Raw genomic sequence first — 57,671 nt, forward strand, 5'->3', positions numbered from 1 at the left:
AAATTTGGGTAATATCTTCGTTGAAATACGCCCTCAAATCTACACTCTCTTCCTCAGTCATAGCTTTGTTGTTTATTTCCCAATTGATTACTGTTCCTTGGGTTTCGTAGTTATTCTCTCCTTGGAAATGGATTGCGTTTGTCCCCGCAAAAATTCCTTCCGAAACATTAATTTCTTTCGATGATTCTCCAGCTTTTAGTTCAATAGGTATTTCTGTATTATTATCATAATTGATAGTCAATTTTCCTTTTAAAGTTTCTTGGGAGTGGTTTTTCAATTGGAATAACAATTGGTTTTTTGGTTGCTGTTCAGCGGCAACTATTTCTAGTTTGTTCACTATAATAATATCAATTGGCTGCCACCAAGTTATAGAGCCTTGCTTCAATTTTATGAATGCAGTGTGGTGGCCTTGCGTTCCAGTTACCTGTGCTTTGAGCTGGTTTTGATGTGTATCAATGTCTTTTAAAATTCCTTGTGGATCAAAAACTTCGATCAACTCAGCATGGGTGCTTTTCAATGCCAAATAATCTCCTTGAGCTATTTTTGAAGCATATTTAAGATGTTCTATTTGTTCAGTTCCCCATTCAATTTCAATCCTGTATGTTGTTTGTTTGCTGATGGGAATGGCAATTTCTGGCTTGCCAATAGCAGTTTCTACCACCTGCCAATTCGCTGTTTTTCCGTTTACTTTTACCGACTTTATTTCTGCCTGCCTTGCGCACAGTTGCAGCTTCAGTTGCATGTTTTTGGGGAATGTAGGAGTGATTTGATAATGATCTATCAAACCTTTTCGCTGGAAGTTGAATTGGATATCAGGGGTTTTCAGCGAAGCATTTTCCCAATCGCTGGGAAAGCCCGGTTTGATGGTGAGCGTATCTGACAGAGCGTTGGGCAATATCCCAAACAAACCTTCCACCACGGTTCGTGCCGCCATGCCAATGGGGTCGGAAAAATCCCTGTACAATTCTCCTCTGATGGCGTCGTAGTAGGGGAGTTGCCCGAAACCTCCCGCACAGGAACTGAGGTACATGCTTTCCATCAGGGCACTTTTCCAAAGGATAAATGCTTCTTGGCTTTGTCCCGCTTGCCAGTACGCCAAGGAGGTATGCAACACTTCTGCAAGTGCCACATTATTTACCGACCAAGTGTAGGGCAGCCAGTTGGTTGTAGAAACGGTGTGGTAAGTATTTGCTTCAATGCCATGTGCTTCCACAGGAATGTGCGGGATTTGGGTGTCTACATAACGCATGGTTTGATAGGCTTGGAAAGGATCGGGAACTTCCGAGTCGAGGGAGTGATACACCGTCCATAAGCCTGCTGCGGGATGAACTTTCTGCAAACCAAGCAAATCTTTGTATTCGGCAAAATGCCCCTTTTTGGGTAGCCAAAGGTGCTTTTGCATGGCTGCCAAAATCAGCTCAGCTTCTTGTTGGTAAGGGCTAGGGTCTTTCCCTATTTTCTTTGCAATGGTGGCTGCAAGTTTGTTGGCTTTATAATTATATGCTGAAGAATGCGTGACACCGCCACCGCTGTATTGCAAGGCATCGCTTGCCCAAATGCAGCAATAGGCATCGTACAAGCCATCTCCGTCTGCATCGTAGTTTCTTTTTTCCCAAGCCAAGTGTCGTTCTAGCGCTTCCCATATTTCTTTGGCAAAGTCCAAATCTCCTGTCCAGTTGATGTGCCACAAAAGCTGGTCGAAGAACACCAAGTTCATGTCGTAATGGTGCGGGCGGAAATCGCCATTGGGGTTGCGGCAAATGTATCCGCTGCTGAACATCGAAGTTCCCATTTTTTCGGTTTGCCTGGCCCAGTGCTTAGCCGTGTCGGGCACTACAGGACCTACAGCAGGGGAGGTGACTTGTGATTTTAGGTAACTTCTGAATTGCATTTTAGCCCTGTCGTGCCTGCCCATTCTGTCGGCTGCATAAGCTGCTCGCCAGCCAGGAATCCGCATCCGCCAGGCAATTGCCCCATGCAAATAGGTAGGGTCTTCCCACACACCATCTTCCGCTACGCTCAAGGCTGCACCTAGGGTATTGAGGTAAGGGTCGGGCGTGTGTATCTCAATTTGTTTGCTTAGCTTTTGCCGAGCCTGCTCCGCTTGCTCAACTTCCTTGGGCAACGTTTTGTAAGCGATGTACTCAATGGTCTGCGGATTGTACAGTGAGAAAAATGCTTCTCCATTTAGCTCTTTACTTTTTAATAAACCTGCTAATACTGGCTGCTCATCCCCTTCAGAATTCCAAAGTTCGGTTGGGGAATTTTGTTGCTTAGCATCAGCAATATTTGTGGAAGATTGAGGAGGGAAGATACCTGCGAATTTTCGGATGGAGGCTAGGCCTGCGTTAGTTTTGCTTTCCTTAATCGATTGAAAACCCTCTTCGCTTATTTTCTTGTTCGTGTTGAAATATACCTCAAAGGTATTTCCATTTACTTTGTAAAAATTTTGGTTACAATATTCAGGTTTGAGGTAAAAACTCGATTCTGGATCTGCTCCAATATCCCCATTTCGGCTGAACTTCTTACCGCTCACGCCTCCGTAGACCCAGCATATATCTATTAGATTTACTTTTTCTTCAAACTTCATTTTGAGAAGTAGCCCTTCTGCTTCAGCCATTGCCCAAACACTCAAATGCAATTTGCCTTCTCCCAGCAAGGAGTCTGAAATTTCATAGTGCATGCTTCCGGCTCTGTACCTTGCAATAATGTTGTCGGCTTCAATCAACCATTTGCTGTTTTCGCCAGAAACCAAACCAAATTTCAAGTTGCCTCCCATGCCTGGAAGGTACTGGGCAAACTCAGGCAAATCACCTGCTTCTACTCGGTAAGCAGTATTTGTGCCGTACAGGGCACGGTTAAATCTTTTGTTTCCATTTGTGATTACAAAGTCTTCCCCATCAGGTAAGTACCGTATGCTTCTTTCAGTATTGTGCCACCAGTCTCTTTCAGGTGTATCTGTATTTTCATACTGTACATTTTGTTGAATGCACGCATTGAAAAAAAGTAATAGAATGGTGAGGTAGTGCTTTTTCAATTTCATTAGTGTTACTGGGTTGTGAGTATCGCTTTGTTGCTTCTGTAGGAAGAAACCATATGTTTTATCGGCAAATTCTGGACACGCTTTATAGCATGTTTCCTTAAAAATTTAGTTTGCCAATAAAAGTAGTTTCCAACACTCAAGGGTATTGGATGAAGATGTCAGCTCTCGTTTATTTTTTTGTAGGGTATTGACGTGTACCGAAGAAAGTTTCCGAAATGATTTTCAAGAATCCGTCATTTTTTTCTTTTGTACCAAGGGAGAAAGAGGAGTGAAGAGCAGGAGCTGAGCTGGAAGAACTCTGGCTTTTGACAAGTAATAAGTGTGAATTATACATTTTCATAGTTTGTTATTTGTGATTTGTAATAAAAACGCTGTATTACAAATAGTTAACTGGGTATGTTAAAGCAGCAATTTAAAAAAGAAATTTTGTCTTTTAAAAGAAAAAGTGGGAATACGAAGGGCAACTTTATTTGTCTGACCTTGTCCTGAAATGCTGCTCGCGGCTTTCTATTGAGCGGCAAAATACTTAAGATTGTTGTATTGATAAGTGAATTGTCATAATATGGAAATGAAAGCAACTAGCGAAAATAACGATAGACCGGTTCGGTATATCGGGGATACTACAGGTTTGGTAGAAGATTGTATCCAAGAGGTGTTTATTTATTTGAGGAAGAAGAAGGCAAACTTGGGCAATACCAATTCCATAAGGTTCTATTTGTACAAAGCCCTTCATTCAAAGATACTTCGTACCTTGTCAGGCAAGAGCAAAATGTTTGTTTCTTCCAATCTCTTAGAAGGGTATAATTTCCAGCTCAACCTTTCCTACAAAACCCTGCTTATTAAAAACCAGATAGATGAGGATGCAAGATACACACCTACTATCGAATACCACAATGGAACATTTTACATAGCCTGTATCGAAGTTGAAAATGAGCTAGATGCATGCCACCTAAGTACCGAAACTGCTGAAGGTTTTACAGGCTGTCTTTATGGAATGTACGCTTTTTCGGCTGAAGATGTGAGAGGGCTTACCGCTACCTACAACTGGTTTGAATATGAGGGGAATGATTAGGCTTTTGATCAAAGTTTAAGCTTTCGGTAAAATATGTTTACTTTTTAATCAAATAAGAAAAGGCTACGCCATCTATTTTTTAACAACCAACAATACAAATGAAAAGAGCCTACACTTCACTTTTACTTATAGCAAGTACATTTTTTGTCCTAAATGCCTGTGGTGAGAAGCCCGAGCAAGAGGAAAAACAGATATCGCCTCGCCAACGCATTTCCATCAACGAAGGCTGGCGGTTTATGAAATATGAATCAGCAGATAGGGCGGATGCTCTCATTTATGATGTTCGCCCTGAAGACTTTGATAGAAACGATGTAAAGCCAGCCGATGCCAAACCTACCGAGGCGGTAGAGGTTGACGTTTCTCAAGAAGTGCTCAAACCATGGATCTTGCCCACAGGAAACCCTTTTTTAAGTGACCCTTCTATACATTACCAACGTCCCGAAGGAAATCCTGGTGAAGACTTTCCTTTAGTTCAAACCAATTTTGATGACAGCGTTTGGGAAAGCGTTGATCTTCCGCATGACTGGGCGATAAAAGGTCCTTTTTATGATGGAGAAAATGCAGAAGTCGGTGGGGGAATGGGGCGATTGCCTAGCCCCGGCGTGGCATGGTACCGCAAAAAACTAGAGATCCCCACTGCTGATGAGGGCAAATCGGTTTTCCTCGATGTGGATGGGGCGATGTCTTACGCAATGGTTTGGCTCAATGGGAAATTGGTTGGCGGATGGCCCTATGGCTATTCATCATGGCGACTCGATCTTACGCCTTTTCTTACTTTTGGAGGAGAAAACCAATTAGCAATCCGTTTAGATAACCCTCCGAATTCCTCTCGCTGGTATCCGGGCGGAGGGATTTATAGGAATGTTTGGTTGGTGAAAACTGAGCCTATCCATGTGGCGCATTGGGGCACGTATATCACCACACCTGAGGTTTCCGAAGCTTCGGCAAAGGTTGATTTGGAAGTAACCATCGACAACGATTCTAAAGAGCAAGTGCAGGTAAAAGTGCTTACCCAAATTTTTGTTGCGGATGAGGATGGAGTAAAAACAGTTGCTGAAATCACTTCTTTCAAACCTATTGAAACTACTCTTGAAGCTCAGGAAAGCAAGACCTTAAAGGGGGCAATTACCCTAGAAAATCCTCGCCTGTGGGGACCTCCTCCTACTCAGAAACCTAACCTGTATATTGCCGTCACCAAAGTGATGAAAGGCGATGAGTTGTTGGATGAATATGAAACAAGTTTTGGGATTCGATCGATAACCTTTGACGGTGAAAAAGGGCTGATAGTCAATGGAAAGGCTATTTATATGAAAGGAGTGAATCAGCATCACGACCTGGGTGCACTTGGAGCAGCTTATAACCATCGGGCTGCCGAACGACAGCTTGAAATGCTTAAAGAGCTCGGGGCGAATTCAATCCGCTTGGCGCACAACCCACCCGCGCCAGAGTTGCTGGATTTGACAGACAAAATGGGGTTCCTTGTAATAGATGAGATTTATGATTGCTGGGAGCGGAAAAAAACGCCACTTGACCTGCACCTGATTTTCCCCGAATGGCACGAGCAAGATTTGCGAGCACTGATCCGCAGGGATAGGAACAATCCTTCGGTGGTTTTGTGGAGCTCGGGCAATGAAGTAGGGGAACAATACACAGGAGAAGATGGCGCGGAAGTGGCAAAACGGCTCCGGTTGATTGCCAACGATGAAGACCCAACTCGCCCGACTTCGGCTTCTTTTAACTATGCCAAGCCCGATATGCCGATCACTGCAGAGATGGAAGTCCTCAATTTGAATTACCAAGGAGAAGGTATTAGAAATGCCCCGGCATATGCTCATTTAAAAGGAATAAATACACCGCCCTTGTATCCCGCTTTCCATGAGAAATTTCCCAATAAAGTCATTATCAGTAGTGAAAATGCAGCCGCTTTGAGTAGCCGAGGGACTTACCTTTTCCCCGTAGCCGAAGGGGTAAGTTCACCCATAAGTGATAGCTTTGGTGGCGATCTCAAAAATCATTATGTAAGTGCTTATGAGCTTTATACCGCAGATTTTGGATCTTCAGCTGACAAGGTTTTTGGCTCTATCGACAAGCATCCGTATGTGGCTGGTGGCTTTGTGTGGAGCGGTTGGGATTATCTCGGCGAGCCCACTCCTTATTATTCATCTCGTAGTTCCTATTTTGGACTTATAGACTTGGCTGGCTTCAAAAAAGACAGGTTTTATTTGTATCAGTCTCGCTGGCGACCAGATTTCCCTATGGCGCATATCTTGCCTCATTGGAATTGGTCAGGTCGTGTGGGCGAAGTAACCCCTGTTCATGTGTTCACTTCAGGCGAAGAAGCCGAATTGTTTCTAAACGGTAAGTCTCTCGGGCGTAAAAAGAAAGGAGAATACGAATATCGCTTGCGCTGGGATGATGTGGTGTACGAGCCTGGCAAGTTGAAAGTGGTTGCTTATAAAAATGGAGAAACTTGGGCAGAGGATTTGGTTCAAACAACCGATGTTGCAGTGGGGCTTACCCTCTCGGCTGATCGTGCATTGCTCAAATCGGGTGGGCAAGACTTGGCTTTTATCACCTTGGCAGTCACTGACCGTAATGGATTGACCGTTCCTATTGCCAATAATCAAATTGAATTTGCAGTAGAAGGAGCGGGAGAAATTGTGGCTACGGACAATGGCGACCCAACGGATCTTGTGGCATTTCCCTCTCACAAACGGAAAGCTTTTAATGGTTTGGCTCTGGTAATAGTCCGAGCTACAGGTGCTGGGGAAATTACCCTTACCGCTCAGTCCGCAGGATTAGAAACAGCAAAAGTTGTTTTGAAAAGTAAATAAGCTGTTTTTAACGACTCTATTACTTGAATCATCAAGTAATAGAGTCGTTCGATAATGATGGAATTATAAGCTGAATAGCTTCTAAAGGACACGTTTTTAACTTCTAGCCTCCAACTTCTCTTAAACCACTTCATAAATAACCCAAAATTTTATTCAAGACATGACCAAGCTTTTCAGATTTTACACCCTACTTTTTTTATGTTTTACAGCTATTAATGGCTTTGCCCAAGTGCGCCTTCCAAAGCTCATTGGCGATAGGATGGTGCTGCAGCGAGATGTTGACTTGAAGGTATGGGGTTGGGCTTCGGCAGGGGAGAAAGTTTCGGTAAAGTTCAATAAGAAAAGCTATAAGGCAACTGCTGACTCCGAGGGGAGCTGGCAGGTAGTTTTGAAAAAGCAGAAAGCTGGCGGTCCTTATCAAATGGAAATTAAGGGCAAAAATGAAATAGTCTTAAAAGATATTTTGGTAGGAGATGTCTGGCTTTGCTCAGGGCAATCGAATATGGTTCATTACTTTGGTCGGCATAAAGAACGGTTTGCCAAGGAAATTGAAAAGGCGGATTTTCCCGAAATCAGACAGTTTCTAGTCCCGAGAAACCCGGTGCTGGATGCTCCCCAAAAAGACTTGCCAGAAGGAAGCTGGAAACAAGCGACTCCTGAAAATGTATTGGCGTTTTCTGTAGTTGGCTATTTCTTTGCCAAAAAACTATACGAAACTTACGGTGTACCAATGGGCTTCATCAATTCGAGTGTAGGCGGCACGCCTATTGAAGCTTGGACAAGCGAGGACGGTATGAAAGATTTTACCGAAATACTGAAAACTGTCCTGCAAAATAAAGACTCTGCGTATGTGAATGGTGCAAATAGAGCCGCTGCGTTGGAGAGGAAAGAGATACAAAATGGGTTGCCCAAGGATAAGGGAATGGATGTTACTAAAAAATGGTATGATCCTGAATATGTTCCCAAAAACTGGAGTAGGATTAATATTCCCGGCTATTGGGAAGATCAAGGAGTCAATAACCTAGATGGTGTCGTTTGGTTCAGAAAAGAGATAGAGATTCCTGCTTCAATGGCGGGAAAAGCAGCAAAGCTTTTCATGGGAAGGATTGTCGATGCAGATGAAATGTATGTTAACGGCGAGCTGGTTGGGCGAACGACTTATAAATATCCGCAACGAGAGTACCAAGTTCCGGAAGGGGTGTTAAAAGGAGGGGAAAATACATTCGTAGTTCGGGTGACGAATCAGGGTGGCAAAGGAGGTTTTATTCCCGATAAGCCCTATTTCATTACGGCTGGAATAGATACCGTGGATCTGAAAGGGTATTGGAGTTACAAAGTTGGGGCGGTTTATAAACCCGTTCAGATCAAAGAAAGAGGTGTTTCTGCTCAGCATCAACCTACTGCTTTGTACAATGGAATGATTGCACCGTTTACCAATTATCAGGTTAAAGGAGCAGTTTGGTACCAAGGCGAAAGCAATGGAAGCAGACCTGTAGAATATGAGAAGCTGTTGCCAGCGCTTATCTACGATTGGCGGGCGCAATGGGGACAAGAAGATTTGCCTTTTTTATACGTTCAACTCCCAAATTACATGAATGTGGATTATTCGCCTGCGGAAAGCAAATGGGCGCGCCTTAGGGAATCGCAATTAAAAGCACTTGGTGTCGAGAATACAGCGATGGCGGTTGCCATTGATTTGGGTGAATGGAACGATGTTCATCCGGGAAACAAGAAACCTGTTGGGGAACGCTTGGCTTTGGCTGCTCGTCACCTTGTCTATCAGGAACAAGACTTGGTTTTTTCTGGCCCTATTTTTAGCTCCGCCACAGTAGAAAAGCAAAAAGTTGTGCTGAGTTTCAATCATGTAGGAAGTGGTTTAATGTCAAAGGATGGGGAGGAGCTAAGGTGGTTTGCCATTGCTGGGATGGATCAAAAATACGTGTGGGCTACAGCCGAGATTCAAGGTGATAAAGTAGTGCTTTGGAGCGATGAAATTTCCAGCCCGGTTTATGTTCGGTACGCTTGGCAGGACAATCCCGATAAGGTGAATTTTTATAATAAAGAAGGCTTGCCAGCTTCACCATTTCAGACCAAGGTTAAGGAATAGGCGGAAGTCAAAAAAACATAAAAAACCGCCACCGTTTTACCCTTAGGTACTTAGCAGTGGCGGTTTTTCTTTCAAAGAGTTTTTCAGTCGAATGCTATTTAGAAATATCGATACTTACCACTTGGTCTTCAAAGCCTTCTGCTTTAGCGGATACGGTAATTCTCCCAGCCGTTTTGGTGGATTGGATAATTGCCAAGCAACGTCCTTTTGCAGTTGTGATTTTGTTGGACTGAAAGTCTTGAGTATTGTCATAAGCTCCATTGTCCACACCTAGTAATTTTGCATCGCCTTCTATCTCAAAGGTGATGGTTGCATCTTCTGTTTTTACAGGGTTGCCATTTTGGTCGTGGAGCTGTACTACTAAGTGGGCTACATCATAAGCATCGGCTTTGAGTGAAGTTTTGTCAGTGCTTAGGGTAATTCCAGTTGGAGCTGATGCAGTTTGAATTTCGGCTATTATTTCTTGCCCATCAAATCCAGCCTTTGCAGTGATAGTTCCTGCTTCAAAAGGCACAACCCATCGCATCAAACGGTCTGGGCTTTCGGACATGCTGCGGTAGCCAAGTGATTTTCCATTAAGAAATAGCTCAACTGTAGAATGGTTTGAGGAAACTTCTACCAATACCGATTCTCCCTTTTGGTAGTTCCAGTGCATATTGGTATTTCTCCATTTGTAGGCATTTTTCCCTTTTGCAATAGCTTGCCCAGAAAGCGAGTCAACTTTAAAAAGAGAGCCTTTTACAGGCAGTGTACCAATTGAGATATGTGGTTCATTTTTCCAGACACTTTTGAAATAGTTCCAGCCCTGTACTTTAAAACCTGCTAGGTTGAGCATATCGCCCCATGCACTTTTTTGCGGCCAATCTTCGTGCCTTTCACCTATGTAATCTATGCCCGTCCACATAAAAATACTGAACACACCAGGGTTTTCCAGTACTTGTTTCCAGTCGTCCCAAGTGCCGGGGCATTCGTTTATGGTTACCTGTTTTTCGGGGAAATGCGTTTGCGCCCAAGGGATAATGTTGTTACGATAACTATAGCCCACCAAGTCGACAGCGTCGGCGTATCCGCTCACATGGCTAACTTGTGGTAGAATTAAGTTTGCGGTAGTAGGTCGGGTCGTATCCAATTCTTTTACCCAATCATTCAATCGTTTGGCGGTTTCTGCCAATATATATTCCCCCTTTTCCCATTCGTCGTACCTAGTTTTCATTTCTTCGGGAGAAAACATTGGGACGCTGCCCCAAAACTTGCCAGCTTTTTGAGGATCGTTAGGATCGGTCCAAAAACCGGTGATGTAGCGGTAATGCAAGTAGGTCCACTCAATCTCGTTACCTATGCTCCATTGGAAAACAGATGGGTGGTTTCTGTCTCGTAAAATGCTTCGGGTAAGGTCGCTTTTTCCCCACTTTTGGAAGTGTTCAGAATATCCACGAGTGATGTTGTCCTTTATACGGTCGTGGTAGTTCATGCGCTTGTCTTTTGGGTAGTCGAACTCATCAAAAATCTCATTTTGGACTAGGAAGCCCATTTCGTCGCAGAGATCGAGGAACTCTTGGGAATAAGGATTGTGAGATGTTCTGATTGCATTTACCCCACCTTCTTTGAGGGCGGCAAGCCTTCTTCTCCACACACCTTTTGGAACGGCTGCTCCTACCAAACCGCCATCGTGGTGCAGGCAAACTCCTTTTACCAAGGTTGGTTTTCCGTTTAAAAAGAAGCCTTTCTTAGCCTCAAACTTTAGGCTTCTGATGCCAAACGGAGTGGTGTATTCGTCAATTACAAGGCCATTTTGAAGGAGGGAAGTAACTGCTTGGTACATGTTTGGGTTTTCACAATCCCACAGCATTGGGTTAGGCACAGCAAGCGTCTGAACGAAGGCGTTTTCTGTGTTTCCTTTAATGCTAAGTTGTTCGTTTTTCTTGGCGACTTGCTTGCCATTTTTATCTACAATAATGGTCTCTAGCGAGAAAGAGCTTTTCTTTTTGTTCTCATTTTTTACCTTCACTTCCAGCCTTACGGAAGCTTGTTCCTCGCTGATTTCGGGTGTGGTAAGGTAAGTGCCCCAAATGGGAACATGGAGCTTGTCTACTGTAATGAGTTTTACATTTCGGTAGATACCGCTTCCGGAGTACCAACGGCTATCGGCATACCTAGAATGGTCAACATGGACGGTCAATATGTTTTCAGAACCGTCTGTTTTCAACAGCTTGGTCAAGTCAAAATACACAGGGGAATATCCATAAGGATTTTCGCCGAGTAACTGGCCGTTTAGCCAAAATGTGGCATTATTATATACCCCGTCAAAAAGAACCAAAGTGCTTTTTTGCTGAGGCAGGGCAGGGGTTTCAAAGTGCTTTTGGTACACACCAACTCCGCCGGGAAGGTAGCCTGTGCAACCTTCAAGCAAAGAATCGAACGAGGCTTCTACGCTCCAGTCGTGAGGGAGGCGTATTTCTCGCCATTGGCTGTCGTCTAGCGGGACTTGCTGGGGTAGGGTTGTGTTTGGAAGCAAGGTGAATTTCCAACCAAAGTTGAAATCTACTTCCCGATCAGGAGCTTGCTGTTGGCTAAACGAAGTGAGTAAGAAGGCTAAGGAGCCAAATAATAGTACCCTAAGTACGTGATAAAAATTCAAACTAGATGATTTGTCATGTTGCCTGTGGCTCACGGGCAACGGGGATTTTTTGTCATTTACTAAGAGCGAATACAATTTGTTGATAGTTTTCTTTTTCATGATATTCTATTTGTTATAGACTGAAGTGTATTTGTGGCTTTCAGGCTATTTTGTCGTGATTTTCAAGACTTCTTTGTTTTTCGATTTTGCTTCTATCTCGTAAAAGAGCTGCATGTTTTCTCCTTCGCCAATGGCTATTTTATACGTTCCTGGATTGAGCACTTTCGGCTTCCAACTGTTTCCTTTTACCCTTAGGGAGGAAACCACTTCGCTGGTGTACTGGTCCATTACGGTGATCACTTGATTTTCGCTAGAAGTTTCTATCGTTGGAAGTTCGTAGCCGTTTTCTATGTGGAAATTATCTAGCTGAGAGAAAGAAACAGACCAACCCGGATACGGATTTTCGGTAGCCATATCCGTATTACGCGGCCAGCATTCGTAGGTGATTTCTCTAGCCGATTTTTTGAACCGGATGACTCCGTAGCCTGAGGCTCTGCCATTCAGGAGGTCTTCCTTTGGCGTATTGTCATCGAAGGTAGGGTTGGAAATAGCATGGACGGTTATTTTATTTTGAAGTCCGTCTAAAAATTCCCCAGTGTAGGTTGGCGAACCTGGTTTTCTGTTCTTCCCAGGGGTTTCCGGTTCCCAGTAGCGCATCCAGAAATTAGCTACGGCAGGTACGGCAAACGAGTATCCTGCATTGTTCCAGTCTTCTACGCCATGGCGGACTACCGACCCCAAATGTTGGTCGCCGGCTATCATACAAGCATAGCTTTTTCGGATAATGCTCAAGGCTTTGTTCCTCCCCGTTTGAGGCCAGCCGTTGGAGTCAAAACTAAACCGTTGCCTGTTTTTTCGGGTAGGAGAATGGGTAGATACGCTGGCAAAAATGGTTTGAGACAAAACTACTTTCATCTCTGCATCTTTCCAGTCGGTAGTCCAGTTTTCCAAAAAGTCCAACTGGCGCTGACCTAATAAGGTGGCTTCAGGAACATCCAGTAATCGAGTGTCATCTACTTTCTTGTTTTTTATTATCCTATCAGGGCCAGTTTTGAACTTGCGGTCTTCTATGAGGGCAAAGCTCATTCCGCCCCATGTGTATCCGGTGTAGTACACGCCTATTCCCTGTTCAATTGGGGTAGGGTCATAAGGGTCGGGCAAGTGGCTGGTTTGAGCCCGTTCTACTTCTTTTATGTACGAAACGGGCATGTAGTAGCCTCCATCGCTGCCATGCCTGTTGTCAATTTTCTTTCCCCCGTTGCCCCACAAATTCCCTTGGCCAATGTCGTGGTCGTCGGGCATGCAGATGGTTGGGGTATTGCGAATAAGCTCGCCAAAGGCTTCTCCAAATTTGAGCCAGTTCAAGTAATGCTGGCTATGGTCATATACTTGGTCGCCAGAAAAGAACAATACATCAGGTTTGATTTTCTTCAAGTTATCGATGATATCAGTCACTGGGATTTGCCCGCCGTGCTTGTCGTACATAGAAAAGCATGAAAACGCCGCCATTACAATTTCATCTTTTTCCTTAGGATTTTTTCTGACTAAGCCTTCGTAAAAAGCATTGTTGTTGTGAACAACCCGATATTCTTTTTCTTGGCTGTCATCCCAGCTTTCTACCCTAAAATGAGCGGTATAGCCCGGGTATTCGATGGGCGAAATAGCCACCGTATCCCAAGTGTCATTGTTTTTTACCTGTAAAATGGCTGAAAAGGGTTCGAAGTCTTTGATAGGATAGAACTGTGCGGTCATTTTGAGGGTGTTTTCATGCACTGTGTACATAGCAAAGCAAATTCGATCCTTTGGCTTTATATCATCAGGTAGTTTGAGATAGTTTTGGGCTTGGCTTGTAGCTATTGCCATTATAGAGAACAAGAGGAGCATAAGAGCTACTTTAGGAGGGTTTTTCATATTTATTTGTGTTAGGCGATGTCTTAGCTTGTGTGGAAATTCTAATCCCAGCCAAATCGAGTGTTTTTTGAATTGATAGTTATTTGTTTAAAAAAATAGGCAATCGTAATTTTACTTCTATAAGTATAAGAATTCAAGGCAAAGCTTTGAGCAGATTTTTTTGCTCTAAAACAAAAAAAAGAGCTTGCCTTTAACTAGGCAAGCTCCTGATATATTCTCTAATTTGACTCTCTTACATCTTATAAAACTCTTCCCACCCTTTTCTTGGAGGAGTGCCTACCAAAAGGTCGTTTGCCAACTTGTTGTTGGTGATTTTTTTCTTCTTTCGGTCAAACTCTATCTTGGTGTTGAGCTGCTGGGCTATCACCCCAAGGTTGAACACTTGGCTGAGTGGCCCGGCCACTTTAAAGTCCGAACGGGTCTTTTCTTCACCTTTGCAAGAAAGCAAGAAGTTGGCAAAATGATTAGAAGGGCTTTCTGGTACTTCAGGAAGCTTTGAAGCCATTTCTTCAGCTTTTTCCTTAGGGATGATCGATAACTTACTTCCGTGCGAGCCGCCCTTGAAAGTAAGATCTTTCCCATAAATAATCTTACCGGGGTTTAGCTTCGCTGGTTGAATTTTGCCACCACCTACAGGAGGGATATTCGGGTCAAGCTCCATTTTTCCATAACCCTCTGGCACTTCTGGAATATTGTTCACGCCATCGTACCAAGTAATGTCGCAAGCTGGCATGTTGCCCCTTTTGGGAAAGCGGAAGGCGAGGGTAGAGGTCTGCGGGAAGAAGAAGGAATTATGCCCTTCTATTCGCAAAGGGTTCACCTCATAGGGCAAGCCAAGGTCGAGGAACTCGTGTGCGGTATCCATGATGTGTGCTCCCCAGTCGCCCAGTGCGCCCATACCGAAGTCGTACCAGCAACGCCATTGGCCGTTTATATAATCCTTATGGAAATCGTGTTTTTGTGCCGTCCCCAACCAAGTGTCCCAGTCAAGTTCTTCGGGTAGCGGTTGGCCATTGGGAAATTTGGTAATACTGGTGTCCCATCCGTGCCAGCGGCGGGCATTGTTCATATGGGCGGTGATAGCAGTTACATCTTTAATGATGCCAGCGTCTACCCAAGCTTTGAACTGGAAGTAGTTCGCTTCCGAATGTCCTTGGTTGCCCATTTGGGTCACTACTTTGTGCTTTTTAGCAGCTTTTATCAACAGCTCATTTTCATTGAATGTACGAGCCAAAGGCTTTTCCACATAAATATGCTTGCCTTTTGACATAGAGAGCATAGCAATAGGGAAATGCGAAAAGTCAGGAGTACCTATACTTACCGCATCAAACTGATCTTCCATTTCATCGAACATCTTCCGGAAGTCTTGGAAGTGTGGAGCATCTGGGAATTTGTCGATAATTTCTTTGGTACGAGGACCGCCAATCTCAGTGTCGCAGAGGGCAACAACATTGGCATGCCCCGTTTCAAACAGCTGCTTTACCACTCCGCCTCCTCGGTTGCCTATGCCGCAGCAGGCAATATTTACCTTGTCGGAAGGGGCTACGCTAGGGATGCCCGGATGTGGGGAAGTGGCATTTTTGCCTAATACTACATGGCTGGGTAAAATGGTGATTGCGCCTAGCGACAATGCGCTATTTTTTAAAAAATTACGGCGTTGCATTTTTTTCTTCATTTTCTTTTTGGGGTAATTCTTTGTGAGTTTTAAAAAAAGTTGAATAAAGACGAGCCTTTCGTGAAAATAGAAAGGATTTTCATCTTATGATCGTGAATTTATCTTATTCGCTCCAAAACAGCATGAAGGTCGATTGATTTTTTAGATTAAAAAAGGCGGAAGTTTTCAATTAAAAGCATCTTGTTACCTTTTTTTAATTGAAAACAGAAAAAACTAAATGGAATGAAAGTTGGATAAACAAAGAACAATTCTATCTAGAATTGCTTTTTTGTTCCTTTTTAGAATCATCTGTATTTACAAAAGGATATTATTTCCCCCACCTCTTATGATCGAACCTGCCAAGTTTAAAGACTACAAAGGTGGCCTCCCTTCTGCCATTGCACTGATGGGCTTGGTCCTTTTCAAACCAATAAGTAGTATGAGTTTCAGAACGAAAGCTTTTTCTTCTGCAAATTTCTTTGTCTTTTCTAATTAAAAGTTGTCTAAAAACATGTCTATTTGCAACGGTATTGCATTTGATGAACTTGAACAAAATTTAAAAACAGACAACTACTAATTTATTCACACATGAGACTTCACTTACTTTTATCTGCATTTTTATTTATTGCAAGCTTGACAGTTCAAGGGCAACAATCGTTTACCGGCCGGGTGTTGGACGGAAACAGCTTGCCCGTGCATGGGGCGAATATTAAAGTGGTAGATGCAAACGTAGTGAGCGCTACTGATCCATTTGGTTATTTTAGCCTTGTGCCTGAAAAGGAAGAGTTCTTGTTGGAAGTGAGCCATATTGGGTATGAAACCAGAATAGTGCCTGTAAATACGCAAAAGCAGCATGAGCTAAACTTGGTGTTGGAAGAAGGAAACCTTCAGCTTTCCGAAGTTTCGGTTACTGCCGAAAAAGAAAATAAATTGAACATAATTGGTCAAGTAGATTTGAAGCTGAGGGCGATCAATAACTCACAAGAAGTATTGCGAGCAGTGTCAGGCTTGTTCATTGCACAGCACGCCGGGGGTGGAAAGGCTGAGCAGATTTTCTTAAGAGGTTTCGATATTGACCATGGTACCGATATCGCCTTATCGGTTGACGGAGTTCCTGTAAATATGGTTTCCCATGCACATGGGCAGGGCTACTCTGATCTTCATTTTGTAATTCCCGAAACCATTGAACGCGTCCATTTTGAAAAAGGAACGTATTATGCCGACAAGGGAAATTTCAATACAGCGGGCTTTGCCGAGTTTCGAACCAAAAAATCACTGAACAACAACCTGATCAAAATTGAAGGAGGAGATTTCGGGACGTTCAGAACTGTGGGGATGGTAAACCTCTTGCCTCAAAAGCTTCAGGAAAAGCAGCAACATGCTTTTATAGCCACAGAGCTTTTCAGGTCCGATGGGTATTTTGAAAGTCCGCAAGGGTTCAAGCGATTCAATTTGTTGGGAAAATACCATGGGAAAGTAGGGGAGGACAGTTGGCTTACAGCTTCGCTTTCTAGCTTTTATAGTGATTGGAGTGCTTCGGGGCAAATTCCCGAAAGGGCAGTAAAAAGTGGGCAGATCACTAGGTTCGGAGCTATAGACGATACGGAAGGAGGCGAAACTTCTCGCCAAAATGTAAACCTGAGCTTCTTGCACAAGGCGGGGCAGAATGGTTGGCTAAAACACCAAGCCTATTTCAGTAACTACGATTTTGAACTCTATTCCAACTTTACCTTCTTTTTGAATGATCCTGTAAACGGAGATCAGATTAAGCAAAAGGAAAACCGGAACTTGTTTGGGTATCAATCAACCTATTCAAAAGATGTTTGGTTGGGTTCTTGGAAAGTTGCCACGCAATCGGGAGTTGGCTTTCGGTACGATAATGTTGATAACAACGAACTGAACCGAACCATTGCCAAGGAAACCATAAATGAACGAATTGCTTTTGGAGACGTGGACGAGACAAATGTGTTTGCTTTTGTAGAGGCTAAATGGTCGTTGGCTGCAAAACTAGAAATGACTACAGGGCTAAGGATGGATTATTTTCAATTTAACTATGCAGATAAATTGACTGGAGTTGAGTCAAGTAAAAACCAAGGGCTGTTAAGCCCGAAGCTTCGGTTCGATTATTTGATGAATAGCAATGTTTCGCTTTTCTTGAAATCTGGCATCGGGTTTCATTCTAACGATTCGAGAGTTGCCGTGACCCCAAACAGCGTTTCCGAAACACTTCCCAAAGCCTTTGGGGTCGATTTGGGTGGAACGCTCAAGCCTAGTGCAAACTTGTTGGTAACAGTAGCCCTTTGGGCGCTGAGACTCGACCAAGAATTTGTATATGTTGGGGATGAAGGAATTGTAGAGCCTAGTGGAAAAACACTCCGAAGGGGGATCGAAACGTCAGTTCGTTACCAAGTAACCTCTTCTTTGTTCCTCGATACAGACCTGACCTTTACTAGAGCTAGGGCATTAGAAGCTGCTGAAAATGAGGCATACATACCGCTAGCGCCAAGTGTTACTGCTGCTGGCGGGGCTACCTGGAAATCGAAAACTGGTTTCAGTGTAAGTTTGCGCTACAGGTACTTGCACGACCGACCTGCCAACGAAGACTACAGCCTTGAGGCAAAGGGTTATTTTGTGACCGATGCGGTTTTGGGCTATACAAAAGGGCGCTATAATGTTGGTTTGTCGGTAGAAAACCTATTAAACACGGAATGGAATGAAGCCCAGTTTGCCACTGAATCGAGGTTGTACAACGAGCCAATTTCTGTTGAGGAAATCCATTTTACCCCAGGTACGCCCCTTTTTGTGAAAGGAAGTGTTTCATTTAGTTTTTAAAACTGATTTATAGGAAAGCTTGTTTAAAATATTCAATGCGCTACAACGAATTAGAGAATAGGGCTGCTTGAAAGGAGCTATCGGTTTATTTTGTGCTAAAAATCTTATCAAATGCTTCATAAACTGCTAAGTGCAAGGCATCACCATGGTCAAGCTCTGGGAAATATTGGAAATTGATATTCGTATTGCTTTCCTTCTCTTTTAAGAGTTTCTTGTTCAGTTTTTTGGCAACCGATTTCATGATTTTTCCTTCTTTACCAACTGCTATGAATATATTCTTTTGTGTTGTGTATTTCGTTGGTTGCATCTGAAGTAGCGATTCATCGTCCCACCAAAGACTTGGGCTTACAATGATGTAGTTTTCAAACAAGTTAGGTTTTTTAAACAAGATTTCAGTGGCAATCAGACCGCCTAGGGATTGCCCAATGATGGTGGATGTTTCAGATGCCTTGTAAAGCTTGTTGACTTGAGGCTTTACCTCTAGTTCTAGAAAGTCGATGAATTTGGCCGAGCCTCCATTTAAAGGATTAATCTCTTGATATTCTTCTTTTTCCGAGGGATATGTAAAATCGTGGTACCGATTGATATTTGAAATGCCTACTACAATGCATTCGGGCATCTTTTCTAACCAAGGATAAGAGCTAAACTGTACCAGGCCGGCAATGTGAAGAAAGTCTTCGTGGATAGATCCATCTAACAGGTAAATAACTGGATAGGTCTTTAGGGAATCAGGCGAATAGCCGTTCGGGAGATAGATATTTAATACCCGGGTTTGCTCCAGAATTTCTGATTCTATTTCAATTCTTTCCCCAATGATCAGTGGCTCTTTTTTAACGGGTTCGATTCTTTTTTGAGCGAATAATTGATTGCTCAGGGCCATAACTAAGCAGATGAGCAGGGTTATTTGGGTTTTCATTCTGGTGTATATAGTTTCTTTGGTGGTAAACTTAAGTCATAAAACACATCTGGTAGGTATTAAACAACTATTTTATTATTGGAATTTCATAATAGAGGCTTGAGTTTTCTATTCCATTTGTGCCTGAATGTTATGGATTATAAGCCAGCCTCTTTTTGCCTTACATACATGTTCTGGATAAGATATATTTTGCTATGTTATATATTAGATAGCATTGCATGATCTATCATGTAAAAATCTACTGGTTGAAATAAGAAAAAATACGAATTAGCAGGTTTTTGGCTGTTTTTTCGTTAAAAATAGGCTAGTAATGGGGCAAGATACATGTTAATCCTATGTTAATTTTATTAAATTAAATCATGGAAAAATGAAATTCTGTGGCTGATGGATTATCATTGCGTTCATATTCACCCGTTCATTATGCTATGCCTACTAACGTAATTAATAACATGTCTGATAATCAGCAGATAACTGAGCTATTAAGTGAGATTGATAGAGTTTTGTTTGGTAAGAATACATTAAAGTTTTCACCCCAATTGGTTTCGAGTAGTAAAAGAGCCATGGCTACCTCATATGCCGAGCTGCTCATGAGCGACCCATCAAATGTGACCAAATTTCATGTTAGAATATTGCTTCCAGAGTTTAGCAAACAGGAAATTGCCTTAATCACTTCTCATGTATTCAAGGCTATCGATAAGAATAAGCACCTTAAAAAAATATTGACCTACCTAGAAAATTGAGAAAGAAAATTTCTACAGTTTTCTTTTAAAAGAAGCAGTTCATTTCAGAAATGATTTGTTTTTAGCTTGCTGTTTATTCATCCTCGTTTTCCTCCCATTCTATTTTTTCTACACCGAAAAGGAGCATGCGCAATCTTGCAAGGTTTTCTATTAACTCTGTGTGGAGTAATTTTCCTGCGGAGTTATAACTAATAGCGTAAAAATCACCCTCTAGCTCATAAAGAAATATGTTGCCATCTGGCTTAGATTTGATAGTCATAAGCTCACCGCTAAGCATGATGCGGTGAAATTTTTTGCTGAGAGTTAGGGCTTCTTCCATCTAGTTTCAAGTATTGGTTAGGATATTCATTGTTATTCTAAATAACGCATATTTTCAATAGAATTAAAAAAAACTAAATCAACGAATATTTACCTTTGTGTTAACTAATTACATGGGTTTAACATGATGTTTTCACTTTAACAAGCTGAGATGCCTTCCAATACATTTTTTGAGATAGAGAAAATGCAAGCGGTTTACCAGCGTAGGCTTGGTAAAGAAGAGAGAGCACATGTCCATACGTACTACACCATTATTTTTGTAATAGAAGGAGCAGGTACACACTTGTTGGACTTTAAGCGATACGCTTTGCTGGACAGGCAAGTATATTTCATAGCACCAAACCAAACCCACCAGATACAAGAAAAGGGTGTGCCAGTGGGGTGGGCTATCAAATTTTCCGAAGACTTTCTTATTGAAAATCAAATCGATTCTGCCTTTATTTCCGATATCAATCTGTTTCGGGAGTTCAATGCTTCTCCACCTATTTCCCTTTCCGAGGAAGTTTCTGGTTCGTTAAATTCCTTGGCAAACCAGCTTTCGGTCATGGCTTCCAAGCCTAAAATGAAATTCAAAACGCAGACTCTTGGGGCGCTGCTGAAGCTCTTCCTAATTGAATGTTACAATGCTTGCGTGTTACCAGTCGATCCCGATTTTGGGCAAACAAGTACGAGAATGGAGTTGCTAAAGCAGTTTAAGGGATTGATTTTGGAAAATTATCAAAAAGAGCATAAGGTAATGTATTATGCAGGTCAACTGGCAATTACGCCAGATCACCTAAACAAAACAGTGAAATCATTGTTAGGCATCACAGCAAAAGACTATATCCAATCTATTCTATTGGTGATGGCGAAGCGACAATTGCTCCATACACGGATGAATGCAAAAGAGGTTAGCTATACTTTAGGTTTTGCCGAGCCATCCCATTTTGCACATTTTTTCAAGAAACACACCTCGCTTAGCCCAGCTGAGTTCACTAAAACCTATAATGCCTGATTTTTGCAATAATACCCCTGATTATGGCAACTTATTGGGGAATCTATTTTTAAGCACCTCCGTTTTTATATATGAAAACTAATTCATATCAATTATTGAAAAGGAGAATAAAATGAAAACTGTATTTCATAAATCGAACATCAGAGGACATGCTAACCACGGTTGGTTAGATAGTCACCATACTTTTAGCTTTGCTGGTTACTATGATCCAGAGCGAATGAACTTTGGTGCTTTACGCGTGCTAAACGATGATATTGTAGATGCTGGAATGGGCTTCGGCAGGCATCCGCATGATAATATGGAGATTATCTCCGTTCCTTTGGAAGGGGAGTTGGAGCACCAAGACAGCATGGGCAACAAGCAGGTGATCAAGAAAAATGAGATCCAGGTAATGTCAGCCGGAACTGGGATTGTGCATTCCGAATATAATAGGAGCAAAACAGAAAGGACTAACTTTTTGCAGATTTGGGTGATACCCAACAAACGAAATGTAAGCCCTCGTTATGATCAGCTAGCCTATGACTTGGCTGCAAACCCTAACCAACTTTTGCAAGTGCTTTCGCCCAATAAAGACGATGCAGGAGTTTGGGCACACCAAGAGGCTTGGTTTCATTTGGGCAAATTGGAAAAAGGCACGAAGCTTGGGTATGAGCTTAAAAAAAAGGGGAATGGAGTCTATGCATTTTTGTTAGATGGAGAACTTGACATCAGTGGAAATCTCTTAGAGAAACGTGATGGACTTGGTGTTTGGGAAACTGAGAAGTTGAGCTTGGAAGCCAAAGAAGATAGTTTCATTCTTTTGATGGAAGTTCCGATGGGCTGATAGTTATTAAGTTTGGGTTTTCATTAATGATTTGAAAAACGTTCAGCAAACATAGATTGCTGAACGTTTTTTTGTATCAGTGATATTCCAATGCCTAAAGTTGTTTGCTTTTAAATTATTTAGGATGTTGTTTTTACTTTTATGCATCAATTTAAAATTAAATTAATTGTTGCTATTTTATTTTATTTAGAATTAGTCTAAGTTTGCATAACTGATTATTTAGACTAATTAAAAATAACAAGATGAAAATTCTTACTTTATTTACATTGACCCTCTCAGCGTTATTGGTGTTTTCTTGTTCTGGAAAAAAGCAAGACGCTGAAGCTACAACAGTCGCCGCTACTCCAAATGGGGAAAAAATAGGAGTACTCCTGGTAAACCACGGATCTCATTCGGAAGGTTGGAGGAAAATGTTGAAAGACATCGAGCTGGATGTGAAGGATGATATTATGAAAAGTGGTGATGTAGCAGATGTGCGCACGGCTTTTATGGAATATACCGAGCCGTCAATTGCTACGCAAATGAAAGCATTTGATGCAGAAGAGTATGATAGAGTAATTGTGGTACCGATTTTTTTGACCATTTCATCACATACAAGTAACGATATCCCTAATATAGTTGGGCTAGCAAACGACCCGAAAGTAAAGGCTAGCTTGAAAGAGGAAAAAATTGAAACGTATAGTTCAAAAGCTAGGGTAACTGTTACCCCATTGCTCGACTTCCCAACGGTGCTAAAGAAAAATATCACTCGCAGAGCAAAAGCCCTTTCCAATGGAAGTGGAGACGAGGGTGTTGCATTGATTGCTTACGGAGATGCAGAATTTAACCAGCAGTGGGAAGAAATGGTAGAAGATATTGGACGCTATTTGAAGGCGCAAACGGGCATAGGCTCTATTTCTTACGGGTGGTGCGGGCACTTGGTAAGGTATTCTTCCGAGCCAACTAAAAAAGCGGTGGAGCAGATTTTGGAATTAGAAGAAAGAGCCATTGTAATCCCTGTTTTGGTGGCGAATGATGAGCACTTCCAAGGAGAGATTATCCAGAATGGTGTAGATATGATTGAAGACCAGAAAAGGGTGGTATATAAGCAAGATGCTATTTTGCCAGATGAAAATATCAATAATTGGGTAGTAAAAATAGTAGAAGAAACGGTTGCCGACCTAAAAGGTGATGCAGTAGCTTCAAAATAATTTTCCCGAGTATCTTAATTATGTGGGGAGAAGGCTATCTTCTCCTCTCATTTCCCTGTTTTTTTAGTCATTGGTTTTATGGCAAAGCAATTAAAGATAGATTTCCGCAAATCTATAGTTACCGCAATTGTTCTGGGTGTTTTTGTATTTTTCTCTATTTACGGACCATTGGAATCCAATAACGGTTTGACTTCTATTTCCACGTTGGAAAATGAGTTTTTTGCTCCCCAGTTGGTGACAGACCAGGTACGGTCGTCGGTGAAGGAAGCTGGGATGATTTCCGAAGACGAAGGGGATGTGTTGGGTGAGTTTGGGATGGTGAAGCCCATCAAGGAGAGTGAAGTGAAAGAAGCGGGTATGCTTTCGTTTGAAAATGATATGGGGGTTTCGCTTCACGATGAGCAATGGGCTGAAGATATGGCCGAGCGCTTGGAGGCCAAGTACGGAGCGGATGCAGATGTGGTGGTGAAAATGAAAGATGACTTGTGCTATGCAGAAATTTATCAGCGGGGAAAGTTGCAGTCTCTGTATTTTGAAAACATGTTGCATAATACAGTGCAAGGTTATTCGGGGGCTATCTATATGGGGATGGAGACAAGCCTTGCGGGGGTACTAGAAGAGGTGAGCTATATCACTTCAAAAGAGACGGAAAGTTACCTGCGGAAAATATTGAGAAGCACTTATTTGGATCAGTACGAAGGCATTTCCTTACACAAGGATGATCATGTGATTGATGCGATTTCGGGAGCGACAATCACCACAAGGGCGATGGCGGAAGGCATTACGGAAGCTTTCGAAGTGACGGCTCCTCAGATTCTTTCTACCTATTACGATTTTGAAGTTGAAAACTTTCATGTAAAAGCAGAATTGACCTATTGGTGGATCTTTCATATTGTAGTGATCTCCAGCATCTTTTTGTATGCTGTTTTGCCTCAGATCAAAAAGTCGAAACGTTCCCGTTTGATTATATCTGTGGTAGCTATGGCTTACATAGGCTTTGGGCTGAACAGTTCTTTTACCTATATCACTTTCTTGATGCCTTTTATGGGTACAGAGGTGTCACTGTTTTTGGGGTTGTATGCCCTTTTTACCTTGTTGGGAGCCATTTGGGGGAAAAATGCTTACTGTTCTTACGTTTGCCCCTTTGGTGCAGCGCAGATGGTTTCGCTCAAATATTCGCCTTTCAAATCAAAGAAGCTATTCATCACCAACAAACAAGCCGAGTACATCCGCTACGGGCTGACGATTGTGCTAATTGGAGGGTTCATTTTGGGTTATAAAACACTTGGGAATTATGAACTTTTCCCCGATTTGTTCAGCTCACAGGTTTCTTCTTATTGGTTTTATGTGGCTATTGCATTTGTTGTGATCTCCATGCGGTTTCCCATGTTATGGTGCAGGGTCGCTTGCCCTACGGGCTGTGTGCTCGATGCTGTGAAAGACCTTTCAAAAACAAAAAGTTCGAAGCCTAGAAAAAGAATTTTGGCTACGTAAACAACTCAAAAATGAGACGATTTTTTATTCTAAGCCTTTTGGGGCTATTGGCGTTCCCTCTTTCAGGAATGGCTCAAAATTCTGTGGAGCTTACCATCGTAGATGGTTCAGACAAATCTCCGCTTATTGGCGCACATGTATGTTTGCTTTCTGCTTCGGGCAAGAAGTCTTACTTTGTGGCAGATATCGATGGTAAAGCGGTCGTGCCATATACTCCCAATTTGACCTGTGCTATTTCCTATTCGGGGTATAAAACGACTGAGATTTTAGTGGAAAATAAAAAAGGGCAAACCGTTAAAATGAAGCCTGATCTGTTGATGCTCGACCAGGTGGTAAAAACGGCTAGTGTTGAGCCTCAAAGGGTCGATGAGTCCATTTACAAAATAGGGCTGATCAGTTCGGCAACTATAGAAAAACAAGGGGTTCAAAACCTGAACGATGCTTTGCGTTTCCAACCAAACATCAACTTACAGCAAGATGGCGTGCTTGGTTCGCAAATTATTATGCAAGGTTTGGAGGGGCAACATGTGAAAATATTGGTTGATGGAATTCCTCTAAATGGCAGATTAGATGGCAATATTGACCTTTCCCAAATTGATATGTCGCAGGTTGACCATGTTGAAATAGTAGAAGGACCAATGTCTGTGGTGTACGGGTCCAATGCGCTTGCCGGGACTATTAATATTATTACCAAAGATAACAGTTACTATAAACTAAATGGCTCAGCTACGGTATATGGAGAGTCGGTAGGTGTGCTGAGTGGGAATGCAACTGTTGCGGGAATTGTCGGTGGAAAGCATCACTATAACATAGGAGGAGGGTATCGGTATTTCAATGGGTATGATCTAGATAAAAGCACTCGGTCTATGGACTGGGATCCTAAAAATCAAACAAACTTAGATGCGAGCTATACTTACAAAGAGAAAAATTGGGACTTGAAAGTTGGTACGAGGCTTAGCCAAGAAGACTTAACCCTTAAAGGGGGGTATGTATCTGAACTTAGGGCTTTTGACACAGAGTACATCACCCAACGAACAACGTTTTATGGCCAAGGGAATAAGCGTTTTGAAAACAGGTCTGCATTGAACGGAATGGCTTCTTTTAGTGTGTATGATCGTACTTCTCAGCTGTATTATGTGAAAGAAGATCAGGGTGGCGCTTCTAATAAATCTGGAGGGGAAGGTAACGACAGGTTTGAAACTTGGAACGCAAGGTTTTCTTATGCCCTGCCTTTGGGCGAAAAGTTTGACTGGCAGATAGGCTACGAACTAAACGACGAAGCGGGTTTTGGTGGTAAAATAGCTGAAAATGACCGGTTGGTTGAACATGCCCTTTGGTCCGATATAAAGATAAAGCTTTCGGATGAGTGGCAACTCCAGCCCGGGTTGCGCTACCTAAATCACAATGTATTTGATGCGCCTTTGATTTATTCTGGCCATTTGAAATGGAAGCCTCAAACCCAATGGGAGGGAAGGGTCTCTTTTGCCAAAGGATTTAGAACTCCTAGCATGAAGGAGCTTTATATGAATTTTGTGGATACCAACCACCAGATTTTTGGTAACCCAAACCTGACCCCTGAAACAAGTTATAGCCTCAATGCGGCTTTAGGCAAAACTATTTCTACTTCAGAAAATGCGGTTTGGAAGCTTGATGCGACCGCTTTTTACAACCACTTATTCGATGTGATTGAGCTTGCGCAAGGCGATGATGGAATTGTTTTTTATTATCAAAATGTATCTGAAAAGAAAACGCATGGCGGTACGCTTTCGGCAAATTTCAACAATGATAATAGGTTGAAAGCTAGCTTAGGTTTCACGCTCACTGGCATTGGTTACGACCCTGCGGATAACGGCCAGCTCGATTTTGAATACGCCAAAGACTTGGTGGGAATGGTTTCGTATTTCTGGCCCTTGGCAGACTTGAACATGCAAGTAGACTATAAGTATACTGGAGAAAGAACTCAATTGTATGCAAGCGGAACAGATGGCGAGGTTACACGAGGCACTGCCAGTTCTTATGATATGCTTAATTACGCCGTGACGAAAGGGTTCAAGAACAAGAAGTACTTGTTGACAGGAGGTGTCAAGAACTTGCTAAATGTGACTGGGATCACAAACACCACCCAAGGTGGAGCGCATTCCAGCACATCAGACCTTATGATTGCCTGGGGCAGGTCGTATTACCTTTCTCTTAAAATAAACCTTAAAAGAATTTAAATTTTTAACCATTTATTTATAATAAGTCTAATTAAATACAACTATGAAAAAGCAGTTATTTACTATATTAATTGGTGCAGTTGCCTTGTTGACTTCTTGCGGTGAAGATGATCCAGATCCTCTTTTTTCAGGAGAGAACGAAGTGCAAGTATCTCTTTACAGTAAGCCTGATGTGACTATCCAAACGACCGACCACTCTGGAAACCCTATTGACCAGACATTGTCTTATAATAGGCAAGTGTTTGTAGACTTAGATGCGGTGAGCGAAACAACTGGTGCAGATACTATGGCGGTTCACTATAGCGATGCGAGCTACACCCACTTTGACCTGTGGACTGCGGGCGCCGATGAGGCAACTGGAAGCGAAGGCTGGGACATTGTTTTGGCTTGGTACAATGGAAAAGCATTTGACCCAAGCACAAGTACTTATATTCCATACATGATGACAGGAGCGTTGATTAATAAAGGAGTGGTGCAAGCTCTTAAACTGAATAAGGAAGCAATTGAAGAAGAGGGCAAAACCTTTATTTCTTATGATGATGTGACTTTCGACGATGCGGAAGGAATGACACTTAGCGCTGATGTGGCGGCAATAGGTGAAGACTGGAAAAAACTAAATTTTTCAAATTTTCAATACGAAATGGTAGCTGACCAATACTACATCATCAAGTCTACTAATGGTGTGTATTTCAAACTAGCATTCACTGGCTTTTATAGTGACAACGATGGGACAAAAGGTTTTCCAAAGTTCAAGTTTGAAAGGATTTTAGCTGAATAGATTTTACGTATGCAATCCTAGCTCCCCCTTTCGTTTTCATAGAAAATGTGGGGGAGCTTTTTTTATCCTAATTGCCCTTGTAAGCTCACATTCATCTGCATTTTTGATCTGTATTTGTGGTAGAAATAGAAGATGCTCCAGCACATTCCCACCAAGCTTACAGCAAATACTGCATAGCTTAGGTAAATCATCAGGTTGAGGTAGCTCAAGTTATCCGAACCAAAATTCTTGATTATCATAAGGGTTAGGCTCCCCAAGTAACCAAAGGCATCTGCTGTGGTGATGAGGAAGCCAACGGTGCTCACGTATTTGAAAGCAGCTATCATTCGCTCAAAAAGCATGATATTGAAAGGTACGTAGCCCAAATACAAGCCAAAACCAACACCAGTTAGCCAAAGAAATGGAGAGATTATTTGTGATTGGAAGGCGAAGGTAAATCCACCTATCATCAATCCTCCAATAAGAATTAGCCCTAAGTTGATTTGGAAGGCTAGCATATTGTTTTTTATCTTCATCATAAGCGCAATAATGATCAACATGCCGATGAAAATTGGTGTTTCAGTTTGTGTGAAAATCATCGCATCGTCACCGTAGCCCAATGCGTTCCAGATATCCGCTGAAAAATTGTCCCTAAAATCTCGATAAACCGTGAGCAGAATATAAACTGCTAGAAGCAAAATCACGCCCGTAAAAAACGTACTAACAAATTTCTTGCGTTCAGTTTTGTTCATTGGTTTGCGGAGGGTACGCTGCTCTATGTCTTTGGGTGAAGGAAGGGGGATGTGGTTTAGCAACCAAACTCCTAAAACCAAGGGGACCATAAATATAATTCCTGTCAAAAAAGGCATCCAAATTTCAGGGACACCATAGGCAATGGTCATAGTTTTCCCCACGGACTTCACCACTCCCGAAGAAAATATTTGAGTAGTAGAAAGCCCTGCCGCTAGTAATTCGGTAGTTGTCCGCCCTTCAAGGTACGTAAATACCACTCCCCAAACCATGCCCAGCGGCAAGCCATTCAATATCATAAATGCGATATTATAGGGCGGGGGAACTATTGCGAACAAGAGCAATGAAAGGCATGCAGCCCCGATCAATTTTAGTATCAGCATTGCTCGGTTGGCTGGTTGCAATTCCGAAACTATCTTGATCCCTATAAACTTTGAAAGGGTGTATCCGATCACTTGGGATGTTATGACAAGGATTTTATAATCAATTCCCCAAAATTCCATGTCTTCAAAAATTGCAGCAGTGATTGGCTTTCTGAAGGCATAGGTCGATGTGTAGGTTATAAAGGCTACGCACCATCCGAAAATCACAAAAATGACCGTGTTGCTTCCCTGCAAAAATTGCTTGAGAGCTTTAGAAGTTAGCATGGTTGAAAGATGGTATGAGATTAGTTCGCTATTATTATATCCATTGCATCGCTGAGTGAATCGACTATGTGGGTATGTGGATATTTTTCCAGCATTTCCTTGGTAAATGCTCCGGTAGTGACGCCAATAGTCAATTTGCAGCCAGCAGCATCGCCTTGCATCATGTCTGATTTGGTATCTCCAATTTTGGCAACTTCAGTTACATCTTTTAGTCCAAGCGCTTCCATTGATTTGAAGATCATATCCGGATAAGGTCGTCCATTTTCTACTTCGTTACTAGCTACAGAAAAGTCAATCAACTCTTCCCAGCCCAATCGTTGGATAATAGCGTTCATAGTTGGTCTGCTAAAGCCGGTATCAATCGCTATTTTTATCCCTTTTTTCTTGAGTGCTTTGAATACTTCGGAGGTTCCTTCTATCTCAGAAACTTCAGGAGCTTCCAAGTAGAAGTCGACCGTGCCTTTTACAAAATCCTCATGGATTTTATCCCTCATTTCCTCATTAATATCAAGGCCTTTGGCTTCGGTGACCATGCGGATGGCAACTGGCTTTGGGTAGCCCATCAGCTCATTTACATCTTCTTCGTTTATATCGAAGCCATTGTCCTGAAATGCATTTACAAAACATTTGTGTACGAAGTTGTTGTCTTTGACGGTTGTTCCCGCCATGTCCATTACTACTAGTTTTATCATGATTTTGTGTATGTCGGTGTTAGAAATTTTATGTCAATTGAATTAATTAGAGGCTGCTAGTTCCACTTCTTCAACTGCTGCTAGCAACCTTTTAAAGTCTTCTGGAAAAACGTGCCCTATAGAGCCAATTCTGAAAGTTTCGGCGTCGGATATCTTTCCTGGGTAAATCACAAACCCTTTCTTTTTGAGCGAATGATAAAATGTATTGAATTCAAAATTTTCCCTTTTGGGAAACAGAAATGAAGTGATGAAAGGGGATTGCCATTCTCTTTTTACCAGTGGTTCAAAACCAAGTGCTTGCATGCCCTCCACCAAAATGGATTGATTTTCCTTGTAGCGCTGGTAGCGAGCTTCTATTCCTCCTTCTTCTTTTAATTCTTCCAAGGCTGTTTTGAAGGCTCGAACCACGTGAGTAGGAGAGGTGAATCTCCACTTTCCACCTTTGTCTTCCATTTCTTTCCATTGTGCATATAAGTCAAGTGACAAGGAGCGGGCGATTCCTTTGCAACCTTCTATCAATTCCTTTTTTATCAGTACAAAACCGAAACCAGGAACACCCTGTATGCACTTATTTGCACTACTGATTAGGCAGTCAATGTCTAATGTTTTTAGGTCAATGGGAATCCCTCCAAAACTGCTCATGGCATCGACTATAAACCTTGACGAATATGCCTTGGAAAGCTTGGCTACATCTTGAATATTGTTCAATATTCCTGTGGTGGTTTCGCAGTGAACCATTATTACATGCGAATATTTTTTAGCTTTTAACTGCTCTTCTATTTTGGGAATACTTGGTTGTTCATATTCCTTAAACTGTAAGAGGTCAAAAGAAATCCCAAGAACTTTTGATATTTGGGCGATTCTATCTCCGTAAGCTCCATTGCTTATCACAAGGAGGTGTCCATTAGGTTTTATGCAGCTGCCAATGACAGATTCTACAGCAAAAGTACCGCTCCCTTGCAGCAGTACAGAGGTATATTCATTGCTGCCATTGTTTTCTATCAGTTCACAAAGGGTATTTCTTACATAAGATACAATGTCTTTATTGTAGTCGTCATCCCAAGTGCACCAGTCTTGCAACATTGAATTTCTTACTCCGTTGCTTGTGCTCAAAGGGCCCGGAGTCAATAATAAATATGGGTTGTCCATAAATGGTTCTAATATGATTTAGCAAATGTATTAGCCAGCCCTTGTTAGTGGGTAAGCCAAACCAAAAAACTATTATATTGACAAATATTCAAAAGTTATAAGAGGATAAATATGCTTTTTGCGTGAGTTTTAATCTAGGAGTAACACTTGGCGATATTGCTTAAACTAGGGTTGATTTTTAAGAGAAGATAGGTAATTATTGAACTTTGCAGAAAGCTAGCAGTATTTGTTGAGGAGTTTCAATATGTAGGTTCGATATTCTTTTGAGAAATGTTTTGAATCATACTAAAAAAAATGAAATTTGGCTTTTCTTAGAAGAAGAGTAGATAGAAGAAAATATGGCTATTAAGAGTGATCGTTTGGGGAATATTGGCAAGGTGATAAAAGAAATACGCAAGCAAAATTCGATGAATTTGCAAACCGTAGCAACTAAGAGTGAAATAACTCCAAGTTTGCTTTCTAAAATAGAGAACTTTAGAACGGTTCCATCTTTGCCTGTCCTGTTCAATATTGCCAAAGCACTGGAGGTTGATTTGACCGAATTAGTGAAAGGTGTAAGTACACAAGAGGCAGATTATGTTTTGATAAAAAAGGAAAACTTGATAGGAGAGGAGAGGCATGACTCTGTAGGCTTGACCTATTTTGATATCTTAAGCCAAAATGTGACATCCTGTAATATACGGGTGAATTTGGTGAGGGCTGCTCCTGAAATTTACAGGCCTCCGGTGTCTACCGCAGCAACGGAGCTAATCCATGTGTTGAAAGGGAAAGTAGTGTATAGCTTAGATGAAAAAGTAGTGGAATTACATGAAGGAGACACGCTTCTTTTTGATGGAAATATAGCCCATTCGGTAGAAAACCAAGAGAAGAAAGAGGCGCTTATGTTTAAGGTGTATTTTATGGATGCGTAGAAGAATGTTGGCAAACCAATCAAGGGTTTGGTTTTAAAAGCTGTTCCCGAAATTCTTTTGGGGTTAGCCCAAACTGGTTTTTAAACAGTTTTGAAAAATGCGAATGGGTATTGAAGCCAATATCGGTCATTACATCGGATACCCTGACCGTTGGATTTTTTTCAAATATAGCCTTGGCTCTGTTTAGCCTGTAATGTGTAATAAATTGCCCCACTGACTCTCCAGTGAGCGCTTTTATTTTGCGGTTGAATTGCATGTAGCTATAAGCTAATTCTTGTGCCGCATCCTCAACTTTTAATTCAGAGTTAGCAACATTTTCATCCACAAATTTTACAAACTTCTTAAGCAATTTATCATCGTGCGACGTGGTCTCAATGTCATCGGATACGTAGGCATACTTTTCTTTGAACATTTGCTGAAGCTTCTTTCTTGAATCAAGCAAGTTGTTTATTTGGACCATTAAATGATCTGCCCGGAATGGCTTGGTAATATAAGCATCTGCTCCAGTCGATATACCTTCTATCTTTTCATCCAATGTGTCTTTTGCAGTAAGCATGATCAAGGGTATATGACATGTTTTAGCATCTTTTTTTACTAGTTTGCATAGTTCATTCCCATCCATCTCTGGCATCATCACATCGGTGATAATGATGTCAGGAATATGTGTTTTAGCTAATTCATACCCCTCTACACCGTCAACAGCTTTAATGACATGAAAGTGTTTTTGGAAGATGTCACTTACAAACCCGAGCATGTCCAAATTATCTTCTACTACAAGTATGGTCTGTGGCTTGGTATCAGGTATGTCTTCATCACTATTGCCCAAGCTGTAAAGCTCTTGTGTAGGACTCATCTTTTCTTTCTGGTTTGAGATCAAATGTGTGTTGTCCAGTGGAAGAGTGAAAACAAATTCTGAGTTTTTACCAAACTTTCCGATCTCTTTTATTGTGCCATTGTGCAGTTCAATAAATTCCTTGCTCATTGAAAGCCCTATTCCTGCCCCAGATAACTTGTTGTCTACTTGATAAAACCTATTGAATATTCGTTGTTTTTCTGCTGATGGTACACCTTCTCCCTCATTCAGAATACTAAATACAAACTGGTTTTCCATCTTGTCTAACCTCGTTTTTATCACCACCTGGCCTCCTTTTTTCGAATATTTACAGACATTGGAAATCAGGTTGTATAGTACCTTTTCTATTTTATCGTAATCAAACCATAGTTCTATTTTTTCAGCATTATTTATAAAGTCAACTTGCAATTCTGATTTCTGAAACCCGAATTCGCAGGCTAATAAGACATCTTGAACCAATTCGTTGATATCAGCCTTTTGTAGGTTCACTTTTAATTTATTCTGTTCTATTCTTCTGAAATCGAGTATTTGATTGATTAATCGTTGAAGTTGGAGAGCGTTTCTTAACACCAATGACAACATTTTTGCATCTCCATTTGTACTCTTAGCCTCTGCCATCATCCCTTCTACAGGCCCTATGATTAATGACAGCGGGGTCTTTAGCTCGTGTGAGATATTTGTAAAAAAGCGTTGCTTCATGTCAAACAACTCCTTGTCTTGCTGCTTTGCCAAGCCTTCCAACTTTAATGATTGCTTTAGTTGCGAAAGGTTTTTGAGATACTTGTATATAACAAACAATATGCAGGCAAATGAAAGCCCAAAGAGTAGGCGGGCAAACCATGTCGCATACCAAGGAGGCAAAATATGAATGTGCAATTCCCGAATTTCGTTGCTTTCGATCTTGTCGGAATTTAGCGCCTTTAATTGGAAGGTGTAATCTCCATGGGGTAATTGCGGATAGTTGACAGAATTCTGCAAAGCAGATGCATGCAGCCAATTATCATCTACTCCTTTCAGCCTGTATTTAAACGAGTTGCTCTCTGGAGATGAAAAATGCAAAGCCGAGAACTCGATGGTAAAGTTGTTTCCTTTATGGGGTATGATGATTTGATCTAAAGCTTCCAATGCCTTTGGTAATATCACCGTTCCATACACTTCTTCCCCAATATTTACTGGCTTATCAAAAATCTTTAATCCCGTCAAAGCTACTTTGGCGGGAATATTATTAACCGATATTTCGTCTGGGTAGAATGCTACAATTCCATTGTTGCCTACAAATAACAATTGTCCGTCTTTTGTTTTTGCCCCACCTTTTATATTGAACTTGCTCACTCCTTCGGGAAAAGGGTAGGCATATTGGATATATGAGTTGTCTTGCGTGTTGTACTTGATGATTCCATGATTAGATGCAATCCATAGATTGTTTTTGCCATCCGTTTGAATATCGAAAATGGAGCTGATAGGCAGGCTTATCTGGTTGTTTTTATTATCAAAACCAATAATATCACCTTGTTCGAAAATGATTTTATTTAATCCTCCATTATAGGTTCCTATCCATATTTGCCCACTATCATCCTTGCATATTGAAGTAACCCTCGAGTGGCTTAAAGACATCTCGTTTTCAGGATCGTAAAAATAATGGTTGAGGTATAGGGTGTCTTGCTCTTCTTCAGTTCTAAACAGCCCGTTGTTCATTGCTATGAAAGTTCCCAAGCTATCGAGGCAAAGGATTTGATTCACTCTGTTGTTTAGCGATGCCCCACTATGAGCCTTTAGGGGTACCTGGGTGCAATTTCCCGATAACAGGTTTTGGATATCATTTTTGAAATCAACGCATAATAAATTTTTCGATCCGCCAATCCACAGCCTGTTTTCAGCATCAATTTCAAAGTTGAAAATTGAATTATCCCCAATGATTTTTTGCAAATTACTAGTAGGGGGTAAACTTGAAAACTGTCCAGAATTCAAATTAAAGAAGAGCATTGTAGTGCCAGCCCCAATGAGTATATAGTCATCCCGTTCGAACAAGGCATATCTCATGATACCCTTTTTATAAATGAGTTCAAACTCAAATTCGGACACATGGGTTTCTGTAAATTTATTGATCGAACGATTAAGTTCTCCTTGTAATGTACCAGCCCACAAATGGTTTCTTGAATCGATAAAAACAGGATTGATGAAATTGTGCGAAAGTGATTTTTTGTCGAGAGGATTGTGCTTTAGGTTATAAAATGGCTTTCGCTTAGTATCTATTTTAGCAATACCACCTTGCCCTTTTCCAATCCAAATTACGCCCGTATTGTCTTCAAATAAGCAGAGTAGGGTATTCCATTGCAAACTGTTTTTTGTGTCACTTTGTAAATACCTTTTTATTGAATGGGTGTTCTTGTTGAATTCAAACAACCCGTTTCCTATAGTCGAAAAATAAATATGTTTGTTTGAAGAGACTATAATGTCGGAGGTGTTAATAATTTTCTGAAAAAGATCTTCTTGGGCTCCTAAAAATACCGATTCTTCGAGGTGGCCTGTGCTCGAGAGTTTCATCCGCTTAACTTTTTTTTGAAACCCAACCCAATAAACAGAATCAGATTCTCTGGCAACGGTATGGCAAACCGAAGTTCTATTTAAATACGAGATGATTTTTAAAACATATCGCTGATGGTCAAACTTTGCGACCCCAATTCCTCCATTATCGGCCGCAATAAAGAATAGTGAATCTTCTATATGAGAAATCATTCTGATTCTTTCCTGGTAGGGGAAAAAATCATGGTTTGCTATGACAATATCTTTTATTTCATTGTTTTCTGAAAGGCATAAAACACCAGAGGAAGATGTGATAAGGGTGCTTTTGGAACTCATTTTGCAAAGTTTGGAGCGGATGTCAATAGCTTGGTGAGGGATTCTTTGAAACCGATTTTCATGCTGATTATACTTGCATAACCCAGCAGTTGTAATCGCCAATATATCGTCGTTTTTATCTACTTGCAGTTCAAATACCTTATTACAAGGTTTTAAATGATGTCCATCGTAAAAGTGTTCGTAGGCTACGGTTTGGATGCCATCATACCTTACCAATCCTTTGTGGGTTGCCAACCATAAAAAGCCTTTTTCATCCTGTACAATGTCAAAGATCCCATCTTGGTAAATACCCTCATGCTGTATATGCTCAAAAAATACTCCCTGGCTGTAGAGTGTAGCATGTGTAGCCAAAAGTAATAGTAAAACGAGTATAAAAGGGAGCTTGGTGGTCATCTGAAAGATACATTAATAATCAGGATCATAAAATTAGAAATATTTTCATTCAGAGGTAAGTTCCGCTGAGGCGCTTGGTTGCCTATAAATGCTAATGCGTGTCTAGCCAATGGGTTACATAAAAGTAGCAAATGGATTGTTACAATAGTTGCAGCTTTTGTTAAAATACAGGCAATCCTTTCTTCATAAGAAAACTAGTATTGCTAATGGCTTTGTAAGAGCATGTTTAAAATTTAGGTTTTCAAGTGAAAACATTCAGTTTTGGGTTCTCACGAAAGAAGAAAATTTTTGAATAGCAGCGCTATTGTAAAATTTTATTTTGAAGTGAGGTTCCATAAATGAGTGTTTGCAGCGAAATAGATAAGATTTAAACATGCTCCAAACTAAAAACTGTGAGTCAATGCGAAGATCTTTTATATCTCTCATATTCTTTCCTTTATTTTTTTCCGCTTGTCAGCAAGGGCAGGACGCGGCTTTGCCAAACATCGTTTTTATTGTGGTAGATGACTTAGGATATTCTGATGTTGGCTACATGAAGCAGAAGCCTGAAATAAACACACCCAATATTGATCTCTTGGCAAAAGGAGGGATGGTTTTTACGGATGCGTATGCAGGAGCACCCGTATGTTCGCCTACGCGCGCCAGCATAATGACCGGTAAATATCCTGCTACCCTAAAGTTGACCTGCCATATCCCAGGCATGGGAATGGAAAAGTATGTAAAGAAACTCAGCAAAGGGAAAAAATTGAAAGAGGCGTATTTTTTAGATCACTTGCCACCTGAGGAAATAACAATTGCCGAAGCGCTAAAAGAGCAAGGTTATACGTCTGCCTATATTGGTAAATGGCATTTGGGAGGAGAAGGTTCTATTTATACCAAAGATGGTATTGTTGATAGTACGTACCATCCAGAATTTCAAGGGTTTGATGTTAATATTGGTGGGTGTTCTTATGGGCAGCCAAAGAGCTATTTTGATCCTTATAAAAACGGTACTATCAAAGATCGGAAAGAAGGGGAATACCTTACCGACAGGTTAGGGGATGAAGCTGTAGAGTTCATAGAGCAAAATAAGCAAAAATCTTTCTTCCTTAACCTTGCAACTTATACGGTCCATACGCCATTGAGAGCCCCTGAAGAAACGGTAAAAAAATATAATGGCGATACATACTTTGCCATGATAGAGAAGCTGGACCAGAATGTAGGCAAGGTGATGGACAAACTAAAAGAGTTGGATTTGCTGGATAATACCATTGTGTTTTTCTATTCAGACAATGGTGGCTTATGGGGCAATCCGCCTCTAAAAGGGAAAAAAGGGACATTAAACGAAGGAGGAATAAGGGTGCCGCTCATTGTTAATTGGCCAAAGAAAATAAAGCCGGCAAGTAGCTGTAATGTTCCTGTTACTTCGGTCGATTTTTTTCCTACTTTTTTAGACCTAGCTGGTATCTCCATCTCCTCTTACCCACAGCAAGAAGGTAAAAGTTTATTGCCACTGTGCTATGAAGAAGGAAGCTTTGCAGATAGGGCTATTTATTGGCACTTTCCCCATCACCGTAAAGAAGGCTTATCTATGGGGGCAGCTATTCGCAAAGGAGATTGGAAGTTGATTAAAGGATTTGAAACTGAAGAATTACTCTTGTTTAACTTAAAAGAAGACCTTGGAGAAGAAAACAATTTGGCTAATAAATATCCTGAAATAAGTGGCAAGCTCTTGACCGAGCTGGAGACATGGCAACACAACGTGGATGCGGAAATGCCCGAGGTCAATAAAGATATAATGTAACAAAAAATAAGCTATAGATACTATTATGAATACCAAATGTTTCAGTATTTTGCTGGTAATAACGGCACTAATCCCTATCCTTTTTTCCTGCAAAAAACCGCTGGATAGTTTCAGCCTTGCTTCACCAAATGATGGGCTTTCCCTTGAGGTTAAGCTTACAGATAATAAATTGAATTATAGGGTAAGTCAGAGAGGGAAAGAAATAATTGGGGTTTCAGAATTGGAAATATTTCCAGGTGAATTAGTCGCTGTAGTAGAGGCTTCTGAAAGTGAAAAAGATACCACTTGGAAACCCGTATGGGGTCAGCAAAGTAGTATTCAGGACAATTACAAGCAACTTACTTTACATATTGATTGTGGTGGGGTTGGCGGAAAGTTGCTGGCAAGGGCTTACGACCAAGGGGTAGCGTTCCGTTTTGTCCTAGATGAAGGAGAAAAACCAAAAGAGGCTGTTTTCAAATGCGAATATGCGTTGTCCGAGGGAAGTAATTTATATACACCGGCAGGGGAAAGCGAACCTTTGGGTCCAGTGAGTTTGAGTGGTCTTACTGACTATTTGCAAGAAAAAACTCGTAGGAAAATCAGTGTTCCTCTGGTGGTTGAACCTCAAGGCCAACAACTCTTTATAGCCCTTTTAGAATCGGATTTATATGCTGCAAAAGGCATTAGGCCAATGCAACTTGGAATAAGCGAAGGAAAGGTTGCGGCTGTCAACAAAGTAGAGCTAAGCAAGGAGGAGTGGACAAGCCCCTGGAGGGTGCTGTTAATTGGGGAAACGGCGGGGGACTTGGTTGTCAATACAGTTCCTATTAACCTCGCTACGGCTTGCGAACTGGAAGAAACTGATTGGGTAAAGCCTGGAAAAACGCTTTGGGACTGGCGCGTGCATGGTTACACAGCTCCAGATGGTTTTGTGTACGGCATTGACAACGAGAGTTATTACCGATTTATAGATTTTGCTGCCGAAACTGGAGTAGATTATTTTCTTATTGACGATGCGTGGTACAAACACGTAACCAAAGGGAGTTTTGAATTGTCGGAGAAACTGGATTTGCAGGCGGTAATTGATTATGCTGTCGACAAAGAGGTAGAGCTGATGTTGTATTATGACAGGAGGCACGGCGAATATGGTGATGATGAACTCTTTCCGTATTACCAGTCTTTAGGTATGAAAGGTATCAAATATGGTTTTATGGGCAGCGATGTCGATTTTTCGAGAGAAGCTATTCAGAAAAGTGCGGCAAGTAACCTCCTCATCGATTTCCATGATGGTCCTGTGCCATTTACAGGGATTCGTCGTACCTTCCCCAATGCCATAACTCGTGAATATTGCCATGCCCAGCAAGATTCCCGTCGGGCTTTTACCCCTGAAGCTTTCATAAAAATGGCTTTGATAAATGCCATAACAGGCCCATTGGACATGAACAACGGGAACTTTGATTTGACCGGGATAAATGCTGGGTTGAGGCAAAAAGGGCCAAGAAAAACGAACTCTTATTTTTCAACTGTGGCATCGGAAGCCGCTCGTACCCTTGTGGTTTTCAGTGGGTTGGTTTGTATACCCGATGCTCCGGAGGCTTATGCTGCTAAAGCCGATTTATTTGAGTTTATCCAAAAAATGCCTGTTGGTAAATGGGACGAAAGCCGTGTGCTCCATTCCAAAATGGACGAATACATCAGTACAGGAAGGCGCCGTGGCAAAGAGTGGTTTGTTGGGAGTGTGTATAGCCAAAAAGGAGGGACTCTGGATATCGACCTAGATTTTTTGGAAGAAGGCATAGAATACGATATAACCTATTACGAAGATACCGAAGAGACTCATTGCAAAACGAACCCAGAAGCTTACCGGGTAAGAAAAGGGAGTGTCGAAAAAGGGGAAATTGTCAAAGCAGTAATGGCCTCTGGCGGTGGGCATTGTATGTGGATAAGACCAGCCAAATAGACATCAAAAATTAAATTTTGTACACATGAAATATTCTAACCTATTCCTTTTTTTAACAAGCATTTTTCTTCTTTCAAATAGCTCTTTTACAAGTGCGCAAGAAAACAAAAGAGAACAGAGCTATCCAAATATTATTTATATCCTGGCAGATGATTTAGGGTATGGTGATCTGAAATGTTTTAACCCAGAAGGAAAAATACCTACCCCAAACCTCGATAAAATGGCTCAAGGTGGCGTCATGTTCACCGATGCACATACTTCGTCAGCGGTATGTACACCAACCCGCTACGGGATTTTAACGGGGCGTTATAATTGGCGGTCAGCGTTAAAAAGTTCTGTGTTAAGTGGTTATTCAAAGTCACTTATAAAACAGGAGCGAACTACTATTGCTGAAATGCTTAAAGCGCAAGGGTATTACACGGCTTATATTGGCAAGTGGCATATAGGTTGGGATTGGGCTTTCGAAAATGAAGGAGCCGAAAAAAATATCAATGGCCTAAATGCAAAACCCAAAGTAGACTTTACCGCTCCAATAAAGAATGGTCCATCAACGCATGGTTTCGATTATTCGTTTGGCTTTTGCGGATCGCTTGATATGGCGCCCTATGTGTATGTTGAGAATGATAAACCAACTATGGCCCCCACAAAAACCACAGTTTCTGTTGACGAGAAGGGGATTTGGAGAAAAGGACTTACTTCCGATGATTTTGTTCACGCTGAGGTCTTGCAGGATTTGACGGATAAAGCTGTTGAGTTTATCAATCAGAAGGCAGGTGAAGAGCCTCCGTTCTTTTTGTATTTCCCTTTGCCTGCGCCGCATACGCCAATTCTGCCTACAACAGAGTTTTTAGGAAAAAGCAACACAAACATGTATGGCGATTTTGTGATGCAGGTTGACGACGTTGTACGCCAAATTAGGGAAGTACTCAAGCAAAAGGGTATTTCAGAAAATACACTTTTGGTATTTACCAGCGATAACGGATGTTCTCCCAAAGCCGATTTTGAAGAACTTGCCAAAGTAAACCACGATCCAAGCTATCAATTTAGAGGAACAAAGGCAGATATTTTTGAAGGGGGACACCGAGTGCCGTTTATTGTAGAATGGCCTGCCAAGGCATTGAAAAATACTAGCTCTGGCAAAATAATCTGTACCACTGACTTTTTTGCTACCTGTGCCGAACTTACCGGTTACCAATTGCCCGATTCCGAAGCGGAGGATAGCTACAGCATGTTGCCGCTGATAACCGGTGAAAATGACGATGAAATCCGTGAATATATCATTCACCATTCAATCAATGGGTCTTTTGCTATTAGGCAAGGTGATTGGAAGCTATGCGTCTGTCCCGGATCAGGGGGCTGGAGTTATCCAAGGCCTCAGGATATAAAAAAGGAAGAGTTGGATTTGCCAACCATGCAGCTGTATAACTTGAAAGAAGATATAGGAGAAACTAACAACCTAGTAGAGGAATACCCAGCAAAAGCTGCTGAGTTGAAAGCTGCACTCAAAAAGATTATCCTAGACGGAAGAAGTACTTCGGGGCAATTCCAAAAAAATGATGGAATGGATGAGTGGAAGCAAATTAAACCGATTGTGAATTAACCCATCTCTTTTTCAGGGTATGATAAGTAAGATCAAAAAGAACCATGAATTTTAACAATGGCAGATCCATTTTTTAATGAAACCTAGGTTATCAAAAAGCTTTAAAGATTCTAAATATCTGATATCGAACAAGTGCGAGAAGCTGATGCTTTTATTGCTCTTATTGGCTTTTGCATTTCCCCAAGCCAAAGCACAGTTCCTGTTGCGTTACGATAAGCCTGCTAGCAAATTCACAAGTGAGCAAAGGGCTGATTATAGAAAACCGGGCTATATGCAGGAGGCTTTGCCTTTGGGAAATGGGCGTCTGGGAGTCATGTTCTCGGGAAGGGTTGAAGAAGAACACCTGCTAATCAATGATATTACTCTATGGATGAACAGCAAGCGTGGACTTGATGAAGTTGGGCAATCTGGCGTAAGACTAGGTGGTTATAAGAACTTTGAGAAAGTAAGGGAGGCTTATAGGAAAGGTAACTATGGGATTGGAGAACAGAGTATGGAGGTCATGTCTACCAAATATTTAAGCAGTACCCAGCCTTTGGGAAATTATGCTCCTTTTACTGATTTGATCATTTCCACAGGTCATCGGTTTGAAGAAGTGACGAAATACAGCCGTACTTTGGATGCGTACACAGGGATTGGTACTGTGAGTTACACTATTGGTAATGCGCAATATACCCGTGAATATTTTTGCAGCCACCCAAATGACCTGATTGCCATTAGGTACACAGCTAAAAAGGCAAAAATGGACCTGATTATTCAGGTCAGTACTTTGCACAAGGTTAAAAGCGTAAAAGCAGAAAACAACACCATCGTATTGACAGGGGAAGTATCAATGGTGTTGGATAATATCCATTATCAGCAATTGGTAAAAATCGATATAAAAGATGGTGAATTATTGCCTCAGATGGATGGCTCTGTGAAGCTTAAGGGAACAAGCGATGTGAAAATATACCTAGCAGCTTATACCGATTACTTACCGGTTTACCCCTCCTTTAAGGGGCATAATTATGTGGCTGAAAGTGAAAAAACGATGGAGATAGCCATGAAGGCTGGCTATGACAAATTGAAAAAGTCCCATGTTCGGGACGTCACTTCGCTAATGGATCGTTGTCAGCTAGAGCTGGACTACAAACCTTCTGGGCTAACTACGGATAAGTTGGTAGAAAGAGGTGCGAGTCTTGAGCTGGAAAATTTGTACTTTAATTATTCCCGCTATTTGCAGTTGAGTTGTTCGCGTACAGCTCCTGTTCCTTCAAACCTGCAAGGGCTTTGGAACGGTTACCTCAAACCAGCTTGGAATTCTGATTATCATAACGATATTAATGTGGCAATGAACTATTGGATGGTGGAAACTGCTAACCTTTCCGCATCGTTCCATCCTTACAAAGAATGGTTGAAAGTTCTTGCCGAATCAGGGAATTATACGGCAAAAGAAGCCTTTGGTATTCAGAAGGGTTGGACTACGGGGGTTAATGGAAATGTGTTTGGGTTTACGGCACCCAACGTGCATGGCCGCCGTACGCAACAATCAGGGGCTTGGCTTTGCCAAAATTTGTACGACCATTATGCTTTTAATAAAGACAAGGCTTATCTGGAAGAAATTTACCCAATATTAAAAGGGGCGGCGGAATTTTATATAGCATTTCTTGCTCCCTGGAAAGATGGTTCGCTCGTTGTTTACCCAACTTGGTCACCCGAAAATACTTACCTGACCGAAGACTATGGCAAACTGAACAAGCAAGCTTATGGAGCTTCTTGGGACCAGCAGATCGTTTTGAATCTCTTTACCGATTGTATAGAAGCTTCTATTGTTTTAGGTAGAGACGATGGGTTTAGAAAGGCCTTGCAAGATATAATACCGAAACTTTGTCCTCAAAAAATAGGACAATATGGTCAATTGCAGGAATGGCCTGAAGATTGGGACAGGCCTACAGATCATCACCGCCATATTTCCCATTTGATAGCTCTGCATCCAGGGCGTGATTTTTCGCCACTGACCACCAAGGAGATTGCAGATGCGGCATTAGTGACTATGAAGCACCGTGGTGATATTTCTACGGGATGGAGCACTGCTTGGAAAACTTGCTTTTGGGCACGCTTACACAATGGCGATAAGGCACACCAGTTTTATGAGTTTTTAACTTCCAAACGCACATACGCAAACTTGTTCGATTTTCATCCGCCTTTCCAAATAGATGGCAACTTTGGGGGAGCGGCTGGAGTTTGCGAAATGCTCTTGCAAAGTCATTTGAGGAGTATTGATAACAAAGAAGAAGATATTGGAAAAGCAGCTTTTGTTTCCTACCAAAAAGACACTAAAAACCCGAATCAATTTTTGCCAGTAGTGCCGGATGAAAACCTTGCAGATGCTCCATATATCCTCCATTTACTACCAGCTGTGCCTTCAGCTTGGCAAAAGGGTGGGGTAAAAGGACTTAGGGCTCGTGGTGGTTTTGAGGTGGATATGGCATGGGAAAACGGAACACTAGAGCAGGCTACTATTCGGGCGGTCAAAGGTGGGGCATTCAGGGTTTTTGCCAATGGGATACTAAGTGAGGTGATAACCTTGAAAAAGGATGAGTCAATGGTTTGGGGAAATAATGAATAAAACAATGCTATGAGGTTAATTGCAATAGTAGGATGTATACTCTTTTTGAATTCATGTATCTCAGAGAAGAATTATGAAAAGCCAAATTTCGTAATCATTTTCACTGATGACCAAGGCTATCAGGATTTAGGGTGTTTTGGCTCACCAACCATCCAATCGCCAAATCTAGATAGGATGGCTGCTGAAGGGGTTAGATTGACTAGTTTTTATGTGGGTGCTCCACTTTGCACTCCCTCACGAGCGGCTCTGATGACTGGTTCTTACCCAACACGAATCGATATGGCTGAAGGGGTTGATTTTCCAGTTTTGCTCGATGCCGATCCAAAAGGGCTTAACCCCAATGAAATTACCATTGCTGAAGTTTTAAAATCGGTAGGATATAAAACGGGTATGTTTGGGAAATGGCACCTTGGTGACCAACCTGAGTTTTTGCCCACCACCCAAGGGTTCGACGAGTTTTTTGGCCTTCCGTACAGTTACGATATTAGCCCTTTCCATCTAAACAATAAAAAATATAATTTTTCTCCATTACCCCTACTGGAAGGGGAGAAAGTTATTGAAATAAATCCTGATTGCGATTACCTTACAAAACGCATAACAGAACGAGCTGTTCGCTTTATAGAAGAGAATAAAGATGACCCATTTTTCCTTTATATTCCCCATCCCAGCCCACACCGTCCCATATATGTTTCTCCAGATTTTCTCGGAGAAGCTCCTGACTCCATAAAATCCCAACTAGAAAAAGAGGAGGGGTATATAGCTTATGCTGCACGGGATAAACTTTACAAATATGCCATAAATGAAATTGACTGGTCGGTAGGGCAGGTACTGGATGCCTTGAAACGGAACGGGATCGATGAAAATACCGTCGTGTTTTTTACCTCGGACAATGGCCCCGTAAAAGGAAGCGCTAAACCTTTGAGGGGCAGAAAAGGGAGTGCCTATGAAGGAGGTGTTCGCGAACCTGCAATAATGCGTTGGCCGGGAAAGATCTCGGCGGGGCAGGTCAATGATGAGTTGCTGACAGCGATGGATATTCTCCCGACTTTTGCCAACCTAGCAGGTGCCAAAGCCCCCGATGATCGGGTGATTGATGGCAAGGATATTTGGGAGGTGCTGGTAAATAACAAGAAAAGTCCGCGCAAGGCTTTTTTCTACCACCAGCGCAAAGAGCTAAAGGCTGTGCGTACAGGGCAATGGAAGCTACATGTGGAAGGGGACGACCCTATGGCACTTTACAATTTGGGTAATGATATTTCGGAAAAGAACAATGTTTTGGAGGGGAATCAGGATATGGCCGATGAAATGCTTTCTTACATTAAAGAATTTAAAAAAGATATTGAAAACAACAAACGCCCAGCGGCTTATGTGGAAAATCCCTTGCCATTAGCCCAAAAGGAATAATAGAGATTATCACGATTTGTGATAGTAAAGGCATTTCCAACTATCAATAACGCACATAGTTTGGCTAAAGCCGAATAGGTATGGTGTTATTCAACGGGCTTTAGCCCGTTGCTAGTGATAAAAGAATCAATAGGCGGGGCTTTTAAGCCCCGTTTGGAAGTAAAAACGATGTTGGCTTTAGCCTAAACTGAATTTTAACCAAAAAAATCTATACAAATCAGACCGTGATAAACTCTAATGTACAACTTGAATTTTCAGTAAAATGAACAAAGGATATTTGTTGCCAGCACTCGTATCATTCTTAGTTGCAGTTTTTAGTGTAAGCTGCTCGGTAGACAATGGTGCGCCCTTACCAAATATAGTCTTAATTAATGCTGATGATTTAGGGTATGGCGACCTTAGTTGCTATGGGGCAACCAAGGTGCACACTCCAAACATAGACAAATTGGCACAGGATGGGCGCTCTTTTAGTGATGCTCATTCTGCTTCAGCGGTGTGTTCCCCTTCGCGTTATGGTTTGCTAACAGGAAGCTATCCATTAAGACGCAATTTCTGGGGCGCACTAGGAGGCATTAATGATGGCTTGAGCATTGATACCACGCAAATAACCCTTGCCAGCGTATTGAAGGATGCTGGTTATTCAACTGCTTGCGTAGGGAAATGGCATTTGGGTTTAGGTGTGGATAAACCGGATTATAATAAGCCGCTGAAACCCGGCCCACTTGAGCTGGGCTTCGATTATTTTTATGGTATTCCTATGGTAAACAGCGGACCGCCCTTTGTTTATGTAGAAAATCATCATGTTGTAGGATATGAGCCTTCAGATCCATTTGTATTAGGTCAAAAATCTATAACACAAAAATGGCCGGCGAAAGGAGGATATACAGCCATTGGAGGTGCTGAAAAAGCGCATTTGTTGTATGAAGATGAAAAAGTAGGAACTACCCTTAAGGATAAAGCTATTGCGTGGATGAAAAAGATCCATTCAAACGATAAGGATAAACCATTCTTTCTCTATTTGGCAACTATCAATATTCACCATCCATTTACGCCTGCACCGCAATTTAAAGGTACTAGTCAGTGTGGGCTCTATGGCGATTTTATTCATGAACTAGATTGGATAGTTGGGGAGGTTGTGAAATCACTGGAAGAAATGGGTGTTGCCGAAAATACCCTAGTGATTTTTACCAGTGATAATGGTGGGATGCTAAATCACGGAGGCCAGGACGCATGGAAAGCCGGGCACCAACTCAATGGTGATCTGTTGGGGTTCAAATTTGGAGCTTGGGAAGGGGGGCATCGAATTCCTTTTATTGCCAAATGGCCTGCAGAAATTGCTGCTAACAGCAAATCTAATCACTTAATTAGTCAGGTAGATTTGTTGGCCACTTTTGCGGCGATCGTTGCTAAACCTTTAAGTAAGGAAGAATGCCCTGATGGCATCAATCAGTTACCTGAATTAAAAGGGGAAACTACAGAACCGTTACGAGACATATTGATGATAACACCCAACTGCCCAAGCCACCTTACTGTTCGGAAAGGGGAGTGGGTTTATATTCCTGCCCAAGATGCAGGTGGTTTTCAGGGCACAGAAATTGGCGCTCACAATTTGGGTGGGGCAGCGGCAACTGTACTTACCGGGCAGGCAAACAGTGACATAGAAAATGGGAAGATAAAACCTGATGCACAGCCGGCACAATTGTATAACTTGAAAAATGATCTCTACGAAGCCATTAATGTTTATGGTCAGTATCCCGAAATACAGCATGAATTGGATGATATTTTAAAAAGCTATAGAGCTGAAATTGGCCCTTATCCGGAACTGGGATGGATCCACAAAAAAGTACTGGAGGAAAGACGAAAATCCAAAAAGGAGTAAATATGAAAAAGATCAATATTTTAATTTTCCTGATGTACCTTGCTAGGCTTGCTCCCGCCCAGCAACAAAGCACCAGTTGGCCAGTGCTTAAAACTTACGATCAGGAGCATATCCAAAAAATCAAGATGCCAGTTGGTGGTATAGGAACTGGATCGGTTTCGCTGACGGGGCGTGGTTCTTTAGAAGATTGGGAAATAATGAATCGGCCGGCAAAAGGCTTTAATCCTACCTTGGAAAATAGAGGGCCGGTAAAGCAAAAAGGGCCTTTTTTTGCTATTTACATAGAAGATGGCAACGGGGTTAAACAAACCCGTTTGCTTGAAGGCCCTCCTGATGAGTCCTATTATGAAGGGGCATGGGGGGCAAGTTCAAACCAGCATGGTTTGCCCCGCTTTGCTAATGCAATGTTCAAAGCAGCTTATCCTTTCGGGCAAGTATTTTTAAGTGACAAAGATCTCCCTGTAGATGTTGTGGTAGGGGCTTACAACCCCTTGATTCCTGGCAATATCGATGACAGTAGTATCCCAATGGTTATTCTTAACTATACCGTAAGAAATAGCAGTAATAAGGAAATTGCTATCTCTCTTTCGGGTTCTATCCAGAATTTTATTGGATTTGATGGTAAAAGAGGAAAGGCTATAAAAAACGTAAATTCTTATCGAACAGAAAATGGCATAAAAGGCATACATTATACGAGTAATGGTGTGGACCCTGAGAGTGAGCATTGGGGAACGATGAGCTTTGCGTCTTTAAGCGAAGGTGAAACTACTTATCGTACGGCTTGGCAAAAGATGACAAGTCGCTGGGATAAAAAAAGGTTGGATTTTTGGGATGACTTTAGCGAAGATGGTGTGTTAGAACCTAGGGTTAACGATGAGGCCAATGCTCCTATGGGCTCATTAGCAGTAAAGACCAAACTGAAGGCTGGTGAAGAAAAGAATTTTCGATTTCTGATAGCTTGGCACTTTCCTAATCGCCAGACTTGGGACAAACCCGGTTTTCAAAAATACATCAAAGCCACAGTAGGCAATTATTATACAACTCAATATTCCGACTCGTGGGATGTTGTTGCTAGAACCTATCCTCGTTTGGGAGAATTAGAAAACCAAACAAAAACTTTTGTAAATGCTCTGCTTGATAGTGACATTCCTAAAGAAGTAAAAGAATCAGCCCTGTTCAATTTGGCACATTTACGTACCCAGTTGGCTTTTCGTATTAAAAGCGGGCATCTATTAGGCTGGGAAGGACTTTTTGACCAACATGGTTCTTGCTTTGGTTCGTGTACACACGTTTGGAACTACGAACAGACCACCGCATTTTTATTTGGAAAATTGGCTAAAACCATGCGTGACGTGGAATATGGTTATGCTACTGATGAAGAAGGGCTGATGAGTTTTAGAGCTTATCTTCCACTGGATTCTGCACAGTTTTGGGGAAAGGCAGCTGCCGATGGCCAAATGGGCTGCATTATGAAGTTTTACCGCGACTGGCAACTATCAGGTGATGATGAGTTCCTTAAAAAGCATTGGCCAATGGTCAAAAAGTCACTCGAGTTTTGCTGGATTCCCGGCGGATGGGATGCTGACAAAAATGGGGTAATGGAAGGTTCGCAACACAATACCATGGATGTGGAATATTTCGGCCCTAACCCACAAATGGGTTTCTGGTACCTGGGTGCGCTAAAAGCCTCAGCGGAGATGGCAACTTACTTAGGTGAAAAGAGATTTGCTAAGACTTGCCATGATCTATTTGAGCAAGGATCGGAATGGATGGACAACAACCTGTTTAATGGGGAATATTACGAACAGCACATTCAACCTCCTATGTCGGTTGACAATGTTGCTGAATCTCTTATAGGGGCAGCAAGTGGTAAAAATGCTATTGATCTTACCTCACCCGATTTTCAATTAGGGAAAGGTGTTTTGGTAGATCAGCTAGTAGGCCAAATGTTTGCCCATGTTGTTGGTTTAGGGTATTTGGGAAAAGAGGATAACATTAAAAGTAGCCTTGAATCCATTATGAAATACAATTATGTGGAGAAGATGAGTTCGCATGCAAATTTTCATCGCTCGTATGCATTGGGAGATGAATCAGCCTTGTTGATGGCTGCCTATCCGGGAGAGAGACCTGAAAAACCATTTCCTTATTTTACAGAGGTAATGACCGGTTTCGAATATACGGCCGCCATAGGCATGTTGCAGGAAGGTCAAACCGAGAATGGTTTAAAATGTATCCGAAATATTCGTGACCGATATGACGGTAAAAAAAGAAGTCCCTTTAACGAAGCCGAGGCAGGGCATCATTATGCAAGAAGCATGATTGCCTGGGCTGGGGTTTTGGCAAGCTCTAACTTCCATTATTCGGCAGTAGATAAATCCATGTCTTTTACATCGAGCCCCGGAACGTATTTCTGGAGCAATGGCTACAGTTGGGGCACTTGTGAAGTGAAAGAAAAGGAAGCTGTACTGCACGTGCTTTCTGGTTCAGTAGAACTGGATAGCTTTTCACTGGACGGTGTTGGTACAAAAAAGTTGAAGGGGGAAATAACCAATGAATCAGAAACATTGAATATTAAATTATAAAACGATGAGAAACCAAATTTGGTAATCATCTCGCCCGTACCTTTTACCATTAACTATAAATAATAACAGAAAAATGCATTTTAAATGAAGCTCTTTAAATTGACAACAATATTTACCTTGCTTATTGGTCTATTGCAAGCTCAAAATTCCGATTGGCCAGTGCTTAAAACCTACGATCAGGAACATATTGACCGTATAGCGATGCCTGTTGGAGGTATTGGGACAGGAACGGTTTCGTTAAGCGGATATGGCGCCATTATAGACTGGGAAATAATGAGCCGCCCGGCCAAAGGGTTTACCCCCAAATATGCAGGTGTGGAAGTAATAAACCGTGCACCTTTTTTCTCTATTTATCTGGAAGAGGAAGGTAAAGAAGCGCAGGCGCTTTTATTAGAAGGTCCTGTACCAAGCCACTTTGATGAAGGTTTCTATGGGTCGAAAGCGCCCAACCATGGCCTACCTCGTTTTGCAGAAACTACCTTTCAGACTGCCTATCCTTTTGGGCAGGTTTTGTTAAGCGATAAAGATTTGCCAGTTGAGGTAACCGTAGGAGCTTTTAATCCACTCATACCGGGCAACACAGATGATAGCAGCCTTCCGATAGCTGTATTGAGTTACAAAGTGAAAAACACCAGTAAAAAGTCAATTACCATTTCTTTGGCGGGTAACATACCTAACTTTATTGGTTTCGATGGCAAAGAAGGGAAAGCTTTTCAAAACATAAATGCTTATAAAGAAGAAGGTGGCTTGAAAGGTATTCATTATACAGGCAATGGGGAAATAGAGAAAGAAAGTTCGCAATGGGGTACTTTTAGCTTAACCACCAACAGTGAAGGAGAGGTTTCCTACCGCACCTGCTGGCAGCCAGGTGAGTGGGGAAACAGCACCTTGGAGTTTTGGGATGACTATACGGATGATGGTGTATTGGAAGAACGTGTTTCAGGGCAAAAGAATAATATGGGTTCTTTGGCGGTAAAAACGGTTTTAGCGCCTAATGAAGAAAAAGATATTCGCTTTTTTATTACATGGAATTTCCCTAACCGCCTAGGCTTTCAACATAAGGCGAATGTGGGCAACTACTATGCTACTCAATTTGAGGACTCATGGGATGTGGCACAACAAACTGTGTCCAGAATTCCTGAATTGGAAAAAAAGACGAAGACTTTTGTCGATGCTTTTATTACGAGCGATATCCCAGCAATTGTTAAAGAAGCTGCTTTGTTTAACTTAGCACACTTTCGTACACAGCTTGTTTTTAAAACAAAATCAGGTTATTACTTGGGCTGGGAAGGTATTAAAGATAACGATGGCAGCGGGTCGGGTTCTTGTACGCATGTATGGAATTACGAACAAACCATCCCTTTCTTATTTGGAGATGTAGCGCAAAATATGCGTGAAATTGAGTTTGGCTATGCGACAAATGATCAAGGGCTGATGTGCTACCGCATTCATCTGCCCTTGGAAACCAAAGCCAAGAGTTTTGGGCTGGCAGCGGCAGACGGGCAGATGGGGTGCATAATGAAGTATTATCGCGAATGGCAGCTGTCTGGTGACGATGCGTTCCTGAAGAAGAATTGGCCAATGGTAAAAAAAGCCTTGGAGTTCTGTTGGATACCTAAGGGCTGGGATCCTGACAAAGATGGAATAATGGAAGGTTCGCAACACAATACCATGGATGTGGAGTATTATGGACCTAATCCACAGATGGGTTTTTGGTATCTTGGGGCTTTGCGTGCCACGGAAGAAATGGCAAGCTACCTAGGAGAAAAAGGTTTTGCTAAGACCTGTAGAGCGCTTTACGAAAATGGCTCTGCCTGGATGGATGAAAACCTCTTTAATGGTGAATATTATATCCAGGAAATAGTTCCTCCCATGCATCTAGATAGCATTGCAAAAGGCCTCATCCGAGTTAAAAAGCGTTTGGTTGCCGACGATCCACAATATCAGCTAGGAGAGGGGGTTTTGGTCGATCAGTTGATTGGGCAGGTGATGGCACATGTCCTTGGGTTGGGATACCTCACAGATAGGGGCAACATCATTAAAACCAATGAATCTATTCTAAAATACAATTATCGCGAAAGCCTACTGAAGCACCCAAACTTTATGCGCTCTTATGCTTATGGGAACGAATCGGCCTTGTTGATGGCAGATTATCCAGGTGGTAGACCCAAGCAACCTTTTCCTTATTTTACAGAAGTAATGACGGGTTTTGAGCATACTGCAGCAGTGGCAATGCTGTACGAAGGGCAGGTAGATGAAGGTATAAAAACCATTCAGGATATTCGCAACCGTTACGACGGTAAAAAACGAAATCCATTTAACGAAGCAGAGTATGGGCACCACTATGCCCGGAGCATGATGGCCTGGGGAGGAGTTTTGGCAACTACTGGGTTCCATTATTCGGGCGTTGAAAAATCGATAAGTTTTACCTCTAGGCCAGGTACTTATTTCTGGAGTAATGGCTACAGTTGGGGTACTTGCGAAGTTAAAAATAAGGAAGTCTTATTAACTGTGCTTTCTGGGGAGTTGCAGCTCGATAGTTTTTCGTTGGAGGATGTTGGGACTAAAAAGTTGAAGGGTAAAATGGTTCATTCGGGTGAGGTATTAAGTATTAAACTATGATATAAAGAGGCATATTTTTAATAGGTTCATTTAGTCCTCAAAAAATGGAAAGTAAGCTAAATGATTTGATTCTGGTAAAAGAAAATGATTGAAAAAAATTGAATAGACCAACTATGCTTAAATTTCTAATTACACTACAACTTGTTCTTTTGCTGCTTATCAATGGTGGCGCATTGGTTTTTGGTCAGTCCCTAAAACCAGCTAATATTTTTGGTGACCATATGGTTTTGCAAAGAGGAAAAACTGTTCCAGTTTGGGGACATAGCTCACCAAAAGATAAAATCACGGTTACATTTGCCAGCCAGAAAAAAACGACACGAGCTGCTGCCGATGGAAAGTGGATGGTTCGTTTAGATCCGTTAGAAGCGTCAGCAACTGGAAGGGATTTGATTATATCTGGCAAAAGCCAAGTTGTAATAAAAGATGTTTTGGTAGGGGAAGTCTGGATATGTTCAGGCCAATCTAATATGCAAATGGGCGTGTCGTCATCGCCAGAGGTGAGGGGGTTAGTTCCGTTGGCAAAAAATATAAGAAGTTTTCATGTACAAAACCTAGTTGCATTAGAAGAGCAGGAAGAAGTTCAGGGGCAGTGGGAGGCAACCCACCCCGAAAGTGCCGTTGCTTTTTCATTTGCTTATTTCCTAAATAACCTAGCTGAAGTGCCCGTAGGGATAATTCAAGCCTCTTGGGGCAGCTCGTCCATAGAAGCGTGGATGCCTAGATCTATGGTGGAAGAATTGCCACATTTTGATACTATAATGAATGAGTTTGATTCGGACGGCTTACGGGTCACACAGATTAAAAAATTGATAGGGCAATCGGATACATGGACGAACAAAGAGAATATCTTTTTAAGACGCCAACCCAATATTTTATACAATGCCATGATGTATCCGCTTATTCCTTTTGCGTGCAGAGGGTTGGTCTGGTATCAGGGTGAACGTAATACCCGATACATATCGGGGATGCCTGAAGTAGATGATACAAATTGGTTTCATCGGGTATGTGGGATGAAAGATTATGAGGATGTTCTAAAAAAATGGATACTGACTTACCGCAAGCAATGGCAAGATGACGAGATGCATTTTATGGTGATCATGCTGCCGGGCTATGGTAAAGGAACAGAAGCTAAAAAAGTTATTGACCCAGAAAGTCCCACTGAGCCTTCTTGGGCATGGATGCGAGAGTCCCAATTGGCATCGCTGGATTTGCCACATACTTCTGTAGTAAATACAATTGATTTAGGGGATTTGAAAAATATCCACCCTAACGATAAACTTCCCATAGGGCAGCGAGGGGCACTATTAGCGGCGAGAAATACGCTTAACCAAGATATTCCCTCTATGGGTCCTGTATTTAAAAGTGTTGATTTACAAGGGAATAAACTAGTGGTCCATTTTGACCATGCAAATGGGCTTAAAACTATAAATGGCAAAGCACCGTCAGGATTTTGGATATCAGATGATTCAAGAGAGTGGGTATTGGCAGAGGCAGCAATTGAGGGTGAACGTGTAATTTTGAGTTCGCCCAAGGTGAAAGAACCAAAATATATTCGCTTTGCTTTTGCTGGCAAACCTTCCGTTAATTTGGTCAACGAAAGTGAACTACCAGCTTACCCATTTCGAACCGATTCTTGGCAGGAATAGCCTGTTTTTACCAACTTAAACAAATGATGTTACTTATAAAAATGTTATATAATACCGGTTCTTTCCTCAGGGTAGCTGTTGTTTTCCTGCTTTTTTGCAGTTCTGCTAATTACACATTGTGGGCACAGGACAAGCCCAACGTGCTCATTATTTTTGCCGATGACCTCGGCTATGGCGACTTAGGCTGTTACGGTGCGCAGGATGTAAGCACTCCCCATATTGATAAGATGGCAAACGAAGGGTTGCGGTTTACCGATTTTCAGGTACCAGCATCGGTTTGCAGTCCCTCTAGGGCATCGCTTCTTACTGGTCGTTACCCTATGAGGTGTGGTTTTCCAGTAGCACATGTAAAAAATGAAAAGCATAAAAATTATGGCTTGCACCCAGAAGAAGTTGCGATAGGGGATTTGCTTATAGACCAAGGTTATGCTACTATGTGTATTGGGAAGTGGCACCTTGGTTTTATAGAAGGTTCGCAACCTATCGACCACGGTTTTCAACAATTTTATGGCTTGCAGTCCAATTGGCACAAGAGTCATCCTGAGTTAGATGACCTGTACAGTGGTAGGGAAGTAATAAAAGAAAACGTTCCTTTTGAATCTCTTATAGGCGATTATACACAAAAAGCGATTCAGTTCATGGAAGATAACAAGGAAACTCCTTTCTTTCTTTACTTGGCATATCATTCCGTTCATTCCCCAATTAAGCCTGGGGCTGCTTTTCGTGGAAGCTCTAAGGGGAGTTTATATGGTGACTTTGTACAAGAGCTGGACCATTACGTAGGGCAATTGATGGCGGCAATTAAAGACAAAGGCTTAGATGAAAATACGATGGTCGTATTCTTGTCTGACAACGGCCCGGCAATTTGTCATTTTGGAGGTTCGGCAGGTGCTTTGAATGGTGGGAAATATTGTACCATGGAGGGCGGTTTTCGTGTCCCTTGTATAGTTAGATGGCCTGGGAAATACCCCGTTGGTATATGTAACACACTGCTCTCCTCTATGGATTTGTTCCCAACCATTGCTGCGCTTGCAAATGCTGAACTTCCTGAAGACAGGATAATTGACGGCGAGGATATACACTCAATCTTGCAGGCAGGAGAGGGGGATTCACCTCATGAGTATATGTATTATTACAATGGAACCAACCTTCAGGCTGTGAGAAAGGGCAACTGGAAATTGCATCTTCCTCGTACCTTGGAAGACCAACCTTTTTGGTCCAGAAAGTCGACAGCTAAGCCATTTAAAGGGAAAAACCTTAAAAATATTTCATGCAAAGGTTTGGAGGCTTTGGCTCGTCCGCTGTTGTTCAACCTCGATACTGATATGGGAGAACTGACCGATATTTCGGGTGAGCATCCAGAAGTTGTGCAAGAATTATTGGGAGAAGCTGAAAGAGTGCGAGCTGAGCTTGGAGATGTCGATATAATTGGAAGTGGGCAAAGAGTCCCTCCTTTTGAAAATATTCAGGAAAAAGAATAGAATACAACTCCCAACGAAAAGTATAAATGGCAAATGAATATGAAGTTTGAGTCGCTTATAAAGCTTAGATTCAGGATGGTACTCCTTCTTTTATGTAGTGCTTTGATGCTTGTTGTACCGTTGCAAGCGCAAAACAAAAAGCCAAATATCATTTTTATTGTGGCTGACGATTTGGGCTGGCAGGATGTTGGTTTTATGGGCAGCCAATGGTTTGAAACCCCTAACCTAGATAGGCTGGCAAAAGAAAGCCTTGTTTTTAGTGATGCGTATATGTATCCAACCTGTTCGCCCTCAAGAACAGCTTTGCTTACAGGAAAGCAATCGTTCAGGACTGGTGTTTATACGGTTCCGGTATTGGAGCGGGGAAATAACCAAGACAATATCTTTTCACGCTGGACGGTTGGGACCGAACATCCGGTGTATGCCGAGCCCTTGAATAAGGCTGGTTACAAGCTGATTCATTTAGGCAAATGGCACATAGTGGGTCCCAATCCTGAAGAAGAGTTAGAGTACCCGTTTGAACAAAAGCTAAAACAGCCAGCCAATGGTGATACATCTTGGGTTGCCAATCATAAATTAAATTATAAGCAGTATTACCCAACAGGTCGTGGTTTTCATGAAAATGTAGGTGGAAGCTGGTGGGGTGACCCTGCTCGTGGTTATCAAGATGGCTACAAATCGGAAAGTGGGGGGTACAAAGCACCTTTCAAAAACCCTTTTATCGAAGATAAAGAAGATGACGAATGGTTGACCGACCGGTTAACAAATGAGGCTATTGATTTCATTAAGAAAAATAAAAACGAGCCTTTTTTTGTGAATCTTCATTACTACGCACCCCATCGCCCAACAGTTCCAAGGAACAGCAAATGGCTACAGAAATTTATGGCGAAAGCTCCTGATACCGTCACGGGGCAAGGGTCAAAAAGACTTGAAGAAATTGCGGGCTATGCTACTATGATCGCGTCCATTGATGAGAACGTGCAACGTATCATCGACTTTTTGGATAAAGAAGGGATGCGAGAGAATACCATCCTGATATTTACATCAGACAATGGGTTCAATGGGTTGCAAAGCAATACGAACGCCTTGCGTGGTGCAAAAGGAACAGTGTATGAAGGAGGGATACGTGTACCTGCTTTTGTAAATTGGAAAGGAAGAATTGTTCCCGGAAGTTCGGAAATACCCATATGCGGAATGGATTATTTCCCGACTTTTCTAGAGTTGGCCAACATTCGGGATTATAAAGGAATACTAGATGGGAGAAGTCTGGTTCCCATTTTTACTGGGCATGAAATTGAGGAGCGACCATTGTTCTGGCATTTGGCAAGTGCTTATAAAAACCCTCCGTGTTCAATCATTCGCAAAGGAAAATGGAAACTTATCCAGTTTTTGAACGATGAAAAGCTAGAGTTGTATAACCTCGAAAATGACCTAAAAGAAAGTTCGAATCTTGTAGAAGAAAGAAAACAGTTAACTGAAAGCTTGTTAGAGGAACTTATAGAGTGGCGAAAGAAAAATAAAGCACCGCTACCTTCTGCTTCTAGTTTAAAGTTTTAAAAAACAACTTCAATAATTTATAATCATTAAATGAGACACAAAATGAAAGGAAAGTCTTTCGGAACCTTGTTGTTTTTAGGGTTTCTTATATCCTCGTTTGTTTTCCAGTCATGTACAGAAAAGGGAGGGGCAAAGGCAGTACAAGATAAAGAGGCAGTAATAGTTGATTCTGTAAAATTTACCTATTCTAAAGCATCTGGAATTGGTATCGATTCTGTTTTTAATAGGCGTGACCCTAGTGATATTATCAAAGTAGGGGATACCTATTATATTTGGTACACCCGGATGATAAGCCCGATGAGGTCAGGTTATTGGGGCACTATTTGGTACGCAACCTCTAAGGATGAAGGGCATACTTGGCAAGAACAAGGTATGGCTTTAGGGCTAGGAGAAAAGGGGACATTTGATAGCCATTCGGTATTTACACCAAACATCCTCGCTTACAAAGGTAAATATTATATGTATTACACGGGGGTACAACCTACTCCTGGCAACAAGGAAAGTAAATTTGAGAACAATTCGATTAACGATTTCACCGCAATTGGGCTAGCTGTTGCAGAAAGTCCTGATGGTCCTTTTCTAAGGGTAAAAAACAACCCTGTTTTGGAAGTTTCCCCTGATTCGGCTGCTTTTGATAGTTATCGGATCGACGATGCAGCGTTGTTGGTGAAAGACGGTAAAATATGTATGTATTATAAAGGCCGCTCTATCATACATGGGAAACAAGGTCCTAAG

At 41.8% G+C, this 57,671-nt stretch carries 34 protein-coding genes (2 of these 34 running past the window's edge); 24 read left to right on the top strand and 10 right to left on the bottom strand.

The genetic code is table 11. From position 1 onward, the window contains the following. Positions 1-3,043, bottom strand: partial view of a DUF4450 domain-containing protein gene (locus R9C00_10620; GenBank protein ID WPO37905.1) — the 5' portion only. Its footprint begins 674 nt before the window's first position; 3,043 of the gene's 3,717 nt are visible here — the first part of the coding sequence; the start codon lies at positions 3,041-3,043; its stop codon lies off the left edge, out of view. Positions 3,044-3,605: 562 nt separating this feature from the next. On the opposite strand from R9C00_10620, the gene R9C00_10625 reads away from it, so the two are divergent. The 3 genes from R9C00_10625 (at position 3,606) to R9C00_10635 (ending at position 9,056) form a co-directional block, all read left to right on the top strand. After that, entirely contained in the window at positions 3,606-4,115 is a 510-nt protein-coding gene (locus R9C00_10625) for a hypothetical protein (GenBank protein WPO37906.1), read from the top strand. A 98-nt stretch (positions 4,116-4,213) separates the two neighbouring features. Beyond that, positions 4,214-6,949 (top strand): beta-galactosidase GalB, encoded by a 2,736-nt coding sequence (gene galB, locus R9C00_10630; protein WPO37907.1) that lies wholly within the window; start codon positions 4,214-4,216, stop codon positions 6,947-6,949. Between the two features lie 160 nt (positions 6,950-7,109). Beyond that, positions 7,110-9,056: a sialate O-acetylesterase gene (locus R9C00_10635; protein ID WPO37908.1), complete on the top strand. Its 1,947-nt coding sequence runs from the start codon at positions 7,110-7,112 to the stop codon at positions 9,054-9,056. A gap of 94 nt (positions 9,057-9,150) precedes the next feature. On the opposite strand, the gene R9C00_10640 is transcribed toward R9C00_10635, so the two are convergent. The 3 genes from R9C00_10640 to R9C00_10650 form a co-directional block, all read right to left on the bottom strand. Next, positions 9,151-11,793 (bottom strand): glycoside hydrolase family 2 TIM barrel-domain containing protein, encoded by a 2,643-nt coding sequence (locus R9C00_10640; GenBank protein ID WPO37909.1) that lies wholly within the window; start codon positions 11,791-11,793, stop codon positions 9,151-9,153. Between the two features lie 45 nt (positions 11,794-11,838). After that, positions 11,839-13,644: an alkaline phosphatase D family protein gene (locus R9C00_10645; GenBank protein ID WPO37910.1), complete on the bottom strand. Its 1,806-nt coding sequence runs from the start codon at positions 13,642-13,644 to the stop codon at positions 11,839-11,841. Positions 13,645-13,876: 232 nt separating this feature from the next. Then, entirely contained in the window at positions 13,877-15,319 is a 1,443-nt protein-coding gene (locus R9C00_10650) for a Gfo/Idh/MocA family oxidoreductase (protein ID WPO37911.1), read from the bottom strand. 567 nt (positions 15,320-15,886) lie between these two features. Between R9C00_10650 and R9C00_10655 the strand changes: the two genes are divergently transcribed. Next, complete coding sequence (locus R9C00_10655; GenBank protein WPO37912.1) at positions 15,887-18,130, top strand: TonB-dependent receptor; 2,244 nt, start codon at positions 15,887-15,889, stop codon at positions 18,128-18,130. 85 nt (positions 18,131-18,215) lie between these two features. Here R9C00_10655 and R9C00_10660 read toward each other — a convergent pair whose 3' ends face one another. After that, positions 18,216-19,046 (bottom strand): alpha/beta hydrolase-fold protein, encoded by an 831-nt coding sequence (locus tag R9C00_10660; protein ID WPO37913.1) that lies wholly within the window; start codon positions 19,044-19,046, stop codon positions 18,216-18,218. 425 nt (positions 19,047-19,471) lie between these two features. On the opposite strand from R9C00_10660, the gene R9C00_10665 reads away from it, so the two are divergent. Beyond that, on the top strand, positions 19,472-19,786 hold the full coding sequence (locus R9C00_10665) for a hypothetical protein (protein WPO37914.1): 315 nt from the start codon (positions 19,472-19,474) through the stop codon (positions 19,784-19,786). 73 nt (positions 19,787-19,859) lie between these two features. On the opposite strand, the gene R9C00_10670 is transcribed toward R9C00_10665, so the two are convergent. Next, complete coding sequence (locus R9C00_10670; protein WPO37915.1) at positions 19,860-20,105, bottom strand: hypothetical protein; 246 nt, start codon at positions 20,103-20,105, stop codon at positions 19,860-19,862. A 150-nt stretch (positions 20,106-20,255) separates the two neighbouring features. Here R9C00_10670 and R9C00_10675 point away from each other — a divergent pair, with 150 nt between their 5' ends. The 6 genes from R9C00_10675 (at position 20,256) to R9C00_10700 (ending at position 27,599) form a co-directional block, all read left to right on the top strand. Beyond that, entirely contained in the window at positions 20,256-21,098 is an 843-nt protein-coding gene (locus tag R9C00_10675; GenBank protein ID WPO37916.1) for a helix-turn-helix transcriptional regulator, read from the top strand. 112 nt (positions 21,099-21,210) lie between these two features. Beyond that, positions 21,211-21,921 carry a pirin family protein gene (locus R9C00_10680; protein WPO37917.1) on the top strand — a complete coding sequence of 237 codons (711 nt, stop codon included), beginning with the start codon at positions 21,211-21,213 and terminating at the stop codon, positions 21,919-21,921. A gap of 242 nt (positions 21,922-22,163) precedes the next feature. Beyond that, positions 22,164-23,111: a CbiX/SirB N-terminal domain-containing protein gene (locus R9C00_10685; protein WPO37918.1), complete on the top strand. Its 948-nt coding sequence runs from the start codon at positions 22,164-22,166 to the stop codon at positions 23,109-23,111. A 78-nt stretch (positions 23,112-23,189) separates the two neighbouring features. Next, positions 23,190-24,605: a 4Fe-4S binding protein gene (locus R9C00_10690; protein ID WPO37919.1), complete on the top strand. Its 1,416-nt coding sequence runs from the start codon at positions 23,190-23,192 to the stop codon at positions 24,603-24,605. 11 nt (positions 24,606-24,616) lie between these two features. Then, positions 24,617-26,821: a TonB-dependent receptor gene (locus R9C00_10695; GenBank protein ID WPO37920.1), complete on the top strand. Its 2,205-nt coding sequence runs from the start codon at positions 24,617-24,619 to the stop codon at positions 26,819-26,821. A 43-nt stretch (positions 26,822-26,864) separates the two neighbouring features. Further along, on the top strand, positions 26,865-27,599 hold the full coding sequence (locus R9C00_10700; protein ID WPO37921.1) for an HmuY family protein: 735 nt from the start codon (positions 26,865-26,867) through the stop codon (positions 27,597-27,599). Between the two features lie 62 nt (positions 27,600-27,661). Here R9C00_10700 and R9C00_10705 read toward each other — a convergent pair whose 3' ends face one another. Genes R9C00_10705 through R9C00_10715 form a run of 3 tightly spaced genes read right to left on the bottom strand, consistent with a single transcriptional unit; the run spans position 27,662 to position 30,816 of the window. Continuing rightward, positions 27,662-28,975, bottom strand: coding sequence for a DUF5690 family protein (locus R9C00_10705; GenBank protein WPO37922.1), 1,314 nt, complete (start codon positions 28,973-28,975; stop codon positions 27,662-27,664). A 20-nt stretch (positions 28,976-28,995) separates the two neighbouring features. Next, positions 28,996-29,667, bottom strand: coding sequence for an HAD hydrolase-like protein (locus R9C00_10710; protein WPO37923.1), 672 nt, complete (start codon positions 29,665-29,667; stop codon positions 28,996-28,998). A 42-nt stretch (positions 29,668-29,709) separates the two neighbouring features. Continuing rightward, a complete protein-coding gene (locus R9C00_10715; protein WPO37924.1) occupies positions 29,710-30,816 on the bottom strand; it encodes a 2-aminoethylphosphonate--pyruvate transaminase in 1,107 nt (368 codons plus the stop codon). Between the two features lie 338 nt (positions 30,817-31,154). On the opposite strand from R9C00_10715, the gene R9C00_10720 reads away from it, so the two are divergent. Next, complete coding sequence (locus R9C00_10720; GenBank protein WPO37925.1) at positions 31,155-31,727, top strand: XRE family transcriptional regulator; 573 nt, start codon at positions 31,155-31,157, stop codon at positions 31,725-31,727. Positions 31,728-31,746: 19 nt separating this feature from the next. Here R9C00_10720 and R9C00_10725 read toward each other — a convergent pair whose 3' ends face one another. Beyond that, a complete protein-coding gene (locus R9C00_10725) occupies positions 31,747-35,832 on the bottom strand; it encodes a response regulator (protein ID WPO37926.1) in 4,086 nt (1,361 codons plus the stop codon). A gap of 400 nt (positions 35,833-36,232) precedes the next feature. On the opposite strand from R9C00_10725, the gene R9C00_10730 reads away from it, so the two are divergent. The 12 genes from R9C00_10730 to R9C00_10785 all read left to right on the top strand — a co-directional run. Next, positions 36,233-37,615 carry a sulfatase gene (locus tag R9C00_10730; protein ID WPO37927.1) on the top strand — a complete coding sequence of 461 codons (1,383 nt, stop codon included), beginning with the start codon at positions 36,233-36,235 and terminating at the stop codon, positions 37,613-37,615. A gap of 25 nt (positions 37,616-37,640) precedes the next feature. Then, positions 37,641-39,557, top strand: coding sequence for a glycoside hydrolase family 97 catalytic domain-containing protein (locus tag R9C00_10735; GenBank protein ID WPO37928.1), 1,917 nt, complete (start codon positions 37,641-37,643; stop codon positions 39,555-39,557). A gap of 25 nt (positions 39,558-39,582) precedes the next feature. Beyond that, complete coding sequence (locus tag R9C00_10740) at positions 39,583-41,157, top strand: arylsulfatase (protein ID WPO37929.1); 1,575 nt, start codon at positions 39,583-39,585, stop codon at positions 41,155-41,157. A 145-nt stretch (positions 41,158-41,302) separates the two neighbouring features. Next, on the top strand, positions 41,303-43,765 hold the full coding sequence (locus R9C00_10745; GenBank protein WPO37930.1) for a glycoside hydrolase family 95 protein: 2,463 nt from the start codon (positions 41,303-41,305) through the stop codon (positions 43,763-43,765). A gap of 9 nt (positions 43,766-43,774) precedes the next feature. Further along, a complete protein-coding gene (locus R9C00_10750) occupies positions 43,775-45,169 on the top strand; it encodes a sulfatase (GenBank protein WPO37931.1) in 1,395 nt (464 codons plus the stop codon). A gap of 262 nt (positions 45,170-45,431) precedes the next feature. After that, positions 45,432-47,048, top strand: coding sequence for an arylsulfatase (locus R9C00_10755; protein ID WPO37932.1), 1,617 nt, complete (start codon positions 45,432-45,434; stop codon positions 47,046-47,048). A 2-nt stretch (positions 47,049-47,050) separates the two neighbouring features. Then, entirely contained in the window at positions 47,051-49,630 is a 2,580-nt protein-coding gene (locus tag R9C00_10760) for a GH116 family glycosyl-hydrolase (protein ID WPO37933.1), read from the top strand. Positions 49,631-49,714: 84 nt separating this feature from the next. After that, positions 49,715-52,252 (top strand): GH116 family glycosyl-hydrolase, encoded by a 2,538-nt coding sequence (locus R9C00_10765; GenBank protein ID WPO37934.1) that lies wholly within the window; start codon positions 49,715-49,717, stop codon positions 52,250-52,252. A gap of 113 nt (positions 52,253-52,365) precedes the next feature. Next, the gene (locus R9C00_10770) at positions 52,366-53,898 is read left to right on the top strand and encodes a sialate O-acetylesterase (protein ID WPO37935.1); all 1,533 of its coding nucleotides are present in this window, start codon (positions 52,366-52,368) and stop codon (positions 53,896-53,898) included. 41 nt (positions 53,899-53,939) lie between these two features. Next, positions 53,940-55,379, top strand: coding sequence for a sulfatase (locus R9C00_10775; GenBank protein ID WPO37936.1), 1,440 nt, complete (start codon positions 53,940-53,942; stop codon positions 55,377-55,379). A 33-nt stretch (positions 55,380-55,412) separates the two neighbouring features. Further along, positions 55,413-56,936 (top strand): sulfatase, encoded by a 1,524-nt coding sequence (locus R9C00_10780; GenBank protein WPO37937.1) that lies wholly within the window; start codon positions 55,413-55,415, stop codon positions 56,934-56,936. A gap of 42 nt (positions 56,937-56,978) precedes the next feature. Next, positions 56,979-57,671: the 5' portion of a family 43 glycosylhydrolase gene (locus R9C00_10785; GenBank protein WPO37938.1), read on the top strand. The gene runs 351 nt beyond the window's last position; 693 of the gene's 1,044 nt are visible here — the first part of the coding sequence; its start codon is at positions 56,979-56,981; its stop codon lies beyond the right edge, outside the window.

The sequence above is a fragment of the Flammeovirgaceae bacterium SG7u.111 genome (assembly GCA_034044135.1).
In the GTDB taxonomy this organism is placed as follows: domain Bacteria; phylum Bacteroidota; class Bacteroidia; order Cytophagales; family Flammeovirgaceae.

Excerpts from the sequence above, each read along its gene's own strand:
- R9C00_10745 (WPO37930.1), top strand. The coding sequence starts at position 41,303 with ATGCTTTTATTGCTCTTATTGGCTTTTGCATTTCCCCAAGCCAAAGCA.
- R9C00_10665 (WPO37914.1), top strand. The coding sequence starts at position 19,472 with ATGCCTACTAACGTAATTAATAACATGTCTGATAATCAGCAGATAACT.
- R9C00_10725 (WPO37926.1), bottom strand. The coding sequence starts at position 35,832 with ATGACCACCAAGCTCCCTTTTATACTCGTTTTACTATTACTTTTGGCT.
- R9C00_10645 (WPO37910.1), bottom strand. The coding sequence starts at position 13,644 with ATGAAAAACCCTCCTAAAGTAGCTCTTATGCTCCTCTTGTTCTCTATA.
- R9C00_10635 (WPO37908.1), top strand. The coding sequence starts at position 7,110 with ATGACCAAGCTTTTCAGATTTTACACCCTACTTTTTTTATGTTTTACA.
- R9C00_10685 (WPO37918.1), top strand. The coding sequence starts at position 22,164 with ATGAAAATTCTTACTTTATTTACATTGACCCTCTCAGCGTTATTGGTG.
- R9C00_10700 (WPO37921.1), top strand. The coding sequence starts at position 26,865 with ATGAAAAAGCAGTTATTTACTATATTAATTGGTGCAGTTGCCTTGTTG.
- R9C00_10680 (WPO37917.1), top strand. The coding sequence starts at position 21,211 with ATGAAAACTGTATTTCATAAATCGAACATCAGAGGACATGCTAACCAC.
- R9C00_10660 (WPO37913.1), bottom strand. The coding sequence starts at position 19,046 with ATGAAAACCCAAATAACCCTGCTCATCTGCTTAGTTATGGCCCTGAGC.
- R9C00_10715 (WPO37924.1), bottom strand. The coding sequence starts at position 30,816 with ATGGACAACCCATATTTATTATTGACTCCGGGCCCTTTGAGCACAAGC.
- R9C00_10690 (WPO37919.1), top strand. The coding sequence starts at position 23,190 with ATGGCAAAGCAATTAAAGATAGATTTCCGCAAATCTATAGTTACCGCA.
- R9C00_10775 (WPO37936.1), top strand. The coding sequence starts at position 53,940 with ATGTTATATAATACCGGTTCTTTCCTCAGGGTAGCTGTTGTTTTCCTG.
- R9C00_10655 (WPO37912.1), top strand. The coding sequence starts at position 15,887 with ATGAGACTTCACTTACTTTTATCTGCATTTTTATTTATTGCAAGCTTG.
- R9C00_10650 (WPO37911.1), bottom strand. The coding sequence starts at position 15,319 with ATGAAGAAAAAAATGCAACGCCGTAATTTTTTAAAAAATAGCGCATTG.
- R9C00_10670 (WPO37915.1), bottom strand. The coding sequence starts at position 20,105 with ATGGAAGAAGCCCTAACTCTCAGCAAAAAATTTCACCGCATCATGCTT.
- R9C00_10750 (WPO37931.1), top strand. The coding sequence starts at position 43,775 with ATGAGGTTAATTGCAATAGTAGGATGTATACTCTTTTTGAATTCATGT.
- R9C00_10735 (WPO37928.1), top strand. The coding sequence starts at position 37,641 with ATGAATACCAAATGTTTCAGTATTTTGCTGGTAATAACGGCACTAATC.
- R9C00_10755 (WPO37932.1), top strand. The coding sequence starts at position 45,432 with ATGAACAAAGGATATTTGTTGCCAGCACTCGTATCATTCTTAGTTGCA.
- R9C00_10740 (WPO37929.1), top strand. The coding sequence starts at position 39,583 with ATGAAATATTCTAACCTATTCCTTTTTTTAACAAGCATTTTTCTTCTT.
- R9C00_10705 (WPO37922.1), bottom strand. The coding sequence starts at position 28,975 with ATGCTAACTTCTAAAGCTCTCAAGCAATTTTTGCAGGGAAGCAACACG.
- R9C00_10640 (WPO37909.1), bottom strand. The coding sequence starts at position 11,793 with ATGAAAAAGAAAACTATCAACAAATTGTATTCGCTCTTAGTAAATGAC.
- R9C00_10730 (WPO37927.1), top strand. The coding sequence starts at position 36,233 with ATGCGAAGATCTTTTATATCTCTCATATTCTTTCCTTTATTTTTTTCC.
- R9C00_10770 (WPO37935.1), top strand. The coding sequence starts at position 52,366 with ATGCTTAAATTTCTAATTACACTACAACTTGTTCTTTTGCTGCTTATC.
- R9C00_10710 (WPO37923.1), bottom strand. The coding sequence starts at position 29,667 with ATGATAAAACTAGTAGTAATGGACATGGCGGGAACAACCGTCAAAGAC.
- R9C00_10625 (WPO37906.1), top strand. The coding sequence starts at position 3,606 with ATGGAAATGAAAGCAACTAGCGAAAATAACGATAGACCGGTTCGGTAT.
- galB (WPO37907.1), top strand. The coding sequence starts at position 4,214 with ATGAAAAGAGCCTACACTTCACTTTTACTTATAGCAAGTACATTTTTT.
- R9C00_10765 (WPO37934.1), top strand. The coding sequence starts at position 49,715 with ATGAAGCTCTTTAAATTGACAACAATATTTACCTTGCTTATTGGTCTA.
- R9C00_10675 (WPO37916.1), top strand. The coding sequence starts at position 20,256 with ATGCCTTCCAATACATTTTTTGAGATAGAGAAAATGCAAGCGGTTTAC.
- R9C00_10760 (WPO37933.1), top strand. The coding sequence starts at position 47,051 with ATGAAAAAGATCAATATTTTAATTTTCCTGATGTACCTTGCTAGGCTT.
- R9C00_10695 (WPO37920.1), top strand. The coding sequence starts at position 24,617 with ATGAGACGATTTTTTATTCTAAGCCTTTTGGGGCTATTGGCGTTCCCT.
- R9C00_10780 (WPO37937.1), top strand. The coding sequence starts at position 55,413 with ATGAATATGAAGTTTGAGTCGCTTATAAAGCTTAGATTCAGGATGGTA.
- R9C00_10720 (WPO37925.1), top strand. The coding sequence starts at position 31,155 with ATGGCTATTAAGAGTGATCGTTTGGGGAATATTGGCAAGGTGATAAAA.